Here is a 56,242-nt window from a genome sequence, read left to right as displayed (position 1 = left end):
GGCGCGCGCGAAACCTGGCGCGCGTCCGGGCAACCGCCCATATCGGATTCGCAGGTGGGCCGTAGTCGAATTGTGATGTGCGATTCCGGTATTTCCGCAGGAGCGGGCGAACTGTGTGCGCACGCACATTGTGAGACGGGCCTACGATCCTGGCGTGAAGTGGATGTCCCGGGCGTTCGGCTCGAAAGAGCTGCCGCCACAAGTGCGTTCGGATCTGGAATCGGAAGGGATCGTCGTATTCGGCCCGGTGAGTGGATCGCTGGCCAGACGCAATTATCGGACGCCACTGCACTACGGTTCCTCCAGTTGGGAGAACATCGTCGGCGGAACCATCGGGATGAGCAGAAAACGCCTGGTCATCTGGGGTAATCAGGAGGCGTTGGTCGACGTCTGGCTGGGACATCCCGCCGTCACCATGGAACTGCAGGGACCCGAGCGCATGCTCGTCGAGGCCGACCGCGGCGCGATCGACCCGATCCGCACCGGCTGGACCACGTTGATGCTGCGCACAATTCACGCACCCCGCATCGCGCAGCTGTATGCCGAGGGACTGCCGCGCAGCGTGTAGAGGTCACGAAGGCCTGGCGCACCCGAGGTGGCGGAGGTCCGGCGATTCGGTGGCCGGGTCGAGTACGTGGCACCCGATCAGTGGCGTGGGGGCGCGGGCACGTCGGGGTGGCGTGGGAGACTGTGAACGTGTTGTTGTATCGGGACCAGGCGATTGTGCTGCGCCAGCACAAGCTGGGGGAGGCCGATCGCATCGTCACGCTGCTCACCCGTCAGCACGGGCTGGTGCGGGCGGTGGCGAAGGGGGTGCGCCGCACCCGGTCGAAATTCGGCGCGCGGCTGGAACCGTTCGCCTATATCGACGTGCAGCTGTATCCCGGACGCAACCTCGACACCGTGACCCAGGTGTCCACCGTGGAGGCGTTCGCCGCCGATATCGTCGCCGACTACGGTCGCTACACCACCGCGTGCGCGGTGCTGGAGACCGCCGAACGTCTCGCCGGTGAGGAGCGCGCCCCCGCGCCCCGCCTGCACACCCTGACCGCCGGCGCCCTGCGCGCGATCGCCGCCGGTCGGCGCCCGCACGAACTGATCCTCGACGCATTCCTGTTGCGCGCCATGGGTTTCGCGGGCTGGGCGCCCGCTCTCGACGAATGTGCCCGGTGTGCCACCCCCGGCCCCCACCGCGCCTTCCACGTGGCCGCCGGGGGAGCGGTCTGCGTGCACTGCCGCCCGCCCGGCTCGGCCACGCCCGCGGTCGGGGTCCTGGAATTGATGAGTGCGCTCAATCGCGGAGACTGGACCGGACTCGACGTGGTTGCCGAGTCCGTCCGCCGCCAGGCCAGCGGCCTCACCGCTGCCCATCTGCAATGGCATCTGGAACGGCAGTTGCGGACGTTGCCGTTGATCGAGCGCTCTCGTCCGCACGAGGCGGCGGAGTCGCCGGCGTCTCGGGTGGGATAGACCGGCCGGCTACCCGAGGTCGGCCAGCTGTGGGACCGCCGGCGCCATGTCCTCGATCCACGCGGCGGGGGAGCCCGTGGTCGGGGTGATCAGCACCGCGTCGATGCCCAGTTTCGCGTAATCGGCCATGCTGCGGACGAATTCGTCGCGAACGTCCGGATTCGGGCGCGGATTGTTGGCCATGATCGTGGTGCGGATGGTGTCGAAATCGCGACCGACGTCGTCGCAGTGGCGGCGCAGCACGTCCAGTTTGTGGGCGACGTCCTCCGGCGACGTGCCGAACAGATTGCAGGCGTCGCCGTACTGTGCGACCAGCCGCAGCGTCTTCTTCTCCCCGCCGCCGCCGATCAGCACGTTCGGGCGATGGATCGGCTGCGGTGAGCACAGCGTCTCGGCCAGCTGGTAGTACTTGCCCTCGAACGGCCCGTTGTTCTGCGGATCCCACATCTGCGCGCAGATCCGCAGCGTCTCCTCCAGCCGCTCGAACCGCTCGGCCAGCGGCGGGAACTCGACCCCGAGCCCGCGATGCTCCCGCTCGAACCACGCGGCCCCGATCCCCAGCGTGGCCCGTCCGCCCGACAGCACGTCCAGAGTGGTGACGATCTTGGCGAGCAGACCCGGATGCCGATAGGTCACGCCCGTGACCAGCAGTCCGAGATCGATCGAGGTGGTATGTGCCGCAAGGTATCCCAGCGTGGTGTATCCCTCCAGCATATTCGCCTCGGCCGGTAGGCCGGTCGGCTCGATCTGGAAGTAGTGATCCATGAACGACAACCAGGTGGCGCCCGCCGCCTCCGCGGCCTGGCCTACGCGCGCCAGCTCTCCCGCGATCGCGGGGGTGCCGCCGTCGATATCGAAGATAGGAATGTGAAATCCGAGCTCCATGGAGTTCTCCTCGTCAGTGACTGACTTCCCGTGGAGCACGCTATGCCCTGGAGCGCACTCCAGGTCAAGAGGTTTCCGGGAATGCGGGCCCTGCGTGCGGCTCGGACGGGGTAATTTCACGTCCAGGTCCCACCAACCCTACGGAGAAAGCTTCGATGTCTCACGAGCTTGTCGAGTTCGATACGGAGAAGGCGCATTCGGCGCGGATGTACGACTACTACCTCGGCGGCAAGGACAACTATCCGGCCGATCGCGAGGCCGCGTCGAAGGTGATGGAGGCGTTTCCGGAGACCGCGCAGGCCGCGCGGGCCAATCGTGAATTCGTCCATCGGGCGGCACGTTTCGCGGCGCGCGACGGTGTGCGGCAGTTTCTCGACATCGGCACCGGAATTCCGACCGAACCGAATCTGCACAACGCCGTGCAGGCCGTCGATCCGCACTGCCGCGTGGTGTACGTCGACCACGATCCCCTGGTGCTGGCGCATGCCCGTGCGCTGATGATCGGCTCGGAGGAGGGGCGTACCGAATACATTCCCTCGGATGTGCGCGATCCGGACGTGATCCTCGGCTCGGAGCAGTTCCGCGCGGTGATCGATCTGTCCCGGCCGGTGGCGCTCAACCTGGCCGCGATCATGCACTTCGTCACCGACGAAGAGGGCGCCTACGACATCGTGCGCACCTATATGGACGCGTTCGCGCCCGGGTCGTATCTCAGCATCACCCACGCCTCGAGCGATGTGAATCCGGAACGGCTCGCGAAGGTGGCGGCGGTCTACGCCCAGGCCGGGATGAAGGTCGCCCTGCGCAACAAGGCCGAGGTCACCCGCTTCTTCGACGGGCTGGAGCTCGTCGAGCCCGGCGTGGTTCCGATGCACCGCTGGCACCCGAATCCGGACTTCTACATTCCGGAGGAGCGCCTCGCGTGGGCCGACGAGGCGTTCGGCATCTGGGCCGCGGTCGGCGTCAAGCCCTGAGCGGATGCGTAGGCGCAGGTCGGCGCGGAAATCCCACGGCACCGGTCACGGGCGGCGCGCGGTGATGCAGGATAGGTGGCGTGATCGGTAACCGCTCCCAGACCACCCGCACGATTCGTCCGCCGTCACCGCACCCGTCGGGCGCCACCCCGCCCGCGCTGCCGCCGGAGTTCGTGCCCAGGCATGTGGCGCTGGTGATGGACGGCAACGGCCGGTGGGCCCAGGATCGGGGGCTGCCGCGCACCGCCGGGCACGAGCGCGGCGAGGCGGTGCTCATGGACACCGTCGAGGGGTGCATCGAGATCGGCGTGAAATGGCTTTCCGCCTATGCCTTTTCGACCGAGAACTGGCGGCGCAGCCCCGACGAGGTCAAATTCCTCATGGGCTTCAACCGCGACGTGATCCGGCGCCGCCGCGACGAGATGCACGAGATGGGCGTGCGGGTGCGCTGGGCGGGCCGGCGACCGCGCCTGTGGCGCAGCGTGATCAAGGAATTGGAGATCGCCGAGGAGCTCACCAAGGACAACACCGTGATGACGCTGACGATGTGCGTCAACTACGGAGGCCGCGCCGAAATCGCCGACGCGGCACGGGAAATCGCGCGGAAGGTGGCGGCCGGACAGCTGGATCCGGAGAAGGTCACCGAATCCACCTTCGCGAAGTATCTCGACGAGCCGGATATGCCGGATGTGGATCTGTTCCTGCGCCCCTCCGGTGAGCTGCGCAGTTCGAACTTCCTGATCTGGCAGTCCGCCTATGCGGAGTTCGTCTTCCAGCACACCCTGTTCCCCGATTTCGACCGCCGCGACCTGTGGGAGGCCTGTGTGGAGTACGCCAAGCGCGATCGCCGGTTCGGTGGCGTGAAGTGAGCAACGATCTGACCGTCGCCCGGGAACTGCAGGCCCAAGCCGCCGCCTGCCTGCGTCGATGCGATATCGCCGTGCGGGAGGAGGACGGTGACGCCCTCGGCTTCGAATACGAGGGCGCCCTGTGCTCGCTGCGCGGCGTCACACTGGCGCCGGGCCTGGACGTCCTCACGCTGACCTGCGTGCTCGCCTGGGATCGCCCCTTGAAGCCGCAACTGCACAAGCGAGTCGCCGATCGCAACAACGCCCTGCAGTTCGGCTCGCTGACGATCATCGCCCACGAGAAGCTCGCCGACGTCCTGCTGCGCTACACCTTCCCGGCAGCCGGCCTCGACGACGACGCCCTGGCGACGATGCTGCTGCTCGTCCTGTCCGGCGCGGGCCGCGCCCGCCAGGGCCTGGTGCCCTGACCGGCGCGAAGCCCGTTCAGGCCACGGGCAGTGGATAGGACGCCGGCGTCCCGGTCTTCGCGGAACGGCTGCTCATCCGGGTGAAGATCCCGGACATCGGAGCCGAGGACAGCACGCGGTAGGTGAGGTCGCGACGGCGGATCTGCCACCGGCTCGCGGGCGCGAGGAAGCGGCCCGCGCCGGTGGCGAACCTCTGCGACTTCTCGACCGTGGGACGCATGATCCGTTCGTAGCGCGCGAAGGCGATCCGGTGATCTCCGTCGGCCGCCGCGAGTTCGCCCGCCAGCGTGTACGCGCCGAGCATGGCGTGGCCGGTGCCGTTGCCGCCCGGCCCGGCGCACCACGCGGCGTCGCCGAGTAGTGCGACCCGGCCGTCGGACCACCGGTCGAGCCGGATCTGGCTGAGCGAGTCGAAGTACAGGTCTGCGGCATCCTGGAGCGCGGCGAGCAATTGCGGCGCTCGCCAGCCGACGCCGGCGAAGTGATCGGCGATGAACCGCTTCTGCGCGCCGACATCGCGGCGAGCGAATTCCGTTGGGGGAGCGGAGAATATGAAGCCGGCCACAGCCCGTTCGGGATCTCGGGCGCTGCCGAGTGAGAGGTAGCGGCCCGGCTCGTTGTAGATCAGGCCGCTGTGATCGAGTCCGAACGTGTTGGGCACGCTGAACGCGGCGACGTAATAGCCGAGATCGCTCCGGAACTCGTCCTCGTCACCGAAGACCAGGCGCCGCACCCCGGAGTGCAGACCGTCCGCGCCCACGACGAGGTCGTAGCTGCGCGAGGGTCCGTGTGCGAACTGCACGCGGACCGTGTCGGCGTCCTGGTCGATGGCGGTGATGCGATCACCGAAGATGTAGTCGGCGTCTGTGCTGCTGTGGCGGTACAGGATTCGGGCCAGATCCCCGCGATCGATCTCGACCTCGCCACTGAACAGTGCGGACGGGAATCGCGACACGGTGCGTCCCGCGGCGTCGACGATGAGCTGGTCGCCCATACCGGTCTCGTGGGTGCGGATATCGGCGAGGACCCCCATGCGCTCCAGCAAGGCGACCTGCTCGCCGCGGAAATCGACGGCCGCGCCACCGCCGGCGCGCAGCACCGGCGATTGCTCCACCACCGTGACCCGGTATCCGAGGCGGCCCAGCCAGAAGGCGAGTGACGGCCCGCCGATACCGGCGCCGGAGATCAAAACGGACAGGCTCATGGCTGCTCCCTGCGGATGGGTTACTGCGTGACAGCTCGACCGTACAAGCGTATTATCCATTCGGTCAATCCAATTGGATAAACCGCTTGGAGTGCCCCTTGGCTAGCATCGCCGACATGGGTAACCGGGACGATCTGCTGGCCGGGGCGTTGGTGTGCTTGAAAGAAAAGGGGTGGGCCCGCACCACGGTCCGGGATATCGCCGCCGCGGCCGGTGTCAATCACGCCGCGATCGGCTATCACTTCGGCTCCCGGGACGCGCTGCTGATCGAGGCGTTCACCCAGGCGATGGAGGAATGGGGCCTGCGCATCCAGGAGGCGACGCTCGCCGCGCTCGACTCCGACGCCGGCCCGCGCGAACGCTACGAGGCGTTCTGGCGGCACACGATCGCCTCGTACTCCGAGAACCGGCAGTTGTGGCTCGCCTCGGTCGAGGCCGGTGTGGAAGCGGAGCGGTCACCGCGGGTGCGCGAATTGATGACCCATGCCATGGCCGAGGGGCGCAGCGGTCTCGCCGCCGGGTTGCTGGGCATCCCCGAAGACGCCGTCGACGACCGGGCGGTGCGGACGATCGGCGCGCTGCAACTGGCGCTGATGTCCGGTGTGCTCATGCAGTGGACGCTCGACCCCGAGCATGCGCCGACCGAGCACGATCTCACGGAGGGGTTGCTCGCGTTGGCCGATCGCATCACCGGCGGAACGGACGGCTGAGTGTTACGGCCCTTTCGCCGAAAGTCGTTGCGACGCCGGCGAAAGCGCTGGCACGATGCGCGCCGTCCGCGATCAGCGGGCGATGTGGGCGCAGTCGCGGCAGGTGCCGAACACTTCCATGGTGTGGCTGATGTCGGTGAATCCGTGCTCTCCGGCGATCGCCGCGGCCCATGCCTCGACGGTGGGGCCCTCCACCTCGACGGTGCGCCCGCACTGGCGGCAGACCAGGTGGTGATGGTGGCCCTTGGAGCACTGCCGATACACGGATTCGCCTGTGTCCGTGCGCAGGACGTCGACCTTGCCGGCGTCGGCGAGGGACTGCAGGGTGCGGTAGACGGTGGTCAGGCCGATGCCCTCACCGCGGCGGCGTAGTTCGTCGTGCAGCTCCTGGGCCGAACGGAATTCCTCGATATCGCCCAGCAGTGCGGTGATCGCGCTGCGCTGGCGGGTGCTGCGAATTCCGACAGTCTTCTCGGCGGTGCCCGTCTTCTCCGGCACGGTCATCCTTCCTCGGCGTGTGCGACGGCGTCGACGACGATGCGTGCCAGATGGTCGTCGACCAATTCGTAGATCACCTCACGGCCGGTGCGTTCACCGCGCACCACGCCCGCGGACTTGAGAATGCGCAGGTGCTGGCTGACCAGGGGTTGCGTGACGCCGAGCGTATCGACCAATTCGTGCACGCAGCGCGGCGATTCGCGCAGCTGCAGCACGATCGCGATCCGTACCGGCGCCGCCAGCGCGCGCAGCAGTTCGCCCGCGTTGTCGAGCGTCGTGCGGGCGGGGACCGCGGGGGCGGTCGGGGCGCGATAGGGATACGGGTCGTGCGGGATCGGCGTGGGCGCCTCGACGGCGACGCGGCTTCGACGCGCGGGGACACCGCTGTCGGCGGTCATCGAACCAACTCCTTATTGGAAACCGATGCCATTATTGATATGCATAAGTGCGCATGTCAAGGAGCCGCGCCGTCGATACTGCCTCGCGGTGTTCTATCCGGTGTCGATAGGCTGGGGCGAATCGTTCGGACCCATCATCCAGAGGGAGAGCTTCCACCGTGGCACCCAAGTCGAAGATCGACACCGTCGCGAATCTTGCCAAGCGTCGTGGCTTGGTATACCCCAGCGGCGAGATCTACGGAGGGACCCGGTCGGCGTGGGATTACGGTCCGCTGGGTGTGGAGCTCAAGGAAAACATCAAGAAGCAGTGGTGGCGGGCCATGGTCACCAGCCGCGACGATGTGGTCGGCCTGGACTCCGCGATCATCCTGCCGCGCCCGGTGTGGGTGGCCTCGGGGCACGTCAGCGTCTTCAACGACCCGCTGGTCGAATGCCTGAACTGCCACAAGCGGCACCGGCAGGACCACCTGCAGGAGGCCTACGCCGAGAAGCACAAGATCGACGACCCGGACAGCGTGTCCATGGAGCTGATCGGCTGCCCGGACTGCGGCACCGTCGGTAAGTGGACCGAACCGCGCGATTTCAACATGATGCTCAAGACCTACCTCGGGCCGATCGAGTCCGAGGAGGGCCTGCACTATCTGCGTCCGGAGACCGCGCAGGGCATCTTCGTGAACTTCGCGAACGTGATGACCACCGCGCGCAAGAAGCCGCCGTTCGGCATCGCGCAGATCGGCAAGAGCTTCCGCAACGAGATCACCCCGGGCAACTTCATCTTCCGCACCCGCGAATTCGAGCAGATGGAGATGGAGTTCTTCGTCAAGCCCGGTGAGGACGAGCGGTGGCACCAGTACTGGATCGACACCCGCCTGGCCTGGTACACCGACCTCGGCATCGATCCGGAGAATCTGCGGCTCTACGAGCACCCGAAGGAGAAGCTCTCGCACTATTCGACCCGTACGGTCGATATCGAGTACCGCTTCCACTTCCAGGGCAGCGAATGGGGTGAGCTCGAGGGTGTCGCCAACCGCACCGATTTCGACCTGTCGACCCACTCCAAGCATTCCGGCACCGATCTGAGCTTCTTCGACCAGAACACCAACGAGCGCTACACGCCGTACGTGATCGAACCCGCGGCCGGCCTGACCCGCTCGCTGATGGCCTTCCTGATCGACGCCTACACCGAGGACGAGGCGCCGAACGCCAAGGGCGTCATGGAGAAGCGGACCGTGCTGCGCCTGGATCGCCGCCTCGCGCCGGTGAAGGCCGCCGTCCTTCCGTTGTCGCGCAACGCCGATCTGTCGCCGAAGGCGAAAGACCTTGCCGCGCAACTGCGCAGGAACTGGAACGTCGACTTCGACGACGCCGGCGCGATCGGCCGCCGGTACCGCCGCCAGGACGAGATCGGCACCCCGTTCTGCATCACCGTCGACTTCGACACCCTCGAGGACCAGGCCGTCACCGTGCGCGAGCGGGACTCGATGGCGCAGGAACGGATCGCGCTCGACCAGGTGGAGGGCTACCTGGCGCAGCGCCTGCTGGGCGCCTGAGTTCACCGCGGCGCGGACGGGTATACCGCATTCGGAATCGGGCATAACCGAAGACCCGGGCGTTATCGGGGCGAATCGCGCGCCGAAGTGGGATCGGCGGAAATATCGCCGTGGCCCGGGTCGTTCCGAGCACTGAGCAATCCGAGATCCGGCGCGCCCCCGGGGTGCTGCCGGGCCCCGGCCCACAGGTGCGACGAAAGGTCCTGATCATGGCGCAGGCGGTCAAGTTCGATCGTTACGGCGATATCGATGTGCTCGAGGTTCGCGAGATACCGGATCCGCAGCCCGGGCCCGGACAGGTCGCGGTCGAGGTGGTGGCCGCGGGAATCAATCCGGGTGAGGCCAAGATCCGCAACGGCTCGCTGCACGAGCGGTGGCCCGCCACCTTCCCCGAGGGCGAGGGCACCGACTTCGCCGGGCGCATCGTCGCCCTCGGTGAGGGAGTGAGCGGGATCGCCGTCGGCGACGAGGTGCTCGGATTCAGCGACAAGCGCTCCAGCCACGCCACCCGGGTGGTGGTGCCGGCCGAGCAGGTCACCCCCAAGCCGGTGGGCCTGTCCTGGGAGGTCGCCGGATCGCTGTACGTCGCGGGCACCACCGCCTTCGCCGCTGTGCGGGCCGTGAGCCCGGAAGCCGGTGACACCATCGCGGTGTCCGGCGCGGCCGGTGGCGTGGGATCCATTGTGGTGCAACTGCTTCGGGCCCGTGAGGTGACGGTGATCGGCATCGCGGGGCCGGACAACCAGGACTATCTGCGCGAGCTGGGGGCGGTCGCGGTGGAGTACGGTGACGGTCTCGCCGAGCGCCTCCGGGAGGCGGCGCCCGGCGGTATCGATGCCTTCATCGATACGCATGGCAACGGCTACGTCGAACTCGCCCTCGATCTCGGCGTGAAGCCCGAACGCATCGATACGATCATCGACTTCGCCGCGGTGGAGAAATACGGCGTCAAGGCGGAGGGCAATGCGGCCGCCGACACCATCGACGTACTCGCCCAGCTGGCCGAACTGGCCGCCGCGGGGTCCGTCCGGATTCCGATCGCCGCCACCTATCCGCTCGCCGACGTGCGCGCGGCGTTCACCGAACTCGAGCGCGGCCACACCCGGGGCAAGATCGTCCTGCTGCCATGACATCTGTCATGGCACAGTCGTGACGCTCGGGCCAGGTACGTCACCCGGCTCCACGCGACAGTGGAACCATGACATCAGCAATGACATCCGGTTCGGCGGAACGGGTCGCCGCCGCACCGGTGATCGAGCTTCGCGGACTGACCAAAACCTTCCGCAGCTCCGCCGGGCCCGTCCGCGCGGTCGACGGACTCGATCTGACCGTCACCGCGGGTGAGGTGGTCGCCTTCCTGGGACCCAACGGTGCCGGGAAGTCCACCAGCATCGACATGATGCTCGGCCTGCTGCGCCCCGACGCCGGCACCGCCCGCATTCTCGGCGGAAAACCGGCGGAAGCGGTTGCGGCGGGCCGAGTTTCGGCGGTCCTGCAATCGGGCGGCCTGCTTCCGGATCTCACCGTCGGCGAAACGGTGCGGGTCGTCGCGTCCCTGCATCGCCATCCGCGCCCCGCCGGGGAGGTGCTCGTCCGCGCCGGAATCGACGGCATCGCCGACCGCATGGTGGGCAAATGCTCCGGTGGTCAGCAGCAGCGCCTGCGCTTCGCCCTCGCGCTGCTGCCCGATCCGGACCTGCTGATCCTCGACGAGCCGACCACCGGCATGGACGTGGAGGGCCGCCGCGATTTCTGGAACGCCATCCGCGCCGACGCCGGGCTCGGACGAACCGTCGTCTTCGCCACCCACTATCTCGACGAGGCCGACGCCTACGCCGACCGCATCGTGCTGGTGCGGGGCGGGCGGGTCGTGGCCGACGGCAGTGCCGCGGCGGTGAAGAATCTGGCCTCCGGCCGCACGGTCTCGGCGACGCTGCCCGATGCCGACCCGGCGAGCCTGCTCGCCCTCGCCGGCGTGGACCGGGTCGAGCAGCGCGGTGATCGAGTGCTGGTGCACGGCAACGACTCCGACGTGGTCGCCCGCTATCTGCTGACCAGGACACCGGCCGTCGACATCGAAATCACCGGCCGCAATCTCGAAGACGCCTTCCTCGCACTGACCGGAGACAACTGAGATGACCACATCGACCGCGCCCCGCGCCATCCGTCCGAGCGCCGGCGGATTCAGCCGGGGATTCCTGCTGCTCGAATTGCGCCGCATGCTGCGCAACCGGCGCACCGTCATCTTCGCGCTGGTGATGCCGGTGGTGTTCTTCGTGATCTTCGGCGCCCAGAACGCGTCCCGCACCGAGACCTACGGGTCGGCGAATGTCACCGCCTATGTGATGGTGTCGATGGCCGTCTACGGGGCGATGCTCGCCACCACCAGCGGCGGCGCCATGGTGGCGGTGGAACGCGCCGCCGGTTGGGTACGTCAACTGCGTCTCACGCCGCTGAGCCCGGCCGCCTACGTCGCCACCAAAGTGGCCGGCGCGATGGTGCTCGGATTGAGTTCGGTCGTCGTCGTTTTCGCCGCCGGCGCGGTGACCGGCGCGCATCTGACCACCGCCGCGTGGGTGGGCTGCTTCCTGATCGCGTGGCTGACCTCCGTGGTCTTCGCGGCATTCGGACTGTTCATGGGATATCTGCTGCCCTCGGAGAACGTGATGCAGATCCTCGGCCCGGTGCTGGCGCTGCTGTCGTTCGCCGGTGGATTGTTCATGCCGCTGCACGGCTGGTTCGACACGGTGTCGAAGGTCTTCCCGACCAACGGCGTCGCCACCCTGGCCCGGGTGCCGCTCGGCGACACCACTGCCGGTTCCGCCGCACTGGCGGTGCTGAACATCGTGGTCTGGGCCTCGGTATTCGCCCTCGGCGCCGCGGTGCTGTTCCGGCGTGACACCGCTCGCTGACCGACGCGCCGCACCGTCCGCCCCGGTGGACGGTGCGGTAGCGTCGGAATCCGGCGGCGGCCAGGGCAGGAGACGGAGGGTGACGATGCGGATACCTCCGGTCGATCGGCCGATATCTGGAGCGCTGGATCGGATCGCCCGCACTATGGACCGCGACCCCGCCCCGCAGACCGCCATCCAGCATCGACGACTGTTCTTCGGCGCGGTGCTGGCTTTGATCTGGCTGCTCTATCTGATCGCGCCGATCGTCTCCCAATGGCAGGACGGGCACCGGATGCGGGCCGTCGCGGCGGCCGTCTGCCTGGCGGTCTTCTGGGTGCTGACGGCCTCGTGCTTCGGTCCGTTCCGGCAACCGGACTGGGAGGAGAAGCACGCGCATGCGGCGCTGCCGGTCTCCTACGAATGGCCGCGATGGCTGGTGGTGGGCGCCCTGGCGGCCCTGGCCGCGAGTTTGACGGTGCTGCTGGGGGTCAGCGGTCTGGGCACCGCCATCTACGTCGCGGCCGGCGCCGTGTTCGTACTGCCACCGGCCAAATCCGGCGCGGTGGTGGCCGGGACAGCCGTGCTGCTGATCGGCCTGTCGCTGCATTACGGCAGCGCCCCACTGTATTTCGCCTTCATTCCGGTGGTGATGTGGACCGGTCGCGAAATCGGCCGGCGGCGCGGGCAGCTACGGGAACTGACTCGCCGCCAGCAGGGCGAGCTCGCGATCGTGGAGGAACGCAACCGGGTAGCCCGCGACGTGCACGACATTCTGGGCCACTCGCTGACCGTCATCACCGTCAAAACCGAACTGGCGCAACGGCTGCTCGACACCGATCCCACCCGCGCCCGCCAGGAGCTGGCCGATGTGGAGCGCCTGGCCCGCGAGGCGCTGGCCGGGGTGCGCGATACCGTCGGCGGCCTGCGCGAGGTGTCGCTCGCGACCGAACTCGTCAACGCCCGGACGGCCCTGCGCGCCGCCGGTATCGAGGCGGAGCTCCCGGATCCCGCTGAGCTCGCCACGCGTGATGCGGTGATCTTCGGCTGGGTCCTGCGCGAGGCGGTGACGAACGTGGTGCGCCACAGCGGCGCCCGCCACTGCCGGGTCCGGGCCAGCGAATCGCGGATCGACATCTTCGACGACGGAAAAGGGCTGTCCGGCAGCGTCTTCGGCTCCGGACTGACCGGCTTACGCGACCGGGTGCGCGCCGAGGGCGGTGTGTTGACGGTCGACACACCTCCCGGCGGGGGGACCTTGATCGCCGTGGACTTCACCACGGCGGACGAGCAACGCTGAGAACGCCGGGCAGGCGGCCGCGAACGACACCGGCCCCATCGCCGGGCACAGTCTGTGGCTCTCGGTCGAGGCGCGGGCAGCGGACGGAGAGCCGGAGTCGTGCCGGGTCGCCACGCTGCGAGCGGCGACGCCTTCGGCCGGGTTCGGCGCCGAGGTTCGACCGGTCGGCGGCGGCGAACCCGCCTTCCGGATTAGGGTCGCAGGCGTGCGATGGATGATGTCGATCGGTGAACCGCGACGGGGGCGACGCCGGTGATCCGGTTGTTGCTCGCCGACGATCAGGCGCTCGTGCGGGGCGCGCTGGCGGCGCTGCTCGGGCTGGAGGCGGACCTCGAGGTGGTGGCCGAGGTGGGCCGGGGCGACGAGGTGCTGGACGCGGTGCGGCGCACCACGCCGGATGTGGTGCTGCTCGATGTGGAAATGCCCGGAATGGACGGAATTTCGGTGGCGGCGCAGCTGCATGCGGAATTCCCGCGTATCCGCATTCTGATGGTGACCACATTCGGCCGCCCCGGCTACCTGCGCCGCGCCATCGACGCCGGAGCCGGCGGATTCGTCGTGAAGGACACGCCCGCACGGGAATTGGCGGATGCCGTGCGGCGCGTGCACATGGGCCTGCGAGTGGTGGATCCCGCGTTGGCCACCGAGACCCTCACCGCCGGAACCTCTCCGCTCACCGCACGCGAGCGCGAAGTGCTCGCCGCCGCGGCGGACGGGTCGACGGCGGGGGTCATCGCGAAGCGGCTGCATCTGTCCGAGGGAACCGTCCGCAACCATCTCTCGGCAGCGATCGGCAAGACCGGCACCCGCACTCGTGCCGAGGCCGTCCGCGCGGCCGAACGTCTCGGCTGGTTGTGAGCGGCCCCCACCGCGGCGGGCGTAGATTCGCCGATGTGCATCTGACCCAGATCCGCCTGATCGTGTCCGAATTCGACCGCTGCGTGGCGTTCTATCGCGACGTTCTCGGACTCACACCGCAAACCGACGACCCGCGCCCGCCCTACGCGGCGTTCAAACCCGAACTGGGCAGCACGCTCGCGCTGCACGAGCGCGCGAATCTGGCGGCGGCGCTGGGGGATACCTTGCGGTCCGGAAGCGACTCGCGCTCGTCGTCGGATGGCGACGTGGCGCCGGTCCTGCCCGCCGATGCGGCGATGGTGTCGTTGCGGGTCGACGATCTGGACGACTATCTCGCCGCGATCACCGCCCGCGGCGCCGAAATCTCGGGCGAGCCCGTCGAATACGACGGACGCCTGCGCTGCGCCTATCTGCGCGATCCCGAGGGCAACCTGATCGAACTGCAGCAGTGGCTCGCGACGCGCACTGGTGAGGCCGTGCCACCGGCACGGTGAGACGAGCAGATCAGAATCGCCCGCCGCGGCTGATCCGGCGGGAACTGTCGGAGCCGCCGAAAGAGGCCGGACCCCATCCGGATCCGCCCATCGAACGGCCGCGGTAGCCGCTTCCCGCGCCGCGCAGCAGGCTGTCGATCAGAATTCCGCCCAGTACCGCGCCGGCCTGTGACGTCCCGGAAGCCGGGCGACGAGTCTGCCACTCCCGCACATCGGCCTCGGCGGCGTGCAGTGCGCGGGTGGCCAGATCGGCGGCCTGTTGCGCACTGCTCAGTGCCGCCTGCGGGTCGGTGGGCGAAAGCTCCTGCGCCCGATCGAGATTGCGCTGCGCTTCGGCCAGGCGCGTGCGGGGCGTGGCGTCGATACCGCCGCGGCGGGTGTCGATGAAATCGGCGGCCGCGCGGACCTGGCTCTGCGCGGCGGTCACGGCCTGGTCCAGGCGGCGCCGCAGCTGCTCGGCGGCGAGTTTGCGTTCACCGGCCGCGGCGACCGCGCGATCCAGTGCGGTATCGGCCGCTACCGCGCGGTGGAACGTGCCGAGCGGATCGCGGTCGCCGGTGGTCCGGGCCGCCTCCCATGCGGTGCGGGCGCCCGACATCGCCGCCGCCAGTTCCGAGCCGCCGTGTTCGGTCAGGCCCTGCGCGGTCTCGAGGTCGCGGCCCAATTCGTCGATCGCCGCCGGCAGGCCGGCCCGCGCCTGGGTGATATCGGTTTCGGCGGTGTCCACGGCGTCGAGCAGGGTGCGGGCGGCGGTCACCGCGGCCTCCGCGCCGCGAATCGCCGCGACGACCCCGCCCTGACGACCGACCGGCTCGGCCGCGGCGCGGCGGCCCTGCTCGATCGTGTTCTCGGCGAACCCGATTCGCTCCCGTGCCATCGCCACGTTGTCGCGCACCGGCGCGGTGACCGATTCCGGTTGTGCGGCCAGCAGCTGCCGCAGGGTCTCCTCCGAGCGCGGCAGCCGCACGGTGAGATCGACCACATCGCGAGTCAGCGTGTCCAGCCGTTGTGGCGCGTCGATCAGCAGATTGCGCATCGCGTCGAATTCGGCCACCTTGTCGTCGAGTTCGGCATCGGCCCGCCCGCAGGTGGCGATCAGCTCGACCAGCAGATCACGGCGCTGATCAGGGGTTTCGGGGATGTCGTCGTCGAGCCGCTGACGGATCGAAAAGGCATGTGCCATCGCCCGTTTCGCCGACTCGAGCGCGGCGGCGAACGGGGCGGTCGCGGTGGCGCCGAATTCGTCGGTTGCCAGGCGCAGTTCCTCGGCACTGGCCCGGATCGCGTTGTCGGTGTCGACCAGCACCTGCGCCGAGCGGGACTCGAGCAGATCCGGGCGGAGCCGGGCCAGCGCGGCGGTGTCGGTCGGGTCGACCGCGCGGGCGGCGTCGGTCTCGGCGCGCCCCCGTGCCCGCCGGCGCAACTGCGAATAACCCAGCACCACACCGATCACACCCAGCACGATCAGGGTGATCACGATCAGCGGCCAGATCCCGACACCGCCGGAATCGCCCATGGCCGTGGACAATCCGTCGGCCGCTGCCACCGCGGCCTCGGCCCACTGACCGTTGTGCAGTCTCGGCTCGACCTGATCGGTGAGCAGCGAATTCAGTTCCGCCTCGCTCACCGAGGGCGGGAGCGCGCCGGTGAAGGAATAGGAGCGGTCGCTGGTCGCGATCGACAGCAGCACATCGCGGTCGCCGAATCCGGACGCGGTCGCGGTGCGCTGACCCCAGGTCTGTGGGTCCACGCCGCCGAAATCGCGGACGTAGACCACCCACAGCCGCTCCCGATGCGCGGTGTAGAGCGCGTCCACCGAGGCGCGCACGGTGTCGCGCTGCGGACCGTCGAGAACCTGGGCGGAATCGGTGACGTATTCGTTGAGCCGCATCGGTTCGTCGGCGACGGCCGGGCCGCAGCAGCCGAGCACGAACCCGAACACGATCGACAGCAGCAACGCGAGCAGCGTCGGCGGCTGTGATCGGCGAGGACGCGAGTGCGGCGGCATAGCACGAATGTATCCGCCGACATGGCGCGAGGGGCGTTGATCCGGCCGACCCGTGTCGGAACCGATGATTACGATCGGCAGGGTGATCACGCTGGATATCCCCTATACGGGCCACGTCGCGCCGGGCACGAATCCGCAGCAGCGCGACGTGCCGGGCGCCCGGATCGTCAAGATGTCGGTCGGCGGTATGGACAACAACGTCTATCTGGTGCAGGACGCCGCCACCGGCGACGCGGTGCTGATCGACGCCGCCAACGAATCCGAACGCATCCAGGCCCTGCTGGACCAGGAGGTGCCGGGGCGGCTGCGGCTGATCGTCACCACCCATCAGCATTTCGACCACTGGCAGGCCCTGAGTGCCGTGGTCGCCGACACCGGCGTACCGACCGCCGCGCACGCCCTGGACGCCGAACCGCTTCCGGTACGGCCGGATCGGCTGCTCGCCGACGGTGACACCGTCTCGATCGGCGACCTGCGGTTCGACGTCATCCACCTGCGCGGACATACCCCGGGATCCGTCGCGCTGGCGCTCACCGACGGCTCCGGCCGCACCCATCTGTTCACCGGCGACTGCCTGTTTCCGGGTGGTATCGGCCGCACCACCTCCCCGGAGGATTTCGATTCCCTCTACAGCGACGTCACCAGCAAGGTGTTCGACCGCTTCGGCGACGATACGGTCGTCTACCCGGGCCACGGCGACGACACCACCCTGGGTGCCGAGCGGCCGCAGCTCGAGCAGTGGCGGCAACGCGGTTGGTGAGCGGTTCCGGTGCCCGGCGACCGTGACGTTCCGGCGCTCCGCAATCGTGGCGTGACCGAGCACTGGCACACTCGGGGAATGCCCTCGGCCCTCACCCATCCCGCACCGACCCGCCCGTCCGTCGCGCCGCGCCGTCCGCGCGGATCGGCGGTCGCGCGGTGGGTGCGCCGGGTGATCGCCGGCACCGTCCTCATCGGGGTCGTCCTCGTCGGCGGCACCGCCTTCCGGGTCTGGCAGGTGGCGCGGATCGACGACTACAGCCATGCCGACGCGATCGTGGTGCTGGGCGCCGCGCAATACGACGGCACGCCGTCCTCGGTATTCGAGGCCCGGCTCGGGCAGGCCTATCACCTGTACACCAAAGGCGTTGCGCCGCTGGTGATCACGGTCGGCGGCAAACAGGTCGGCGACAACTACACCGAGGCCGCCTCCGGGAAGAACTATCTGAAGAATCGAGGCGTGCCCGCCGACCGGGTGCTGGCCGTGGAGACCGGATCGGACACGCTGCAGAGTATCGAGGCGGTCGCCTCCGCGATGCGGGCCCGCGATCTGTCGTCGGCGGTGCTGGTCAGCGACCCGTGGCATTCGCTGCGCACCCGCACCATGGCCCGCGACGCCGGTCTGGACGCGTGGACCGCGCCGACCCGCACCGGCCCGGCGGTCTACACCCGGGAGTCCCAACTCCACGGCATCGCCCGCGAAACCGGCGCCCTGCTGTGGTATCAGCTCACCCACTTCTCCGCGGATTTCAAATACACCGCGGAGCAGTGAGAAAGTGCCAGGCGGTATCCCTCATGAGTTTCGACGCGATGCCCGAATGCCCGTATGTCGACAGCGATCACGAGCGCATGGTGTCCGAGACCTCGCCCACGGCGGGGTTGCGGTGGTCGCCGGCACCCGCCCGCCGCAGTGACTTCGCGCGGGACCGGGCCCGGGTGCTGCATTCGGCGGCACTGCGGCGACTTGCCGACAAGACCCAGGTGATGGGGCCGCGCGACGGTGACACGCCGCGCACCCGGCTCACCCATTCGCTGGAGGTCGCCCAGATCGGGCGCAGCATCGCCGAGGGGCTGGGCTGTGACGCGGATCTGGTCGATCTGGCCGGGCTGGCCCACGACATCGGCCATCCGCCGTACGGTCACAACGGCGAACGCGCCCTCGACGAATTCGCCGACGCCTACGGCGGGTTCGAGGGCAACGCCCAGAACCTGCGGATTCTGACCCGATTGGAGCCCAAGGTCTTCGATCCGGTAGGGGAGAGCTACGGTCTCAACCTGACCCGCGCCGCTCTCGACGCCACGGTCAAATACCCCTGGGGCAGAACGGCTTCCGGTACGAAGTTCGGCGCCTACGACGCCGACCTGGACCGGCTGGACTGGGTCCGCAAGGGAGCGCCCGAGCGTCGGCAGTCGCTGGAGTCGCAGGTCATGGATTGGTCCGATGACGTGGCGTACTCGGTGCACGACGTGGAGGACGGAGTGATCGCGGGCCGGATCGATCTGCGGGCGCTCGCCGATCCGGCCGAACAGGCCGCCCTCGCCGAACTGGGCCAGCGCCAGCACCGCGACCTGTCCGCCGACGATCTGATCGCCGCCGGTCAGCGGCTGTCGCAATTGCAGGTGATCGCCGAGGCCGCCGCCTATGACGGCACCCTGCGCGCCTCGGTCGCCCTCAAGCGGCTGACCAGCGATCTGGTCGGCCGGTTCGCGACCGCGGCGGTCGAGGCGACCCGCGCCGCGTGGACCGGGCAGTCGCTGTGCCGCTACGCGGCCGATCTGGAGGTGCCGGCCGTGGTGGCCGCGGAGGTCGCGCTGTTGAAAACGGTCGCGCTGCGATACGTGATGTCCGACCCGCAACATCACGAACGCCAGGCCGAACAGCGCGAGCGCATCCGATACGTAGCCGACCGCCTGCTGGCCGGCGCCCCCCAGGGCCTCGACCCGATCCTGCTGCCGTGGTGGGAGGCGGCCACCGACGACACCGCCCGGGTACGCGTGATCGTCGATCAGATCGCTTCCTACACCGAGAGCAGGCTGGAGCGCATCGCGGCCCGATGACCCCGGTCGTCGGCGTGGGCCGACCGGCACGCGGCTAGACTCGGATTTCGTGGCAGGTCGACTTCCGGATCGCGATATCGCGGCAATACGTGAACGCGTACGCATCGAGGATGTCGTCGGTGAATATGTGTCGCTCAAGCGTGCCGGTGCCGATTCGCTGAAGGGGCTGTGCCCGTTCCACGACGAGAAGTCGCCGTCGTTCCATGTGCGGCCGAATCACAGCCATTTCCACTGCTTCGGCTGCGGTGAGAGCGGCGACGTGTTCGCGTTTCTGCAGAAGATCGACCACGTCGGATTCGTCGAGGCGGTCGAGCAGCTGGCCGACCGGATCGGCTACACGATCAACTACGAGGGCGGCGGGACCTCGGTGCAGCGCGACCGCGGCACCCGTTCCCGGCTGGTCGCCGCCAATGCGGCCGCGCACGAGTTCTATCAGGCGCAACTGAGCGAACCGGGTGCGGAGGTGGCGCGCACCTACCTCACCGACCGCAACTTCGACGCCAACGCGGCGCGGCAGTTCGGCTGCGGGTATGCCCCGGCAGGTTGGGACACGCTGACGAAATACCTGCTGCGCAAGGGTTTCGACATCAAGGAGTTGGAGGCCGCGGGGCTGTCCAAGCCCGGCCGGCACGGTCCCATCGACCGGTTCCACCGGCGGCTGCTGTGGCCGATCCGGAATCTGAGCGGCGATGTCATCGGTTTCGGCGCGCGTCGCCTGTTCGACGACGACCAGATGACCGCCAAGTACATCAATACGCCGGAAACGGTGCTGTACAAGAAGTCTCAGGTGCTGTTCGGGCTCGACCACGCCAAGCGGGAGATCGCCAAGAGCCATCAGGCGGTGGTGGTCGAGGGTTACACCGATGTGATGGCCATGCACCTGGCGGGTGTGACGACCGCGGTCGCCTCGTGTGGCACCGCCTTCGGTGACGAGCATCTGTCGATGTTGCGCCGGTTGCTGATGGACGACAATTTCTGGCGCGGCGAGATCATCTACACCTTCGACGGTGATGCCGCCGGTCAGGCCGCGGCGCTGAAGGCCTTCTCCGGTGACCAGAAACTGGCCGGGCAGACGTATATCGCGGTCGCGCCCGATGGGCAGGATCCGTGTGAATTGCGGCAGCGTTCCGGCGACGGAGCGGTTCGCGATCTGGTGGCCCGGCGAGTCCCGTTGTACGAGTTCGTGATTCGCGGTCTGCTCGCCGACCACAACCTCGACACACCCGAGGGGCAGGTGGAGGCGCTGCGGCGTGCGGTGCCCGTGGTGGCGCAGATCAAGGACAACGCGCTGCGCAAGGCGTATGCCACGAAGCTCGCCGGATGGGTGGGCTGGGACGACATCCAGCTGGTGGTGCGCCGGGTCGGCGATCACGCCCGTCGCGGCAAGCCGGTGAAGGGTGTGCCCGGCCGGGAAGCGGCCACCGAGTCAGCGGTCGCGGAGTCGGCCGCCGCCCGGCCGAATCCGGGTGACCCGGTACTACTGCCGCAGCGGCAGGTGCTGGCCGCCGCCCTGCAGTATCCGGCGACCGCGGGCCCGATCTTCGACAGCCTCGAGCCCGAGGCGTTCACCCACGCCGCGTATGCCGCCGTGCGCGCCGCCCTCGCAGCCGCCGGTGGCACCGCAGCGGGACTCGGTGGCGCCGAGTGGGTTTCGCGCGTCGCCGATCACACCGAGGATCTGATGCTGCGGGCGCTGGTCTCCGAACTGGCCGCCGAGCCGCTCCCGGTGAAATCGATGGACGACCTCCCCCGATTCATCTCCGGCGTGCTGGCGCGGGTGCAGGAGGCATGGGTCGGGCGTCAGGTCGCCGCGCTCAAGTCGAAACTGCAGCGGGTTTCGTCGACCGAACAGCCGGACGACTACATGGCCCTGTTCGGCGATCTGGTCGCCCTCGAGCAGTACCGCAAGAGCCTGCTCACCCAGGCCATGGGCAACTCGGATGATTTCAACGTCGCCTGATCGTTCCAATCGGAATGAGATCGACGTCTTTCCATCGTTCCGGGACCGAACTGACCGCCGAAATCGTCGACGGTGACGGCCCGCCGCTGGTGATCGTTCCGGGGGTCATGTCCGATGCCGTCGCCTGGCGGCCCGTGGTGGAGCGGCTCGGACTGCCCAATCCGGTGGTGACGATCAATCGCCGCGGGCGGGTGCCGAGCGGTCCGCTGGGACCGGACTACTCGGTGCGCACCGAAGTCGATGATCTGCACCACATCCTCGACACTCTCGGCGGTGCGGTGGAGCTGTGCGGGTGGAGCTACGGCGGGCTGATCGCGCTGGAGGCGGCGTGTGAGCGGTCGGATCTGCGCTCGCTGATCGCGTACGAACCGGTATCGGCGCCCTTCGCCCCCGCCGCGATCCCCGCGCTGCGCGCCGCCGTCGACCGCGGCGATCTGGATGCCGCCGTCCGGTTGGTCAATACCGATGTGTCGGGCTTCTCCGCGGAATATGTTGCCGCGCTGCGGGAATCGCCGGCATGGGCGGTGCTGCGGCCGCTGGCCGCGCCGCTGCCGACGGAACTGGAGGCCATCAACGCATATCCGGCGGATCTACAGCGGTATCGCGCCCTGACCGTTCCGGTCACCCTGCTGCTGGGCGAACTCAACGCGAACGCCGAGCCCTACGGCACCGCCTTCGACCGCATCGCCGATGCACTGCCGCAGGCCCACATCGACCTTCTGCCGGGGCAGGGACATCTGGCCCACGCACAGGCACCGCACCTGCTCGCCCGGCACATCGCCGCCGCGGTGGCGCGGACCGAGGAAGAGCCTGAGGAGATCGGCTCGACCGGTAGGTAGGGCGCGTTCGGTGGCACGCGGACCGGCGGCGGCCGCGAGCCACCGGGTGCGCGCGTCAGCGCCGGAGTTGGTCCTGGGGGACGAGGACGGTGGTGCGCTCGTCGATCGGCTCCATGGGTTCGAGCCGCGGCTGGGTATTGAGTCGATCCGACAGCTTCTGGCGGCCGGTCTGGACCAGCTTGCGGGTGACCGGGCTGGCGGCGACAGCACGGGTGGTCTTGCTGATCTGCTCGTAGCGAGCCCGCCCCGCCTTGGCCCCCAGCACATAACCGGCTGCGACGCCGATGATCAACCGCAGCATTCTTTCGGGCTCCTCCCAGTAGCTGTCCGCGCCGTACATCCTGCCCGACACCGAGCCGGACTGTCGATCCGGCACCACCTTGCCAGACCCCACCGACAATTTCCGATCCCCCGGCGCCGGCCCCTCGAATTCCTCACCCGCACAGCCCGGTTGGTGGCCGCGCCGCGCGCCTCCGACACACCACTACGTTCCGTATTTTCCCAGCTCCCGGGCCGATTTGGGGAGCGGACCGGACATAAGCTAAAGTTTGTGCTCGGCCGGCCCGCACGGGACGGCCGGAGCAATCCCCTATAGCTCAATTGGCAGAGCAGCCGACTGTTAATCGGCAGGTTTCTGGTTCGAGTCCAGATGGGGGAGCAGTAAAACAGCCCCTGGCCTGTGAGAACGTATCACAGGCCAGGGGCTGAGCTGTCTGAGCGGCGCATCGGGTCAGCCGAGACGGAAGCCGTAGCCGACGATCCCGGGCCGGGAGTTGATCTCGGCGAGCACGCCCTCGATGCCGGAGAACCAGAACGGGCCGGCCGGTGTCGTGGGGTTGATCTGGGAGTCGATGCCCACCAGGCCAGTGCCCTGGTATGCGGGGGAGCCACTGTCGCCGTTCAGTCCGGGGACGGAGGTGTGGATCACATTGTCGACGACCGAATCGACCTGGCCGCTGGTCGACCGCGTGGTGCTGCCGTATTTGTCGATGCGGCTGCCGGGGGCGGGGGCCGCGCCGAAGTGGTCGAGCACGGCGCCGTTCGGGGCCACCGTCGAGATGCCGAGGCCGGGGCGGAGCGCGATGACGGCCCAGTCGCTGGTCGAATCGGACTGCAGCAGTGCCCATTTGGAGGTCCAGCTGGCGTAGTGGCCGATTCTGCCGATGCCGGGTGCGACCACGCTCTGTCCGGGGCTGAACATGCAGTGGCCGGCGGTGAGGGCGACCGCGTTGCCCGCCGCGTCGTGTCCGGCCGCGGTGATCGTGCAGAGGCCGAGCGAGGTGCCGGGCCGCACCACCCGGGCGGGGGAATCGGCGGGAGCCACCGCCGGCGCCACCAGGACGGCGGCCCCGGTCAGCAGCGCGGTGGCGATGATCGATCTCTTCGTCTGCTCGGTCATGGGGCTCGGCCTCACTCCTCCGTGCAGCCTGCGATGTCGCTGCAGCCTTGTCTACCGGCCGGTGTCCGCCGTCGGTAGGGACTTCGGTCACCTGCCGAGGAATAGTCGCGATCGGCTCGGGTAGTGCGCGTGATGGGGAGGGAAATGCGTCCGACGAGGAGGATCGCGATGGGTAAGGAACAGGAAACCGGGCAGTTCACGGGCACCTTGGACAAAGATTACAACCTGGTCTGGTTCACCGAACAGTGTATGAGCAACGCGCTGCGGATGGAGGTCTACAGCCGCGATGCCGAACGAGCCGGCGACGCCGAACTCGCCGACTTCTTCCGGCGGGCGCAGGCCGACAGCCGTAAGGGCGCGGATATGGGGAAGGAACTCCTGGCGCAGCGGCTTGCCGGAGCGGGCGCGCACTGAGGTGCCGACGGCGTCGTGCCGGTAGTGGGGCCGGGGGACCGGCCGACGACGATATCCCAGAATAGGAAGAGCCGCAACAGGTTTCGCTCGATCTCGCGAGTCGGACCGTTCGATCGCCGATGTCCGGCTCGCGACCCCTTCTGTAGCGGTACGAACGTTTGCCGCCGTGGCGGGCGGGTATCGGCTCGGTGACCGAACGGTTCGGCGTACAGCGGCAGGAGGTCGGGAGATGACGGACAACGTGGCAGGTCGGCCGGGCAACGGCGGCGAAACCCACCAAGAGGCATCCGGAGACGACGTGCGGCTGACCACCCAGCAGGGTGTGGTGGTCGGAGACGATCAGAACACCTTGCGGGCGGGGGAGCGCGGGCCCGCGCTGCTGGAGGACTTCCACTTTCGCGAGAAGATCTTCCACTTCGACCACGAGCGGATTCCGGAGCGCGTGGTCCATGCCCGCGGTTTCGGCGTGCACGGCTACTTCGAGAACTACGATTCGCTGTCCGATCTGACCCGGGCCGACCCCTTCCAGGAGGCCGGTCGCCGGACCGAGGCATTCGTCCGGTTCTCCACGGTGGCCGGGAACAAGGGATCGTTCGATCTCGCCCGCGACGTTCGCGGTTTCGCGGTGAAATTGTATACGCGAGAAGGTAACTGGGATCTGGTCGGAAACAATATTCCGGTCTTCTTCATCCAGGACCCCATCAAGTTCCCGGATATGGTCCACGCCGCCAAACAGGAGCCCGACCGCGGTTTTCCGCAGGCGCAGACGGCGCACGACAATTTCTGGGATTTCGTCTCCCTCACCCCCGAATCGACCCACATGCTGCTGTGGATCATGTCCGACCGGGCCATCCCGCGCTCGTTCCGGTTCATGGAGGGATTCGGTGTCCACACCTTCCGGCTGGTGAATGCCGAGGGCCGCTCGACGTTCGTGAAATTCCATTGGAAGCCGAAGCAGGGCATGCAGTCGGTGGTGTGGAACGAGGCACTGAAGATCAACGGCGCCGACCCCGATTTCCACCGCCGCGATCTGTGGGATGCCATCCAGTCCGGGGACTATCCGGAATGGGAACTGGGCATGCAGCTGTTCGACGACGACTTCGCCGATCGCTTCGCCTTCGACATCCTGGATCCGACGAAGATCATTCCGGAAGAGGAAGTGCCGGTGCGCCCGGTCGGCAAGCTGGTGCTGAACCGGGTCGTCGACAATTTCTTCGCCGAAACCGAGCAGGTGGCCTTCTGCACCCAGAACATCGTCCCGGGCATCGATTTCACGAACGATCCACTGCTGCAGGGCCGGAACTTCTCGTATCTCGACACACAATTGAAGCGGCTCGGCGGCCCCAACTTCACGCACCTGCCCGTGAACGCGCCCAAATGCCCGTTCGCGACGTTCCAGCAGGACGGCCATATGGCCATGGTCAATCCGAAGGGCCGCGTCAATTACGAACCCAATTCCTGGCCCGACGACATCAAGGGCCCGCGCGAGGATCCCGAACGCGGCTTCACGACCTATCCGGAGACGATTTCGGGTCCCAAACGCCGGCTGCGGCCGGAGAGTTTCGCCGACCATTACAGCCAGGCCCGCCAGTTCTTCGTGAGCCAGACGAGTATCGAGCAGCAGCACATCATCGAGGCGTTCGTCTTCGAGCTGAGTAAATGCGATCGAGTCGAGATTCGTGCCCGGGTCGTCGGCGCGCTGCGCAACGTCCACGAGGATCTGGCCACGGCGGTCGCCGACGGCCTCGGCCTCGCGGAGCTGCCCGAACCGGCGCGCTGTGCGCGCGAGCCGATCACCGATCTGCCGCCCTCGCCGGCCCTGAGCATCGTGCGCAACGGCCCGGACAGCGTCGCGGGACGCAAGATCGGCGTGCTCGTCACCGACGGCGTCGACGCGAAGGCATTCGCCGAGGTGCGCGACGCGGTACAGGCGGAGCAGGCGATTCTCGAGGTCGTCGCGCCGAAGGTCGGCGGTGTCACCACCGGCGACGGCGGACGTATCGAAGCGGACCAGAAGATCGACGGTGGACCGTCGGTGCTCTACGACGCGGTCGTGATCCTCGCGACCGAGGCCGGCGCCGCCGAACTCGCCACGGTGCCGCCGGCGCGCGACTTCGTCAGCGACGCCTACGCGCACGGTAAGTTCATCGCCCACCGCAACGCCGGCGCGCTGTTCGCGGCCGCGGGACTGACCGGTGAACTCGATGCCGGTGTCATGGATCTCGCGGCGGGCGCATCGGTGGCCGACTTCCTCGGCCGGTGCCGGGAAGTCCGGTACTGGGCGCGGTTCGAGAGCTGACGATGACGAGCGCGTCGCGGTTTCGCCGGGCGGCCGTGACCGGGTGTGCCGGATTCATCGGCACCCACTTGTGCACGGCCCTGCTCGAGCGAGGTGCGGCGGTCGTGGGCGTGGACAACTTCGCCACCGGAGATCCGGACAACATCGCGGAACTGGAGAAGTATCCGGATTTCCGGTTTCTCGCCTGCGACGTGACCCAGGGGCTGCCGGATATCGGGCCGGTGGACCTGGTGGCGCATCTCGCGTCACCGGCGTCGCCGATCCACTACGCCCGGCTCGGAGTGCAGACACTGCGGGCCGGGGCCGACGGCACCGCGGCGGCGCTCGACCTGGCGGATCGCCACGGCGCGCGGCTGCTGCTGGCCTCGACGAGTGAGGTCTACGGTGATCCGGCCGAACATCCGCAGCGCGAAACCTATTGGGGCAACGTCAATCCCGTCGGCCCGCGCAGTGTGTACGACGAGGCGAAGCGGTACGCCGAGGCCCTGGTGACCGCTTATCACCGCGACCGCGGCACCGATGTGGCGATCGCCCGCATCTTCAACACCTACGGGCCCGGCATGCGTGCCGACGACGGCCGGATGGTGCCCGCCTTCATCGAGCAGGTGCTGGCCGGGGAACCGCTCACCATCACCGGCGACGGCGAACAGACGCGCTCGATCTGCTATGTCGACGACACCGTGCGCGGGCTGCTCGCGCTGGCGGAGTCCGGCCATCGCGGCCCGATGAACATCGGGAACCCGCAGGAGATGACCGTCAACGAGATCGCCGCGCTGATTCAGCGACTCGGTGGCGGTCACTCGCCGATCCGGTCGCTCGACATGCCGGTCGACGATCCGCGGCGGCGGTGTCCCGATATCGGTTCGGCGCGTGCGTTACTCGGCTGGGAACCCACCGTCTCGCCGGAGGAGGGTTTGCGCCGGACACTGGCGTGGTTCGCGCAGCGGCGGGCGCGGGCGCGGTTTATGCGATTACCCGCCGGGTAGTTCGCCGGCACATGCCTTGCGACACCTGTGGGAGGTGTTCGATGCGCGTTCTCGGAATCAATGCGATATTTCACGATTCGGCGGCGGCACTGGTGGTGGACGGCAAAATAGTTGCGGCCGCCGAAGAGGAACGGTTCAGCAGACGTAAGCACGGCAAGCGCCCGGTGCCGTTCTCGGCCTGGGAACAACCCGCACAGGCCGCGGCCTGGTGTCTCGCGCGGGCGGGCCTCACCGCGGCGGATCTCGATGCCGTGGGCTACTCCTACGATCCCTCCCAGGTGGACGAGAGCCTCGGCGGCCTCGACCCGAGCTGGGAACCGTTGCGCACCCGATACGCGGAGCGAGCTCCGTACCTGCTGGCGTCCGAGCTGCCCGGGCTCGACCCGGACAAGGTTCGTTTCGTGCGGCACCACGTCGCACACGCGGCGTCCTGCGGACTCGCCGCGCCGTTCGGAGACGCCGCGGTGCTGACGCTGGACGGGCGTGGCGAGTCGACGTCGATGCTCGCCGGCGAATACCGGAACGGAAAACTGGATATCCTTGCCACGCAACAGCTTCCGCATTCACTGGGCTTGATGTACGAGGAACTGACCGCCCACCTCGGTTTCACGCGTTCCAGCGACGAGTACAAGGTGATGGCGTTGGCCTCGTACGGACAGCCGCGCTTCGTGGACTGGTTGCGCGACAAGGTGTTCAGTACCGGCGACGGAGGTTTTCGAACCCACCCGATCAACTGGGACGCCTACGCCCCGAAACGCGCCCCCCGCGAGCCGATGTGGCCCGAACACGCCGACCTCGCCGCCTCGGTACAGCAGGTTCTGCAGGAGGTGATGCTGGACCTGTGCCGATGGTTGCATGCGGCCACCTCGGCGGACAAGCTCACGATGGCCGGAGGTATCGCGCTGAACTGTGTGGCGAATACCGCGCTGTTCGACCAGGGTCCGTTCGACGACATCTGGGTTCAGCCGGCGGCGGGCGATTCGGGCACCGCGCTCGGCGCGGCCCTGGCGATCGCTGCCGAAGCCGGACCGCCTCCCGATCCGATGACCACCGCCGCTCTGGGCCGCGGATTCTCCGATGCCGATATCGAACAGACGTTGCGCGCGGCCCACATTCGCTACGAGCGCCCGGCCGACCTGGCCGGCACCGTCGCACAGGCGCTGGCCGGCAACGAGATCGTCGCCTGGTTCCAGGGCCGGGCGGAATTCGGCCCCCGCGCCCTCGGATATCGGTCCCTACTGGCGCATCCCGGGTACGACGGAAATCTGGAGCGGCTCAACGCCGTCAAGGGCCGCGAGCAGTTCCGCCCGGTGGCGCCGATGGTGCTCGCCGAGCGGGCGGCGGACATCTTCACGCGCGGGCCGCTGCCGAGTCCCTACATGCTTTTCGTCCACGATGTCGCCGCACCGTGGCGGGAGCGCCTGCCGGCGGTGACCCATGTGGACGGCACCGCCCGCATCCAGACCGTCGACAGGGCCGACCAGCCGTTGCTGGCCGGGATGATCAGCCGGTTCGAGGAGTTGACCGGGCTGCCGGTGGTGGTGAATACGAGCCTCAACACCGCCGGCCGGCCGATGGTCGATTCCCCCCGCGACGCGCTCGAGTGTTTCGGTTCCGCGCCGGTGGACCTGCTGGCGATCGGCCCGTTCGTCGTGCGGCGGTGAGCGGCGTGCGCGGCGCTGTGACTCCGGGCGGCACCGCCGCGGAGAGTATCGACTACACCGTCGTGATTCCCACCATCGGGCGTGCCGGATTGACGAACGTGCTGGCGGCGGTGAATCGGCCCGGCGGTGTCGCCCCGGCCGAAATCGTCGTCGTCGACGATCGGCCGCAGGCCGGTCGATCGGATGCCGCCGAGCCGCTGTCGTTGCCGCCCAGCGACATTCCGGTGCGCGTGGTGCGCTCGGGTGGTCGCGGACCGGCGGCGGCACGCAACGCCGGATGGCGCGCGGCCGAGTCGGAATGGATCGCGTTTCTCGACGACGATGTGGTGCCCTCACCGGAATGGCGGACGCGCCTGGCCGAGGATCTGCGCGATCTGCCGGGGCACGTCGCCGGATCGCAGGCACGGTTGTGGGTGCCGCTGCCGTCCGGACGCCGGCCCACCGACGCCGAACGCGGGACCGCCGCCTTGGCCGGTGCGCGCTGGATCACCGCGGATATGGCCTATCGCCGTGCCGTCCTCGCCGAATTGGGCGGCTTCGACGAACGTTTCCGGCGCGCCTACCGGGAAGACTCCGACTTCGCCCTGCGCGTGGTGCGGACGGGCCGCGACATCACCTCGGGCAGCCGGGTGACCACCCACCCGCCCGCGACCGGTTCGCTGCTGTCGTCGCTGCGTGCCCAGGCTGGTAACGCGGACAACGCGTTGATGCGCAGCAAATTCGGCCGCGGCTGGCGCGAGGACATCGGCGAGAGCGGCGGCCGGCTCGGCACGCATGCGGCGGTCTCCGCGGCGGGGGCCGCGGCCGTGTTCTTCGCGGTGCGCCGTCGCCGCGTACCCGCCTTGGCGTGTGCGGGTTTGTGGCTCGCGGGTACGGCCGAATTCGCCGCGCGGCGGATCGGTCAGGGGCCCGCCACCGTTCGCGAGGTCGGTGCCATGACGCTGACCAGTGTGCTGATTCCACCGGCGGCGTGCTGGCATCGATTGCGGGGGGAATGGCAGGTGGCGCGCGGAACTCGGCTGCCCCGGCCGGCGACCGGCGGATCGGGGGCCGGCGATGAGTGAACGCATCGGTGTGGTGGGAGCCGGGTACGTCGGCACCACCACGGCGGCGGGACTCGCGCATCTCGGGTTGCCGGTGACCGCGGTCGACGTCGACGCCGGCTGTATCGAACGATTGCGGCAGGGACGCACCGAGCTCCAAGAGCCGGACTTGGAACCGCTTCTGCGCCAAGGTATTCGCGCCGGCCTGCTGGAGTTCGACACCGATATCGAACGTCTGGCGCAGGCGGAGGTGGTCTTCGTCTGCGTGCCGACGCCGGCCACCCCCTCGGGCGCGGCGGACGCCAGTGCCGTCCAGGAGGTGCTCGCCGCCCTGTTCGAACTGCTCTCGCCCGGCGCGATCATCGTGCTGAAGTCCACCGTCCCGATCGGCACCGCGCGCGTGGCCGCCGAGGCGGCGGGCCGGCATGGGCTGCATGTGGTGAGCAATCCCGAATTCCTGCGCGAAAGTCATGCGGTCTACGACTTCCTGCACGCCGATCGCATCGTCATCGGTGCCGCCGATGCCGGGGCCGGTGAACGGATCGCGCGGCTGTATCACGGCGTGGAGTCACCGGTGGTGCAGATCGTCGACTTCGAAAGTGCGGAAGTGGCCAAGTACGCGAGCAATGCCTTCCTCGCGACCAAGGTGTCGTTCGTGAACGAGCTCGCCGAGCTGTGCGAAAAGGTCTGTGCCGATATCGAACTCGTCGGTGAATGTCTGGGTTCGGATCCGCGTATCGGCGCCGCGTTCCTGCGGCCGGGACCGGGCTGGGGCGGGTCGTGTCTGCCGAAGGACACCGAGGCGCTGCTGCACATCGCCCACGACAAGCAGGTGAACCTGGGTGTGCTGGAGGCCGCGGTGGTGGCCAATCGCGCGCAGACCGATCGCACCGTCGCCACCGTCGCACGGGTGCTGGGCCGGACCGGCGCAGACCTGGCCGGGGTGCGGGCCGCGCTGTTCGGACTGACGTTCAAGGCCGGAACCGGCGACCTGCGCGACTCACCGGCCCGTCGATTGGCCGCCGCCCTGGCCGGACACGGCGCGCAACTGTGCGTCTACGACCCGACCGTGGCGCCGGTGCGCGGACGGGATCTGGGCCTGCCCGCCCGAGTACACATCGTCGACGATCCCTACGATGCCGCGCGGGATGCGGACGCGGTGGTCGTGGCGACCGAATGGCCCGAATTCGCGAAACTCGACTGGCCGCGGCTGGGCGCCCTGACGCGGCGCCGAGTGATCGTCGACACCCGGAATCTGCTGGATGCCGATGCCTTGCGGCGCGACGGTTTCACCGTGATCGGCAACGGCCGGTGAGCGGGGAGCGCGGCAGAGTTCGTCGCGTTCTGTGACGCACGCCCTGCGTGAACGCCGTCGCCTGCCCGAGCACGTCGAAGCACAGATCGCGCTGTTGCGGTGAATATGCGGGAGCAGTGCGGGTAGTGCGTCGACAGGGGCCGCCGGTTCGGCGTCCCGAGCAGTTGTCCGTCGACGAAGGGAACAGACGATGCCCAAGACCACTCGGCGCGGTGACCCGAAACTCTCCGAATTGCCCAGCACCATACGGAAATCCGATGAGCACGCGCAGCGAATATTCGCCGAGGTACACGATTCCGCGATGGAGGAGTACCAGAGCGAACAACGCGCGCACCGCGTCGCCTACGCCGCGCTCAAACACAGTTACGAGAAGGTCGGCGACCACTGGGAGCCCAAGAAGCAGAAGGGTCCCTCCGACGAGCGCGCCCGGCACGGCGGCCCCGAGCCGGCGGGCAAGACCGCCGGTGGTGTGGATGCCAACGCGTCGAAACAGCATCTGCTGGATATCGCCAAGCGCCTCGACATCAGCGGCCGCTCCCGGATGACGAAGAAGGAACTGATCGAATCCATCCAGCGGTCCAACGAGCGCGCCCGCCGGAAGAACTGATTCGTCGGCTCACACCCGAAGGCCCGCCGCCTCGAGGAGGACACATGAATCGTGAAGCGGGATCACCGGTTTCGCGGAGTCTGGTTCCGGAGATCGCCGACCGCCTCGCTCAGCAGCATGCCACGGTGGTCGTCCTCGGGGACGCGGTGCTCGACGTCTGGATGTGGGGCCGCTCGGAGCGGTTGTGCCGGGAGGCGCCGGTACCCGTCGTCGATGTGCACACCACGAGCTACCTGCCGGGCGGTGCGGCCAATACCGCGGCCAATATCGCGGCGCTGGGCGCCGAGGTGCGGTTGGTGGCGCTGGCGGGAACCGACGAGCACGGCACCCACCTGCGCGACTCGCTGCGGCGCTGCGGTGTGGACACGACCTACGTGAGTGCGGCCGATGCCGAGACCGTGGCGAAATGCCGGGTGGTCGCAGGGGATCAGATCGTGGTCCGCTTCGACCGGAGCACCACCGTACCGGCGACCGGCGCCGACATCGACCGGGTGATCGACACGCTGCCCGCGGCGCTCGACGGGGCCGATGCTCTCGTGGTCTGCGATTACGACGGCGTGCTCGGGGAGCGGGTCCGGGAGGTTCTGGCCGCCCGCCGGGCCGAGCTGCCGCTGTTGATCGTCGACACCCACCATCCCGCCCGGTGGGCGGAGCTGCGTCCCGATCTGGTCACCCCGAATGCCGAGGAGGCCGCACGGGAGCTGGGGATGCCGTCGGCGATGCCGGGGCGGTCCCGGGTGGAATGGTTCGACCGGCACCGCGACCGGCTCTTCGAACTCACCGGTGCGGGCGCGGTGGTGGTGACCCTCGACCGCGACGGCGCGGTGCTGCTGCAGGGTGACCGGCCGCTGCACCGGACCTGGGCCGAGCCGGTGCCGGAGAGCCAATCTCCCGGTGCCGGAGACACTTTCGTCGCCGCGTTGACGCTGGCGCTGCTCGGCCGGTTGCCCTCGACCGCCGCGGTGGAGGTGGCGCAGGCGGCCGCGGATGTGGTGGTGCACCGCACCGGGACCTCGATGTGTTCGACCTCCGAACTGCGTGATCGGCTCGCGCGCAACGCGGGGGCGGTGTTGTCGGCACGCGATCTCGCCACGGTGCTGGCGCATCAGCGGTCGGCGGGCAAACGGATCGTGTTCACCAACGGATGCTTCGACGTGCTGCACGCCGGGCACATCGCCTATCTCAACGAGGCGAAACGGCTCGGCGACGTGCTGGTGGTCGCGGTGAATTCCGACCGCAGCGTGCGCGCGCTGAAGGGGCCGGACCGGCCGGTGAACCCCGACCACGAGCGCGCGGCCGTACTGGCCGCGCTGAGCTGCGTGGATCACGTGACCGTCTTCGACGAGGACACCCCCGCCGCCCTGCTGCGCGCGACCACACCCGACCTCTACGTCAAGGGTGGCGACTACCGCCCGGAGATGTTGCCGGAGGCGCCGATCGTGAACGGCTACGGCGGTGAGGTGCGGGTGCTGAGTTATCTGGCCGATCACTCGACATCGCAGGTGATCGCACGCATCCGCTCCGGCACCGCGCCCTAGCGGGCGGGGCGGCCGAGCTCACTGCCAGCCGAGCAGCTCGTCCACGTCCGCGCGCACCGCCGCGACGGGCACCGTGGACACCAGCGAATCACCGTGCGGGCAGCGGGGCAGGCGCTCGTCGGTGGCGTCGCGGCCACACGCGGGGCAGTGGGTCTGCCAGGAGATGAGCACGCGGTCGCGGCCGCGGCTCAGCGGTCCGGCGCTGATGACGTTGCCGATCCAGAACACCCCCACGGTCGGGGTGCCGACGGCTCGTGCGAGATGTCGCGGCCCGCTGTCGTTACCGACCAGGACCGCGGCGCGGGCGAGCGCTCCACACAGTGTCGGCATATCGGAGCCCACCAGGGTGCGCAGCCTGTCCGTGCGGGCATCGCCGTCGGCCGTGACCGGGATGCGAGAACACAGATCCGCGATTAGCGCGAGATCCGACGGGGCGCCGATGATCATCACTGTCGCGCCGCGCTCCAGGCAGTGGGTGACGATCTCGGCGAAGGCGTCCGCCGGCCAGCGCCGCCGGGAATCGTTCGCGCCGGGATGCACGATCACCAGCGGTCCGGTCACGGTGCCCAGGACCGCGTCCGCCGCGGCCCGATCCCGCGGTGTGAGCTCGACGCGCGGCTCGATCACCACCGGCGGCGCGCCGGCCAGCCCGACCACCTCCAGTGCCCGCAACACCTCGTTCTGATAGAAGCGATAGGCGAGGTTGCGGTCCAGCGCCGCTGCGCCCTCGGCGCGGGAACCGACGCTCAGCCGCGGATTCAATTGGCGCAGAAAAGGATTCGACCATGCGCCGCCGCCGTGCAGTTGCACGGCCAGATCCACCGGGCGTTCGCGCAGGCGGTCGACGAATTCGGTCTCGGCCGGTTGCGCGGGTTCGTTCCAGTCGGTGCGGGTGACCGGGAGTACCGCGACCTCGTCGACCGGCCCGGGACGATCCCGCAGCAGCTCGGCATGCAGCGCCGAGCCGAGCAGCGTGATCTCGGCGCCGGGATATGCCGCGGCCAACGCGTACAGCGCCGGGACCGCGTACAGCAGGTCGCCGAGTGCGCCGCCGCGCAGGACCACGATGCGCCGCACGTCCGGCACCGTGTCGCCGATCGGGCCGATGCTCGGACGCTCGAGGACGGGAGCGGGCTCGGGCCGGTGTGGTGCGGCCGTCGGGGTCGGGACCGTCGTCGTCTCGGACATACCGCAGCCCTACCCGGGCGCGCGCGACTCAGTCCTGGCGGATCCGCGGCTCGCCCGGTCGCCGGACAGTTCTGCTCCGGACAGTTTGCATCGCGGCGGCGCGGGCATGTCGACCACGAACCGGTTCAGAAGTCGAACGATCGGGGCCGGTCGCGAGTCGCACAACATCCATGGCACGGTTTCCGCCAGCTATGGCGCAGTTCGAGAGCGCGAGGTCCACCAGCGGCGACGCGGATCGGAGGAAGCGTGAAGATTGCGATGGTGTCCGAGCACGCGAGCCCCTTGGCCCCCTTGGGCGGCGTCGACGCGGGCGGGCAGAACGTGCATGTGGCCGAACTCGCCGCGGGACTGGCCCGACTGGGGCACGACGTGCGGGTCTACACCCGCCGCGACGACCCCGATATCCCTACCGAGGTACTGGTGGGGGCGGGATATCGCGTGGTCCACGTGCCGGCCGGCCCGCCGCGCCACATTCCGAAGGACGACATCGTCGCGTTCCTCACCGAGTTCGCCACCTTCCTGCGCCGGCAGTGGAGTGCCGATACCCCCGATGTCGTGCACGCCCATTTCTGGATGTCGGGTATCGCCGCCGAACGCGCCGCGCGCGATCTCGCCATCCCGGTCGTGCTGACCTTCCATGCCCTCGGCACGGTGAAGCGGCGCTATCAGGGGCTGGCCGACACGAGCCCACGCTCGCGCATCCAGTCCGAGCGCAGGGTGGCGGCCGGCGCGACGCATATCGTGGCGACCTGTTCCGACGAGGTCCGGGAGCTCGGCCGGATGGGTGTGCCGCGCGAGCGCACGTCGGTGGTGCCGTGCGGTGTCGACCTGTCGCTGTTCACTCCCGACGGCCCCGCAGAGGAACCGGAGCTGCCGCGGCGGCTCGTCTCGGTGGGCCGCATGGTGCGGCGCAAGGGGTTCGACTCCGCGATCGCGGCACTGTCGGAGGTGCCCGATACCGAACTGGTGATCGCGGGCGGTTCGCAGAGCGCCGAGGACGAGGCCGAGCAGGCGCGATTGCGTGCGGTGGCCGCGGAATACGGTGTGTCGCAACGGGTCAGATTGCGGGGGCCGGTGCCGCGAGCGGAGATGCCGATGCTGTTGCGCTCGGCCGACGCCGTGGTGTGCACGCCGTGGTACGAGCCGTTCGGCATCGTTCCGCTCGAGGCGATGTCGTGTGCGAAACCCGTGGTCGCCACCGCGGTCGGCGGAATGCTCGACACCGTCCTCGACGGGGTGACCGGGCGCCTGGTGCCCTCGGGTGACCCCGCGGTGCTGGCCGAGGTCCTGTGCGGCCTGCTCGACACCCGGCAGGCGCGGCAGGCGATGGGGGAGGCCGGTCTGCAACGTGCCCGCGGACGCTATTCGTGGGATCGGATCTCCAGAGATACCTCGGCGGCCTATCGACGGACCGCCGCCACGGCCGCCGCGGGCGACATCGCGTCGTCCGCTCGCTGACATCAGGAGGAACTCGCGGATGAATCAACCGACTCGACCCCTGGGCAATGTCGTCATCACCGGTGGTGCGTCCGGCCTGGGCGCGGCGACCGTACACGCGGTGCGCGCCGCCGGTGGCGTTCCGCTCGTCATCGATCGGAACCGGCCCGATACCGACGTCGACTGGGAGCAGGCCGATCTCGCGGATTCGGCGGCGGCCGAGGAGGCGACGCGAGCCCTGGCCGACCGGGCCGGTGGCCGCATCGACGGCGTGTTCACCGCCGCCGGCATCGACGCCTGCGGCCCGCTGGAGAAGGTCGACGCGGGCGCCTGGGAACGGGTGGTGCGGGTGAATCTGCTAGGCACGGCCGCCGTGATCCGCGCCGCGCTGCCCGCCCTGCGGGCGTCTCGCGGACACGTCGTCACCTGTGCGTCGACCCTGGGGATGCGGGCGCTGCCCGACGCCACGGCATACTGTGCGTCGAAATTCGGGGTGGTCGGATTCACCCGGGCGCTGGCTGCCGAGACGGCCGGTGAGATCGGCGTGACGCTGCTGATTCCGGGCGGCATGGACACGCATTTCTTCGACGACCGCTCGGAGCAGTACGTCCCCGGACCCGACGTGCGCCTCGAACGACCCGAAAACGTCGCCGACGCAGTCGTTTTCGCCCTCACCCGGCCCGCCGGATCCGAGGTGCGGGAAATGCTGGTCTGCTCCTCCACCGAATCGTCGTGGCCATGACCGTTGCCGCCGTACCGGTTTCGGATCCCCTGCGCGTGCTCGTATGGCATGTGCACGGGTCCTGGATGACCTCTTTCGTCCAGGGGCGTCATCGCTATCTGGTGCCGTCCGACCCCCGGCGGCGGCAGTGGGCACTGGGCCGGTGCGGGCGACCGTGGCCCGAATCCGCGGTCGAGGTCGCGCCGGCGGATCTGGCCGACGAGCCGGTCGACGTGGTGGTCCTGCAGCGTCCGGAGGAATTCGACCTGGTGCGCGACTGGCTCGGCCGGGTGCCCGGCCGGGAGGTGCCGGTGATCTACGTCGAGCACAACACCCCCCGCGAACACGCGGCCACCAGCCGTCATCCGATGGCCGACCGCGGCGATGTGACGTTGGTGCACGTCACCGGATTCAACCGGCTGATGTGGGACAACGGGCGCTGCCGGGCCGAGACGGTCCCGCACGGTGTGGTCGATCCGGGCTACCGGTACACCGGGGAGCTCGAGCGCGCGGCCTCGATCATCAACGAGCCGGTGCGGCGGTGGCGGATCACCGGAACCGATCTGCTCGGTGACCTGTCGCGGACCGCGCCGATCGATGTCTTCGGCATCGACACCGGCGAATTGCACAAGTGGGAGCACTGCCCCGCGACGCAAGTTCACGGCGCGGGTGACGTCGGCCAGGAACGGCTGCACACCGAGATCGCCCGGCGCCGGGTGTTCGTGCACACCGCCCGCTGGACCTCGCTCGGGCTCTCGCTGCTCGAGGCGATGTTCGTGGGCATGCCCGTGGTCGCGGTCGGCGCCACCGAGGCGCCCTGGGCGGTGCCGCCGGAGGCGGGCGTCGTCTCCACCGAGCTCGACGAGCTGGCCCGCGCGATCGGCCGCTACATCGCCGATCCGGAACTCGCCCGGCGCACCGGACAGGCCGCCCGGGCCTGGGCCGCGAAGAGCTTCGGCATCACGGAGTTCGCGCAGCGCTGGGACCGGCTGCTCACCGACACCGTTGCCGAATTTCACAGCGGGAGGCGCAGATGAACGGCCACGTCCTGGTAGCCCGCCTGGACAGCGCGGGCGACGTGCTGCTGACGGGCCCGGCCGTGCGGGCGATCGCCGCCCGTGCGCAGCGGGTGAGTTTTCTGGCGGGCCCGCGCGGCCGGGCCGCGGCGCAGCTGCTGCCCGGTGTGAGCCAGGTGCTCGAATTCCACGCCGGCTGGGTCGATTTCGATGCTCCGCCGGTGGATGCCGAATCCATCGCCGAACTGGTGAAACTCGTCGACACCCAGCAGCCGGACGAGGCGATCATCTTCACCTCCTTCCATCAGTCGCCGCTGCCGCTGGCGCTCGTGCTGCGCATGGCGGGAGTCGGGCGGATCTCGGCGATCAGTCCCGACTATCCGGGATCGCTGCTCGATGTCCGCCATCAGCTGGACGACGATGTGCCCGAAGCGATTCGGGCGCTGTCGCTGGCCGAGGCGGCCGGCTATCCGTCGGTGGGGCACCGCCTGCGGGTGCGCACCGATCTGCCGGATGTGTCCGCGCTGACCGGTGGGCCGGGCTATATCGTGCTGCATCCAGGCGCGGCCGTGCCCGCCCGGCGGATGTCGGCGCAGCGGTCGCGGGCGGTGGCCCACGCCCTGGCCGAGGAGGGATACCGCGTGGTGGTGACCGGCGGCCCCGAGGAGCGTGAGCTGACCGCCACCGTCGCCGGGGCGCACGCCCGTGATCTCGGCGGGGCGACCGACCTGCCGCAGTTGGCGGCCGTCCTGCGCGGGGCCGATGTGGTCGTCGCGCCCAATACCGGCGCCGCGCATCTGGCGGCGGCCGTCGCGACCCCCGTGGTCTCGCTGTTCGCCCCGGTCGTTCCCCAGATCCGCTGGGCGCCGCACGGTGTTCCGTGCGTGGTGCTCGGCGACCGGGCGGCGGCCTGCGCCGGAACCCGGGCGCGGGAATGCCCGATACCGGGCCATCCGTGTCTGAACCGGATCTCCGACGAACAGATCGTCGACGCGGTGGCACATCTGCGCGGCGAGAAGCCGCGGCGCTCGACCACCGCGGAACGGCACGGCGGCCCGCCCGCGGTGCTGTTCGACCGCGACGACACCCTGATCATCGATGTGCCGTATCTGTCCGATCCGCAGCTGGTGGAGCCCGTACCCGGTGCGGCCGCGGAGCTGGATCGGCTGCGCCGGGCCGGCGTGCGGATCGGAGTGGTGAGTAATCAGTCGGGGGTGGGTGCGGGCACCATCACCCCGGAGCAGTTGGCGGCGGTGACCGCGAAGGTGGAGGATCTGCTCGGACCCGTCGACACCTGGCAGATCTGCCCGCATCGCCGCGACGAAGGCTGCGAATGCCGCAAACCCCAACCGGGACTTGTCGTTTCGGCCGCCGAGGCACTCGGCACGACACCCGACCGATGTGTCGTGATCGGCGATATCGGCAGCGATGTCGAGGCCGCCGCCGCGGCCGGAGCGCGGGCGGTGCTCGTGCCCACGGCCAAGACGCGGCCCTCGGAGATCGCCTTCGCCGCGGTGGTCGCCCATGTCGCACCCGACCTGCGGACCGCGGTGTCGCTGGCACTGGCCGAACTCGACGGGAAGGACACCCTGCCATGACCAGCCCACGAGACGAGTACCGGCGCCACGACGTCGCCGGAATCGGCACCGACCTCGAGGAGCACTTCGAACTCCTCGGTGCGGCGCTGCGCCGCAATGTGCGTCCCTCGGTCGACCACATCTGCGACTGGGGGGAGCGATTGGCGCGCGTCTACCGCGACGGCGGCAGATTGTTCGCCTGCGGCAACGGCGGCAGCGCGGCGGAGGCACAACATCTGACCGCCGAACTGACCGGGCGATTCCGGGAGGAACGCCGGCCGCTCTCGGCGGTCGCCCTGCACGCCGACACCTCGAGCGTGACGGCGATCGCCAACGACTACGGATTCGACGAGATGTTCGCCCGCCAGCTGCGGGCGCACGGCCGGCCCGGGGATGTGCTGGTCGCGTTGTCCACCAGCGGTTCCAGCGGCAATGTCGTCGCCGCGGCGAAGGCTGCCGCCGACATCGGCCTGACCAGCTGGGCGTTGACCGGGCCGGCGCCGAATTCGCTGGCGTCGCTGTGCGACGACGCGGTGGCGGTGGAGGCGGAGTCGACGGCGACGGTGCAGGAAGTGCATCTGGTGCTGGTCCACGCGCTGTGCACGGCACTGGATTCCGCGCTGCGGGACCTGTCGTGACCGCACCGCTGGTCGTCGTCGGAGATGTGCTGCTGGACAGCGATATCGAGGGCCGCGCCGACCGCCGCAGTCCCGACGCGGGCGTTCCGGTGGTCGACGTCCGCACCGGAATCTGGCGTCCGGGCGGGGCGGGACTGGCGGCGCTGCTGGCCACCGCGGACGCCGGCGACGTGGTGCTGGTCGGCGGATTCGGCGACGACGAGGCCGGTCACCGGCTGCGCCGGCTGCTTGCCGGGCGCGTGCGAATGGCACCGCTGCCGATGCCGGGAACGACGGTGTGCAAACAGCGGATCCGCGCCGTCGGCCCGTGCGCTCCGGCCGCCGCGGACGGCGCGGCCGATCGCCCGGTGTCCGTGGTCCGGGTCGACTCCGGCGACGGCCGGATCGCGCCGGGCCCGCTACCGGCCGATATCGAGGCCGTATTCGATTGCGCGCGTGGAATTCTCGTCGCCGACTACGGTCACGGCGTCGCCGCCCACCCCGGAATTCGCGCCCTGCTGGCCCGGCGCCTGCGCGATATTCCCGTGGTGTGGGATCCGCATCCGCGCGGCCCGGCGCCGGTGGCCGGCGCGACCCTGGTGACACCGAATCGCGACGAGGCCGCGAGTCTGGTGGCCGGAGACGGTGACTTCGGGGACCGGGCCCGCGAGCTTAGCCGGCGGTGGTCGGCGCGGGCGGTGGCGGTCACCCTCGGCGCCGAGGGGGCGGTGCTCTACCGGCACGGTACGAAAGGGACTGTGGCCGTGGGGATATCGCCGGACCTTCGATGCGGTCCCGGATACGACGTGTGCGGTGCCGGGGACCGATTCGCCGCGGCGGCGACCGCGGCGCTGGCATCCGGTGATTCGGTGACCAATGCGGTCCGCCGGGCCGTCGATGTCGCGGCGCGGTTCGTTCGCGACGGTGCGGTGTCGTCGCCGGCGATGGGCGAGATGCGATCGGATCGTGCGGTGGTGACCGCGGCGCCGAGCTGCTCAGTGGTTCCCCCGTCATGGGCGTGACGCTGGTCCTGCGGGCGCTGGGGCTGGGTGATCTGCTGACCGCGGTGCCGGCCCTGCGGGCGTTGCGGGCCGCCCGCGGCGACGACCATCTGGTGCTGGCGGCTCCTCGATGGCTGGCGCCGATGGCCGAGCTCGCCGACTGTGTCGACGAGGTCCTTCCGACCGCCGGACTGGGCGAGCTGCGCTGGGACCGCCCGTCACCCGAGCTCGCGGTGAATCTGCACGGCAGCGGTCCGCAGAGCATCGCCGATCTGATGAAAGTCCGCACCGGACGCCTGATCACCCACCGCCATCCGGACTTTCCCGAGGTGACCGGCCCCGCCTGGCCCGACGGCGTGCACGAGGTCCAGCGCTGGTGCCGGTTGCTCGGCTCGGCCGGCATTGCGGCCGACCCCACGCGGCTCGAGATCCGGCGGCCGAGCGTCGAAGCGCCGGTGGGCCGGGTCGTGGTGCACCCCGGCGGCAGTTCGCGGGCGCGGCGGTGGCCGGCGGACCGTTTCGCCGCCGTCGCCGCGCATCTGCGGCGTCTGGGCTACCGCATCGTCGTCACGGGAAATGCCGACGAGGCCGCGCTGGCCGCGCAGGTCGCCGACACGGCGGGCCTGCCGCGGAAATCCGTGCTGGCCGGTGCGCTGACGCTGACCGAGCTGGCCGCCGTCGTCGCGAACGCCGCCCTGGTGATCAGCGGGGACACCGGCGTCGGACATCTCGCCAGTGCCTTCGGCACACCGTCGGTGGTGATCTTCGGACCTACCCCGCCGGCGTGGTGGGGACCGCCGCCCGATCCGGCCCATATCGCCCTGTGGGCGGGGCATATCGGCGATCCGCACGGTGCCGAACCGGACCCCGGATTGTTGCGGATCCAGCCCGTCGACGTGATCGCGGCAGCGCTTCGGCAACTGCGATGTTTCGGCTCCGATTCCGGTGGTATCGCCCCGTCGTTCCAATCCCGTACGGACAGTACCGAGAGAGGAGAAACGATGAGCCAGAAGGTGAATCCCATTCAGGTGCAGAAGTATCTCTCCGGCGTGGACTATCCGTGTGACCGCCGCGATATCGTGCGCGCGGCGCGGAGCAACGGCGCCGGCGCGGAGATCGTCGACGCGCTCGAGAGCATGCCCGATCGGATGTTCGACGGGCCGAACGCGGTGAGCGAGGCGATGTCCTGACCCGGATGTCGTGACCTGAATGCACCTGGGCCGCCCGCGATGCGGGCGGCCCAGGCTGCGTGATGGGGGAGTGTGCGTCAGAAGGTGAACTGATCGCCGTACGCGGTGGTCTGCACCAGGCCCGTGGGCGTCGACACCGTGGCCGAGACGAACGGGACCGCCGCGACCGGGGACGCGCATTGGGAGACGTTCAACGCGGCGTTGTTGAATGCGATGTGGTACGGGAAAGCGGTCGTGTTGTCCAGGTTGGCTGTCGCGGTGGTGGCGGTGGTGACCTGACCGGGACCGATGTTCGCGTCCAGGTTCTCGGCCAGGCCGAGGGAGCCGCCGACGCTGGGCCCGAGGTCGAATCCGGGCGGCGACACTCCGGGCAGCCCCGCACTGCCGGACGTGGTCGGCAGGCTCGGGGTGGTGAATGTGGGTGTCTCCGTGGTGGGGACGACAGTCGTCGGGGGCGTGACAGTAGTCGTGGGGGTGGTGCTCGTGGTGGACGGAACGCTCGTACGGACAGCCCTGGTGGGCGTGGACGTGGACGTGGTGCGAGTGGTCGTGGGGGAGGGCTTGGCGCCGGTGGTTGTCGTCGGAGTGGCGCTGCCGCTGGTGGCTATGGGAGCGGCGGCGGTCGTCAGCGACGGTGGCGTGAAGGTCGGGGAGATGCTCAATTCGAGCCCTTGTTCGGGCGAGATGCCCACGTCGAAACCGCCGGCCACGCTGATCCCGCACCCGAGCAGGAATCCCGCGATCGCCTGCCCAGAGGTGATCGGGTCGCCTTCGATGTTGACCGAGAAATTCCCGGTCATCTGCGCGGCATGCGAGAACGTCATGAGGTAGTTCGGTGTCCGGTCACCGGGTTGGTTCACGCCGATGTTGTCCACCGACGCGGTGAGATGGACTCCCGAACCGGTCACGTCCGTGCCGGGTGGCTGGGCGTGACTCGTTTCGCTCCCGCCGGTCCATAAGATCGACGCGACGGCGGTCACCGCGGCGATGCCTGTCGCGGCGGCGATGAAGGGACGTCGCATAGCTGGATCCTGTTCCTCGATGTCACGGCAGCAGATCGCGAACAGCTATCGACCGGCAAGCATAATGCTCGAACCCGCGCGGACCGGGAAATCGGTGCGCGCCACGCCGTCGCCCTCGGGATATCAAGCGGGGTAGACGTGGATCTCGGTGGCCTTGACTGCGGCCCATACCCGCATATCCGGTTGAATGCGCAGGTCGGCCACCGCTGCAGAGGTGATGTCCGCGAGCACCGGCGGAGCTCCGTCGAGTCGGACGCGGGTGAGGTTGGCGTGGTGTTCCAGGCCGCCGACGGTCACCGGCCAGGAGTTGCGCGGGCTGCCAGTGGGTTGCTGTGGATGCAGGCTCACCGCGGTGGGCGGGAAGGCGAGGAAGACCCGGCCGGTGGCCGGCGTGGCGACGGTGAGGTGCCCGCCGTTGTCGATCTCGACACCGGTGCCGTCGGCCGTGCCGCGAAACAGGTTGAGCCCCATCAGATCCGCGACATAGTCCGAGCGTGGCCGCCGCGCGATCTCGGCGGGTGCGCCCTGCTGGACGACCGTGCCCTGTTCGAGGATGACGAGCCGGTCCGCCAGCACCATCGCATCGAGCGGATCGTGGGTGACCACCACGGTATGTCCGCGATAGTCCCGCAGATGCCGGGCGAGGTCGGCGCGCACCTGCATCCGGGTCCCGGCGTCGAGGGCGGCCAGTGGTTCGTCGAGCAGCAGCAGCTGCGGGTCCGTGGCCAGGGCGCGCGCGAGTGCCACCCGCTGCGCCTGCCCGCCGGAAAGGGTGCGGGGCGCGGCGTGCGCGTGTTCGGCGAGCCCGACCCGCGCGAGCCGGTCGGCGGCGCGGGCCCGTGCTCGGGCGCGCCGCATACCGCGCGCCCGCAAGCCGAACGCGACGTTCTCCAGCGCCGAAAGATGCTGGAACAGAAGGTAATCCTGGAACACGACGCCGACCTGTCGCCGTTCCGGCGGGACGAAGACGCCCGGCGGCTCGTCCCAGATCGCGTCGGCGACGGTGAGGCGCCCGCCGGTGAGCGGGACGAGTCCGGCCAGCGCGCGCAGTGCCGTGGTCTTCCCGGCGCCGTTGGGGCCCAGCAGCGCCACCACCTCACCGGGTGCGACGGACAGCGAGAGGTCGAGGCGGAAGCGCTCGCGCCGCACCTCGAGTTCGGCCCGCAGTGTCATACCGCTCCTCGAATCCAGCGCTCGCGCAACGACACCAGCACCGCTACGGAGACCAGCAGCAGCACCAGGCTGAGTACGATCGCGGCATCGGGATCGGTTTCCAGCGCGAGATACACCGCGAGCGGCATGGTGGTGGTGCGGCCGGGGAAATTCCCGGCGAAGGTGATGGTCGCGCCGAATTCGCCCAGCGCCCGCGCCCAGCACAGCACCCCGCCGGCGAGCACACCCGGCGCGATCGCGGGCAGGGTGACGCGGCGGAAGGTGTACCAGGGGCTCGCGCCGAGGGTGGCGGCGGCTTCCTCGTAGCGGGTGTCGGTACTGCGCAGCGCGCCCTCCACCGAGATGACCAGAAACGGCATGGCGACGAACGCCTCGGCCACCACCACCCCCGGCGTCGTGAACGGCAGCGAGACGCCGAACCAGTCGTACAGATACTGCCCGAGCAGACCGCGCCGGCCGAACACCAGCAGCAGCGCCACCCCTCCGACCACCGGCGGCAGGACCAGCGGCACCGTCACCAGCGCGCGGATCAGTCCCCGGCCGGGCAGTTGCGCCCGCGCCAGCAGCCAGGCCAGCGGGATGCCCAGCACCAGGCAGATCGCGGTCGCGCAGGTGGCGCAGATCAGCGAAAGTCGCAGGGCGGTGCCGACTTCCGCGCTGAACAGCCGATCGGACAGACTCGCCCACGGGGTGCGCACCAGCAGGCCGATCAGCGGGATCACCAGGAACGCCAGCGCGCAGAGCGCGGGCAGCACCAGCACGACCGGCCGCCGTCCCGATGCCGCCCGCCGCCGCGTTCCCGGACTGCTCACGGGGTGCCGAATCCCGCGGCGGCGAATACCTGCTTCGCCGGATCGGAGTGGATGTAGTCGACGAAGGCGGCGGCCGCGGCGGCGTTGGGCGCCTTCGCGAGCGGCGCGATCGGATAGGTGTTGATCACCTTCCCCGATTCCGGGAAGTCGATGCCCCGCACCTTGTCGCCGGCCGCCTGCACATCGGTGCGGTAGACCAGGGCGGCGTCGACCTCGTCCAGGGTCACCTTGGTGAGCACGGCCTTGACATCCTGCTCCCGGGTATCCGGCTGCGGGGTGATGCCGGAGATCTGGAAGACCTTCTCCGCGGCCGCACCGCACGGCACCTGCACCGCGCACAACGCGATCCGCGGTTCGGTCCTGCCGAAATCGGCCAATCCGGTGATCGTGCCCGGATTACCCTTGGGCACAGCGATTTCCAGCCGATTGCTCACGAAGGTGTCCGGTTTCGCGGTGACCTCACCGGCGTCGACCACCCGCTGCATATCGGCCGGGGCGGCGGAGGCGAAGACGTCGGCCGGTGCCCCCTGCTCGATCTGCTCGGCCAGTGCCGAACTGCCGCCGAAGCTGTAGACGACCTTCACGCCGGGGTGGGCGGCCTCGAAGTCGTGGCCGAGTTTCGTGAACGTCTCGGTGAGCGAGGCCGCCGCGAATACCGTGACCGTGCCCGCGAGTCGGCCCGTCGCGGACGTGGTTGTCGCGTCGTCGGACCCGCATCCGGCCAGGGCCGCGGTGACGGCGACGACGGCCGCTGCGGCGCCGGCGGTCCGGAGGATCTGCATGTTCGTCAACTTTCTGGGATTTCGACCACGACATGGGTCGATTTGACCGAGGCGACGGCGATACTGCCGACCTCGAGACCGAGTTCGTCCACCGATTCCCGGCTGATCAGCGAGACCAGCCGGAACGGTCCGGCCTGCATCTCGACCTGCGCCATCACCGTGTCCTTGACGATGCGGGTGACGATGCCGCGCATCCGGTTACGGGCCGAGGCGGCGACGGTGACACCGGGTTCGTGCGCCTCGGCGTGCTGACCACGCAACACCTCGGCCAGGTCCGCGCCGCGCACCCCCTTGCGGCCGCTGTCGAGCCGGATCTCCGGCAACCGCCCCTGATCGATCCAGCGCCGCACGGTGTCGTCGCTGACCCCCAGCAGCGCCGCCGCCTCACTGATTCGCAGATTCGTCACAATCACAAGCATATTGCCGTGAATGCGGTTCGCAAGCCCGCCGTGGTTGCGGGCCGGTTACCCGATTCTCACCGGGACGGGAGGGCGTTCGTGCGGATCGGTTCCTGGCGGGAACATGCGCGATGAGGGATGCTCGGCGGTATGCCCTGGCTCGCCGGAATCGTCTCCGCCACGACGCGATTCGCCAACCGTCGCGGTGTCTATGCCGGTAGGCGGTCGACGAAAGTCCATGTGGCGCTCTACCGTTGGTCGGGTGGGCGGATCGGCGGGCACATGCCGGGCCGTCGGCATGCGCGCATCCTGCTGCTCGACCACGTGGGTGCGAAATCCGGCATCCCGCGGACCTCACCGCTGCTGTATGTCGACGCGGGGGCCGCGGTGGCGATCGCGGCGTCGAAGGCGGGGCAGCCGCACCATCCCGCCTGGTATCACAACCTCCTCGCCCACCCCGACACCACGATCCGGATCGGAACCGAGGTGCGCCCGGTGCGAGCGCGGGTCGCGACCGCAGCCGAATATCCGGACCTCTGGCGCGAATTCGTCACGATGACACCGGATTACGAGTTCTATCGGCGTCAGGCAGGCGGGCGCACGATACCGCTGGTCGTCCTCGAGCCGCGATGACGGGCGTGCTCAGCAGTACAGGTCGACGAACCGGTCGAGTGAGCGTTCGATATCGCCCCGCAGCGCTCGTGCCACCGTCGCCCCGATCGGGCCGAACAGCGGCCGCCCGCCCAGATCGATGTCGACCGTGACCGCCGAACCCGAGGCGTTCGGCGCGACCAGCAGTTCCAATCCCAATTTGGTACCGCCTTTGCCGGCGCCGCTCAACACGAGCCGGCGCGGCGGTTCCGCGGCGCGCACGGTCCAGCGCACGCGATTGCGCAGCCCCTTCACCGAGGCGATCCCCACCAGTTCGGTACCGGGGGTGAGCTCATCGGGCACCCGGCCGCGCCACGCCTCGTGCATGATCAGCCACTGATCGAGTTCGCTCAGATTCGCCGCATGCGACCAGGCCCGATCGGGAGTGATCGGAACATCCACCGATACTGTCAGTTTCGCCACGCGTGGATGTTAACCGCCGATGATTCGCACACCGGCCGCCGACTACGAGGCGACTCCGGGATCGGCGTGGATCGGCCGGTCGGTCGCCGAGAGCGGTTGTGCGGAACCGCCGCGGCGCACCGCCACGATCTCGGCGCCGATCGACACCGCGGTCTCCTCCGGCGTGCGGCCGCCGAGTTCCAGGCCGATCGGTGAATGCAGCCGACGCAGCTGTCGATCGGTGATTCCGTTGTCGCGCAGGTGTTCGCGGCGCTCTCGATCCGAGCGCCGCGAACCCATCGCCCCCACATACGCCACCGGTAGCCGCAACGCCGCCGCGAGTACCGGCACATCGAATTTCGGATCGTGGGTCAGCACGCAGATGACCGTGCGCGAATCCACCTGCGTCCCCGCCAGATAGCGGTCGGGCCGATCGCGCACCACCTCGTCGGCCTCGGGCAGCCGCGCCCGGTCGGCGAAGACCGGACGTGGTTCGCAGACGGTGACCCGATAGCCGAGCAGCCGCCCGACCCGGCACAGCGCGGTGGTGAAATCGGTGGCGCCGAAGACGATCATGCGCGGCGGTGGCGCGAAGGACGCCACGAACACCGTGCGTTCCCGATCCGCGCAACCGAGGGTGCGGACCGCGCTGGTAGCGGTCTCGAGCATGGCACGAGCATGCGCGATCACCGCCGGATCCGCGGGCCCGCCGACCGTGCGATCCGCTCGCACCGCGACCATCGCACCGGATTCCAGATCCCGCACCAGCGCGACCGGCCGATCCGGATCCAGCGCCGCATCGATCGTGTCGTACTCGGCCGCGGTGACCCGGTGGATGAACACGTCGAGTTCACCACCGCAGGTGAGCCCGACGGCGAAGGCGTTGTCGGCGCTGTAGCCGAAGGTGTGGCGGACCGGCTCCCCGGATTCGAGGACTCGCAGGCATTCCTCGTAGACCGTGCCCTCCACACAGCCGCCGGAGAGGCTGCCTCGCACCTGCCCCGCCGCCGAGACGGCCATGGTGGTGCCCACTGCCCGTGGCGCACTGCCGCGCACGCCGATCACGGTGGCCAGGGCGTAGGTCGTGGCGGCGGCATGCCAGCGCCGCAGGTGCTCGCCGAGTTCGCGCACGCTGACCTCCGATGAGAATTGCATTCTCCATATACTGTAGCGACGTACTCACTTTGGGCATATATTGTTAACCGACCGCGAGGTGCCGGTCCTTGTCCGACGGCGAACAAGAGGGGATCAGTCCGATGACCGCGATGCGAGCCGCCCGATGACCTCGACGACAACCACCGCGAGCGCCTCCGTCGTCGGCGCTCGCGTCCCGCGCATCGAGGACGCGCGCCTGGTCACCGGCGCCGGAACCTTCGTCGACGACGTGACCCGCCCGGGCGCGGTGCACGCCTGCTTCGTGCGCAGCCCACTGCCCCGCGCGACCATCGGCACGATCGACGTCTCGGCGGCACTGGAACTCGACGGGGTGCTCGCCGTCTACACCGCCGCGGACCTCAATCCCGGTGCGCACGAGATCTCCTACGACCTGGACATGGTCGGCATGCCGCCGGTGCCGCGTCCGCCGCTGGCCGAGGAGGAGGTCCGATTCGTCGGCGATCCGGTCGCGCTGGTGATCGCCGCGGACCGCTATATCGCCGAAGACGCCGCCGAACTGGTCGTCATCGACTACGAACCGCTGGATCCGGTGGTCGACTACACCACCGCCGAACAGTCGCCGAATCTGGTGCACGCCGGATTCGCCGGCAATTCGGCCGGGGCGATGGGCGGGCGCCCGGCGTCCGACCTGGCACCGCTGTTCGACTCGGCCGCCCATGTGGTGCGGCAGCAGATCTTTCAGCAGGCCTATCTGCCGGTGCCGATGGAAACCCGCGGCATCCTCGCCGAATGGACGGCCGCGACGGCGGAGATGACGATCTGGATCGCCACCCAGTCGCCGCACGAGGTCCGGGCCTTCTGCGCCCGCCTGCTCGGCATCGACGAACACCAGGTCCGGGTGATCGCGCGCGACACCGGCGGCGGTTTCGGGCTCAAACAGCTGCCACTGCGCGAGGAGACCTGTGTCATGCTCGCCTCCCGCGCGCTCGGCACCCCGGTGAAATGGATCGAGGACCGCCAGGAGAATCTGATGGCCTCGGGCCTGGCCCGGCACGAGAACGCCGATGTGGCAATGGCATTCGATGCCGAAGGCAGGATCGTCGCGGCCTCCATCGATCACGTGCAGAACGTCGGCGCCTATCCCACGCCCTCGCCGATCACCGGTGGTGTGGTCGTCGGCATCCTGTTCCCCGGCCCCTACCGCATCACCGACGCCTCGTTCAGTGCGAAGTTCCTCTACTCCAACACCGTCGGGCGCGTCGCCTATCGGGGGCCGTGGCAGTTCGAATCGGTGGCACGCGAGGTGCTGCTCGACCACGCGGCCCGGCGGATCGGTATCGACCCGATCGAGCTGCGCCGCCGGAACATGTTGCGCCGCGACGAATTGCCGTGGGCCAATCCCAACGGCATGTCCTACGACAACATCTCGCCGCTGGAGACGCTCGAGCAGGCGGTCGCGACACTGGACTACGACGCCTTCCGCGCCGAACAGCGCGCCGCCCGCGCGCAGGGCCGCTACCTCGGCGTCGGCACCTGCACCTATGTGGAACCGACCACCGGCGCGAGCCCGTTCCTCAGCACCGAGGGCGCCACCATCCGCATCGAACCCAGCGGCAAGGTCAACGTCTACGTGGCGGGCGGTTCGGCCGGAAACAGCTTGGAGACCACGGTCGTTCAGCTCGCGGCCGACGCGCTGGGGGTCACGCTGCCGGATGTGGCGACCATTCAGGGCGATACCGCGGTGACGCCGTTCGGCGGCGGCACCGGAGGCAGCCGTTCCGGATCGATGACCGCGGGGGCGATCGGGCAGACCGCGGCCGTCCTGCGCGAGCGGATCGCCGCGATCGCGGCCCACCGATTGGGCGTCGCGCCGGAGGAGATCGATATCGCCGACAGCCGCGCGAGCGTGCGCAGCGCTCCCGACAAGGGGCTCACGCTGGCCGAGATCGCCGATATCGCCTACTTCCAGGCCGACAGTCTGCCGCCCGGAGTCCCACCCGGACTCGAAGCCAGCGGCCGGCACAAGACCTCGCAGATGGCGATCTGGGCCAACGCCACCCACGTCTGCACCTGTGAGGTCGACATCGAGACCGGGGCGGTGACGCTGCTGCGCTATATCGTCAGCGAGGACGTCGGCCCGATGATCAACCCCGATGTGGTGGAGGGCCAGATCTACGGCGGCACCGTGCAGGGCATCGGCGGCGCGCTCTACGAACATCTCGCCTACGACGACAGCGGCAATCCGGTCGCGACGACCTTCCTGGACTATCTGCTGCCGACCGCCATGGAGGTGCCGGTCATCGAGGTCGGTCACGTCGAGACGCCCAGTCCGGGGCCGGGCGGTTTCAAGGGCGTCGGCGAGGGCGGGGCGATCGGCGCGGCGCCGGCGGTGCTCAACGCCGTCGCGGATGCGTTGTCGCCGTTCGGGATCGAGCTCCGGGAGTTGCCGCTCTCACCCGCACGGATCGTGGACATGGTGGAGCGGGCACGCGCCGCCGGGAAGGAGTCGGTGTGAAACCGGCCGCCTTCGACTATCACGCCCCCGCCTCGGCCGAGGAGGCGGTGACGCTGCTCGCCGAACTCGGCGACGAGGCCAAGATCATCGCCGGCGGCCAGAGCCTGGTGCCGATGCTGGCCTTGCGGCTGGCGGTCTTCGACCACCTCGTCGATCTGCGGCGAGTCGACGACCTGCGCGGAATCGAGGCCGGTGCGTCGAGTGTGCGGATCGGCGCGGGGACCACCCACGCGGCGGTCGGCGCCTCCGAAAAGATCCGCCGGGCGGTTCCGCTGCTGCACCGGGCGACACCGCTGATCGGGCATTTCCAGATCCGCAACCGCGGCACCATCGGCGGTTCGATCGCCCATGCCGACGCCGCGGCCGAATATCCGGTGGTGGCGTTGACTCTGGACGCCGAGATCGAGGCGTTGTCGCCGCGTGGGCGGCGCACCGTCGCGGCCGCGGACTTCTTCACCGGTATGTGGACGACCGCGCTGGAGCCCGACGAACTGGTCACCGCGATCACCGTCCCGGTCCGGTCCGGGCGCAGCGGCTTCGCGATCGAGGAATTCACCAGGCGCAGCGGCGATTTCGCGATGGCCGGGGCGGCGATCGCGGTCCGGCTGGACGGGGACTCCCGTATCGACCGCTGCGCGATCGGACTGTTCGGGCTCGCGCCGACCCCGGTGCGGGCACGCGAGGCCGAGGCCGAGTTGCTGGGCCGGTCCGCCGATGCGGTGGCGGCCGAGGAGGTCGGCGCCGCGGCGACCGCGAAGCTGACGGCGATCTCGTCGGATGTGCACGGTTCGGCCGAATACCGCCGCCGGCTCGGTGCGGCGATGGTGGCGCGGGCGTGGCGCCGCGCGATAGAGGAGGCGAGCAATGACTGAGGTCGATATCACGGTGCGGGTCAACGGCTTTCGCCGTCGCGACACCATCCCGGCCCGGCTGACGCTGGCCGATTATCTGCGCGACCGCTGCGGGCTCACCGGCACCCACCTCGGATGTGAACACGGCGTGTGCGGCGCCTGCACGGTTCTGCTCGACGGTGCCGCGGTCCGCTCCTGCCTGATCTTCGCGGTCCAGGCCGACGGCGCCGAGATCACGACCGTCGAGGGCATCGCGGAATCCGACGGGACACTGTCGGCGGTGCAGGAGGCCTTCCGCGCCGAACACGGATTGCAGTGCGGCTTCTGCACGCCCGGCTTCATCGTCTCCGCGACGGCGTTCCTGCGTGAGAATCCCGATCCCACCGATACCGAGATCCGCGAGGCGATCTCGGGAAATCTGTGCCGCTGCACCGGATATCAGGGCATCGTGCGCGCGGTCCGTGCCGCCGCCGAGGCGCGCGAGTCCGGTGCCGAATCGTCCACCGGCGACGAGGCCGATATCGCCGCACCCGCCGCGCGGCGGGCCTGATCCGACCGAGGACCGTCATGAAACTCGACAACACGTTCACCATTCCCGTTCCGGCGGCGCAGGCCTGGCCGGTGCTGCTCGACCTCGAGCGCATCGCGCCGTGTGTGCCCGGCGCGACCATCACCTCGCGCGAGGGCGACGATTTCCACGGCAAGATCAAGGTCAAACTCGGTCCGGTGGGGTTGAGCTACAACGGGATCATCAAGGTCGTCTCGCAGGACGAACAGGCCGGGGTCGCGGTGCTCGAGGGACGTGGCCGGGAGGCGCGCGGCAACGGCACCGCGACCGCGACCATCACCTGCCGGTTGGTCGAGAACAACGGCAGCACAGAAGTTTTCGTCGACACCGATCTGGCGATCACCGGCAAGCCCGCACAGTTCGGCCGGGGCGCGCTGGCCGATGTCGCGGGAACCCTCATCGGGCAGTTCGCCACCAACCTCGCCGACGAGATCACCGCCTCCGCGCAGCCGGCCGAACCGCTGCGCGCCGTGACGGAAATGCCCGACACGGGCGCGACCACCGTCACCGCCCAACGGCAGCGCACGACCGCCTCGCGCCCCCCGGCCGAGCCACTGGATCTGCTCGCCGCAGCCGGATCCGCCCGGGTGATGCGCTACGGCGGGTTCGCGGCGGCACTGATGCTCGTGGTGCTGGTGGCCGTCGTCCGGCGGCGAGCGCGGCGAGGCTGAGCGGGCCGCGTCAGCGTTCGAGGTCGCCGGGATCGTCGATATCGCGGCCGGTGGCCAAGTCACCGCATTCCACGGTGGACGCGGAAACACGACGCAGATAAGCGGCGGCGCCACGATCACCGGACAGGGTCGGCAGCAGATCGGCCCAGTGCCGGCGTGCGATCACCACGGGATGGCCGGGACGTCCGGCGAAACTCGCCCGCGCGATACCGGACGGGTCGGACATCGCGCCCTCGATCACGCGGGCGACCACATCGGCGCCGACATCGGGCGTATCCACCACGTGCAACGCGACGTACGCGGCGTCGAGCCGCTGCGCCGCACCGACGCCCGTGCGCACCGACGCACTCATTCCCTGGGCCCAGTCCTGTGCCACCACGGTGGTGGTCGCGGGAATCGGCGGAACCCGGGCGGCGCCGAGCACGACCACGACCTCCGCGCATCCGCCGTCGCGCAGGGCGTCCACCGCGATGGTCAGCCAGTTTCCGACCGTGGCCTTGGGGCGGCCGAATCGCCGTCCCGCCCCGGCGGCGAGTACGACTCCGACTACTCGGTCCGGCATGGTCGGCCTCTCGAATCGGGAAATGCGCTGTCGCGCCAATGTAATAGCGGAAATGCCGGTCCTTTGTGGACTCGGCCAATTCGTCGTGGCGAGCCGCCGAACAGGGTGGATATCGTTCGCGGCCATCCTAGGATGAGCAACCGACCAACAGGCGCGAGATCAGGTAGGAGTGCGTGATGCCGTCCAAGGCGGTCGGTCAGCGTCGACGCCCGACGCAGGAGCGTGCGAAGGAAACCCGCCAGCACATCCTGGACACCGCGGCGCGGTTGTTCGGTGAGCGCGGGATCGAGAACACCTCGACCAACCGGATCGCCGCCGAGGCCGGCCTCAGCATCGGCACCGTCTACCGCTACTTCGCCGATCGCACGGTCATCGTCGAGGAATTGCTGGAACGACTGCTGGAGAGCATCGAACGCCGCTTCACCGAACGCCTCGATCGCGCCGACCGATCGGTGGAGGAGATGACCGCCGACATCCTCGCCGCCATCTGCGAAGAACTGGTCGACAACGCGAAACTCGTCCGCGCCCTGGCCGCCGGGGTGCAGTTCTACAACAGCGGCATCCCCGAATTCGAACCGCGCCTGCGGCTGCTGGTGAAGGTGCTGCTGATCCAGATCCTCGGCCCCAGCGACGACCACGAACTCGACGTCATGGCCTTCGTTCTGGTGAACACCGGATTCTCCGCGGTCCTGCGGGCCTCCGCGCTCGAGGTCGACCCCGAGGAACGCCGCGAAGCCATCGTCATGACCGCCCGTATGATCGGCGCCTGGAGCACCGCGGAAATCGAACGCCGCGAAGCGAATTCGGCCTGAGAGCTACCGCGCGGCAGGGGCCGCTCGCGCAATGTTGCGCAGGGATACGGTGCCCGGATGACGACGCTTCGAACCGGCCGCGATCTCGCGGCGGACATCCGGGTGCGTTCGCTGTTGTCGGCGGCCGTCGGTGGCGGTGAGGCCCGCCTCGACGCGGTGATGCGCCGCTACCGCGATGATCCGGCGACAGCTCTGCTGGTGGCATTTCGCGAGTCCGAACCCATCGGCGTGGCCGGGTACGAACGATGTGCGGATCGGATCGTGCTGCTGCACATCGCGACATCGTCTCGCGGGCGAGGGGTCGGGCGCCGGTTGGTGGCGCGAATCCGCGCCGACGATCCCACCGTGCCGATCGTCGCCGAAACGGACCGCTCGGCGCTCGGCTTCTATGTGGCGCTGGGATTCGGCGTGACGTCGCTGGGTGAGAAGTACCCGGACGTCGAACGATTTCGGGTACGCCTGAATTCAGGTGATGACAGCGACTGACGTACAGGTGTAGCGTGATGGCAGTCGCTGACATCGGCGGCCGCCGCGCACAACGCGGCGTATTCCTCGCGGGAAGGTCTTTCCATGCGCGTATTCATCACCGGGGCGTCGGGACATGTGGGGTCCGCGGTCGTTCCGGAACTGCTGTCGGCGGGGCACGAGGTGGTCGGACTGGCCCGATCGGATGCCTCGGCCGCGGCGTTGGAGGCCGCGGGAGCGCAGGTGCGTCGCGGAAATCTCGACGATCCGGAGGCGCTGGCTGAGGCGGCGGCCGCGGCCGACGGCGTCATCCATCTGGCGTTCAAACACGAGAACATGATCGCCGGAGACTTCCTCGGTGCGGCCGATACCGATCTGCGGGTGGTCCTGGCGTTCGGCGATGCCCTGGCCGGATCGGGTAAGCCGCTGGTCAGCACATCCGGAACGGGTCTGCTCGCGGCCCTGGGGCGAACCGGCACGGAAGCCGACTCGCTACCGGGCGGTCCGCGCATCGACTCCGAGAACGAGGTGATCGGCTTCGCCGAGCGTGGAATCCGATCCAGTGTGGTCCGGCTGCCACCGACCGTGCACAGCACCCTCGACCGCCACGGTTTCGTGCCCACCCTGATCGCCATCGCGCGTGAGAAGGGCGTCTCCGCCTACGTCGGCGAGGGCGGCAACCGCTGGCCGGCGGGCCACACCCTCGACGCGGCGACTCTGTACCGGTTGGCTCTGGAATCCGCCCCCGCCGGCACCCGCCTGCACGCCGTCGGCGACGAAGGCATACCGCTGCGCCGCATCGCCGAGGTGATCGGCCGTCACCTGGACGTGCCGGTCGTGAGCATCGCCGCCGAGGACGCCCCCGGCCACTTCGGCTTCCTCGCCCCGATGGTCCAGCTCGACAACCCCACCACGGCCGAGGCGACAACCGCTCTGCTCGGATGGAAACCCTTGCACCCCAACCTCATCGAGGATTTGGAGGAGGGCCACTACTTCACCGGGCGGTGACCCGGAACAGCGGCGGACCGGCGGCTCACGTGGCGTCGGCGTGCACCGGATCCGCCGCTCGTACTCCTCGGGGTTGCCCTGCGAACACAGCCGATCCCCGGACTACCCAACCGGGTCCACGCGCAGGGTGGTGTTCTCGGCGGCGGGGGCCAGCATCGGTTCGAGGGCGCTGGGCTGGTCGCGGTACTTCGACTCGTAGGCCTTGCGGACGCGGTCGTTGATGTAGGACTCCGTCACCGGGTGCAGGGTCACGTCGGTTTCCACGGCGTGAGCGCGCACGCGCGCGCCGC

At 69.3% G+C, this 56,242-nt stretch carries 58 protein-coding genes and 1 tRNA gene (1 of these 59 running past the window's edge); 42 read left to right on the top strand and 17 right to left on the bottom strand.

Features of this window, described 5'->3' with window-relative positions; genetic code table 11:
• The first annotated feature begins 154 nt into the window (after positions 1–154).
• Positions 155–568 (top strand): hypothetical protein, encoded by a 414-nt coding sequence (locus NK1_RS08920; protein ID WP_143859879.1) that lies wholly within the window; start codon positions 155–157, stop codon positions 566–568.
• 128 nt (positions 569–696) lie between these two features.
• The gene (gene recO / locus NK1_RS08915; protein ID WP_063001025.1) at positions 697–1,470 is read left to right on the top strand and encodes a DNA repair protein RecO; all 774 of its coding nucleotides are present in this window, start codon (positions 697–699) and stop codon (positions 1,468–1,470) included.
• A gap of 9 nt (positions 1,471–1,479) precedes the next feature.
• Here recO and NK1_RS08910 read toward each other — a convergent pair whose 3' ends face one another.
• Complete coding sequence (locus NK1_RS08910; RefSeq protein ID WP_039777820.1) at positions 1,480–2,355, bottom strand: LLM class F420-dependent oxidoreductase; 876 nt, start codon at positions 2,353–2,355, stop codon at positions 1,480–1,482.
• A gap of 155 nt (positions 2,356–2,510) precedes the next feature.
• Here NK1_RS08910 and NK1_RS08905 point away from each other — a divergent pair, with 155 nt between their 5' ends.
• The 3 genes from NK1_RS08905 to NK1_RS08895 all read left to right on the top strand — a co-directional run bounded on the left by NK1_RS08905 (position 2,511) and on the right by NK1_RS08895 (position 4,605).
• The gene (locus tag NK1_RS08905; RefSeq protein ID WP_063008051.1) at positions 2,511–3,329 is read left to right on the top strand and encodes an SAM-dependent methyltransferase; all 819 of its coding nucleotides are present in this window, start codon (positions 2,511–2,513) and stop codon (positions 3,327–3,329) included.
• Positions 3,330–3,409: 80 nt separating this feature from the next.
• A complete protein-coding gene (locus NK1_RS08900; protein ID WP_036499713.1) occupies positions 3,410–4,198 on the top strand; it encodes an isoprenyl transferase in 789 nt (262 codons plus the stop codon).
• Between the two features lie 8 nt (positions 4,199–4,206).
• Positions 4,207–4,605 carry a hypothetical protein gene (locus NK1_RS08895; RefSeq protein ID WP_036499762.1) on the top strand — a complete coding sequence of 133 codons (399 nt, stop codon included), beginning with the start codon at positions 4,207–4,209 and terminating at the stop codon, positions 4,603–4,605.
• A gap of 16 nt (positions 4,606–4,621) precedes the next feature.
• Here the strand turns inward: NK1_RS08895 and NK1_RS08890 are convergent, their stop codons facing one another.
• Positions 4,622–5,809, bottom strand: coding sequence for an FAD-dependent monooxygenase (locus NK1_RS08890; protein ID WP_063008050.1), 1,188 nt, complete (start codon positions 5,807–5,809; stop codon positions 4,622–4,624).
• 116 nt (positions 5,810–5,925) lie between these two features.
• Between NK1_RS08890 and NK1_RS08885 the strand changes: the two genes are divergently transcribed.
• A complete protein-coding gene (locus NK1_RS08885; RefSeq protein ID WP_063008049.1) occupies positions 5,926–6,519 on the top strand; it encodes a TetR/AcrR family transcriptional regulator in 594 nt (197 codons plus the stop codon).
• 72 nt (positions 6,520–6,591) lie between these two features.
• On the opposite strand, the gene NK1_RS08880 is transcribed toward NK1_RS08885, so the two are convergent.
• Positions 6,592–7,023 carry a Fur family transcriptional regulator gene (locus NK1_RS08880; protein WP_157104149.1) on the bottom strand — a complete coding sequence of 144 codons (432 nt, stop codon included), beginning with the start codon at positions 7,021–7,023 and terminating at the stop codon, positions 6,592–6,594.
• Positions 7,020–7,415, bottom strand: coding sequence for an ArsR/SmtB family transcription factor (locus NK1_RS08875; RefSeq protein WP_025351935.1), 396 nt, complete (start codon positions 7,413–7,415; stop codon positions 7,020–7,022). The genes NK1_RS08880 and NK1_RS08875 overlap by 4 nt, the downstream gene beginning before the upstream one ends.
• Positions 7,416–7,573: 158 nt before the next feature.
• Between NK1_RS08875 and NK1_RS08870 the strand changes: the two genes are divergently transcribed.
• From NK1_RS08870 to NK1_RS08840, 7 genes are all read left to right on the top strand, one after another.
• Complete coding sequence (locus NK1_RS08870; RefSeq protein ID WP_063008048.1) at positions 7,574–8,965, top strand: glycine--tRNA ligase; 1,392 nt, start codon at positions 7,574–7,576, stop codon at positions 8,963–8,965.
• 209 nt (positions 8,966–9,174) lie between these two features.
• Positions 9,175–10,095, top strand: a complete 921-nt coding sequence (locus NK1_RS08865; protein ID WP_063008089.1) for an NADP-dependent oxidoreductase — start codon at positions 9,175–9,177, stop codon at positions 10,093–10,095.
• A gap of 68 nt (positions 10,096–10,163) precedes the next feature.
• A complete protein-coding gene (locus NK1_RS08860) occupies positions 10,164–11,099 on the top strand; it encodes an ABC transporter ATP-binding protein (RefSeq protein ID WP_063008047.1) in 936 nt (311 codons plus the stop codon).
• A gap of 1 nt (position 11,100) precedes the next feature.
• Complete coding sequence (locus NK1_RS08855) at positions 11,101–11,877, top strand: ABC transporter permease (protein ID WP_063008046.1); 777 nt, start codon at positions 11,101–11,103, stop codon at positions 11,875–11,877.
• Between the two features lie 85 nt (positions 11,878–11,962).
• Positions 11,963–13,156: a sensor histidine kinase gene (locus NK1_RS08850; RefSeq protein WP_157104148.1), complete on the top strand. Its 1,194-nt coding sequence runs from the start codon at positions 11,963–11,965 to the stop codon at positions 13,154–13,156.
• A 252-nt stretch (positions 13,157–13,408) separates the two neighbouring features.
• Positions 13,409–14,014: a response regulator transcription factor gene (locus NK1_RS08845; RefSeq protein ID WP_036499723.1), complete on the top strand. Its 606-nt coding sequence runs from the start codon at positions 13,409–13,411 to the stop codon at positions 14,012–14,014.
• Positions 14,015–14,049: 35 nt separating this feature from the next.
• Positions 14,050–14,508 (top strand): VOC family protein, encoded by a 459-nt coding sequence (locus tag NK1_RS08840; RefSeq protein WP_063008044.1) that lies wholly within the window; start codon positions 14,050–14,052, stop codon positions 14,506–14,508.
• A 10-nt stretch (positions 14,509–14,518) separates the two neighbouring features.
• On the opposite strand, the gene NK1_RS08835 is transcribed toward NK1_RS08840, so the two are convergent.
• Positions 14,519–16,516, bottom strand: a complete 1,998-nt coding sequence (locus NK1_RS08835) for a TPM domain-containing protein (protein ID WP_063008043.1) — start codon at positions 16,514–16,516, stop codon at positions 14,519–14,521.
• Between the two features lie 64 nt (positions 16,517–16,580).
• Here NK1_RS08835 and NK1_RS08830 point away from each other — a divergent pair, with 64 nt between their 5' ends.
• From NK1_RS08830 to NK1_RS08810, 5 genes are all read left to right on the top strand, one after another.
• Positions 16,581–17,276: an MBL fold metallo-hydrolase gene (locus NK1_RS08830; protein ID WP_063008088.1), complete on the top strand. Its 696-nt coding sequence runs from the start codon at positions 16,581–16,583 to the stop codon at positions 17,274–17,276.
• 78 nt (positions 17,277–17,354) lie between these two features.
• Positions 17,355–18,047 (top strand): YdcF family protein, encoded by a 693-nt coding sequence (locus tag NK1_RS08825; RefSeq protein ID WP_063008042.1) that lies wholly within the window; start codon positions 17,355–17,357, stop codon positions 18,045–18,047.
• A 23-nt stretch (positions 18,048–18,070) separates the two neighbouring features.
• Entirely contained in the window at positions 18,071–19,333 is a 1,263-nt protein-coding gene (locus tag NK1_RS08820) for a deoxyguanosinetriphosphate triphosphohydrolase (RefSeq protein ID WP_374726653.1), read from the top strand.
• Positions 19,334–19,382: 49 nt separating this feature from the next.
• Positions 19,383–21,293 (top strand): DNA primase, encoded by a 1,911-nt coding sequence (dnaG, locus tag NK1_RS08815; protein ID WP_063008040.1) that lies wholly within the window; start codon positions 19,383–19,385, stop codon positions 21,291–21,293.
• Between the two features lie 14 nt (positions 21,294–21,307).
• On the top strand, positions 21,308–22,132 hold the full coding sequence (locus tag NK1_RS08810; RefSeq protein ID WP_063008039.1) for an alpha/beta fold hydrolase: 825 nt from the start codon (positions 21,308–21,310) through the stop codon (positions 22,130–22,132).
• A 55-nt stretch (positions 22,133–22,187) separates the two neighbouring features.
• Here the strand turns inward: NK1_RS08810 and NK1_RS08805 are convergent, their stop codons facing one another.
• A complete protein-coding gene (locus NK1_RS08805) occupies positions 22,188–22,433 on the bottom strand; it encodes a hypothetical protein (RefSeq protein ID WP_063008087.1) in 246 nt (81 codons plus the stop codon).
• 284 nt (positions 22,434–22,717) lie between these two features.
• Between NK1_RS08805 and NK1_RS08800 the strand changes: the two genes are divergently transcribed.
• A tRNA-Asn gene (locus NK1_RS08800) sits at positions 22,718–22,790 on the top strand.
• A gap of 72 nt (positions 22,791–22,862) precedes the next feature.
• Here the strand turns inward: NK1_RS08800 and NK1_RS08795 are convergent.
• Positions 22,863–23,531: a chymotrypsin family serine protease gene (locus tag NK1_RS08795; protein WP_063008038.1), complete on the bottom strand. Its 669-nt coding sequence runs from the start codon at positions 23,529–23,531 to the stop codon at positions 22,863–22,865.
• Between the two features lie 168 nt (positions 23,532–23,699).
• Here NK1_RS08795 and NK1_RS08790 point away from each other — a divergent pair, with 168 nt between their 5' ends.
• The 8 genes from NK1_RS08790 (at position 23,700) to rfaE2 (ending at position 33,397) form a co-directional block, all read left to right on the top strand.
• Entirely contained in the window at positions 23,700–23,945 is a 246-nt protein-coding gene (locus tag NK1_RS08790) for a hypothetical protein (protein ID WP_036508828.1), read from the top strand.
• Between the two features lie 229 nt (positions 23,946–24,174).
• On the top strand, positions 24,175–26,244 hold the full coding sequence (locus NK1_RS08785; protein WP_063008037.1) for a catalase: 2,070 nt from the start codon (positions 24,175–24,177) through the stop codon (positions 26,242–26,244).
• Positions 26,245–26,246: 2 nt separating this feature from the next.
• Positions 26,247–27,230 (top strand): NAD-dependent epimerase/dehydratase family protein, encoded by a 984-nt coding sequence (locus tag NK1_RS08780; protein ID WP_063008036.1) that lies wholly within the window; start codon positions 26,247–26,249, stop codon positions 27,228–27,230.
• A gap of 41 nt (positions 27,231–27,271) precedes the next feature.
• Positions 27,272–28,894: a carbamoyltransferase family protein gene (locus NK1_RS35355; protein WP_063008035.1), complete on the top strand. Its 1,623-nt coding sequence runs from the start codon at positions 27,272–27,274 to the stop codon at positions 28,892–28,894.
• 5 nt (positions 28,895–28,899) lie between these two features.
• A complete protein-coding gene (locus NK1_RS35350) occupies positions 28,900–29,958 on the top strand; it encodes a glycosyltransferase family 2 protein (protein WP_218023084.1) in 1,059 nt (352 codons plus the stop codon).
• Positions 29,951–31,252: a UDP-glucose dehydrogenase family protein gene (locus tag NK1_RS08765; protein ID WP_063008034.1), complete on the top strand. Its 1,302-nt coding sequence runs from the start codon at positions 29,951–29,953 to the stop codon at positions 31,250–31,252. The genes NK1_RS35350 and NK1_RS08765 overlap by 8 nt, the downstream gene beginning before the upstream one ends.
• 190 nt (positions 31,253–31,442) lie before the next feature.
• A complete protein-coding gene (locus NK1_RS08760; RefSeq protein WP_063008033.1) occupies positions 31,443–31,859 on the top strand; it encodes a ChaB family protein in 417 nt (138 codons plus the stop codon).
• A 44-nt stretch (positions 31,860–31,903) separates the two neighbouring features.
• Positions 31,904–33,397, top strand: coding sequence for a D-glycero-beta-D-manno-heptose 1-phosphate adenylyltransferase (rfaE2, locus tag NK1_RS08755; protein ID WP_063008032.1), 1,494 nt, complete (start codon positions 31,904–31,906; stop codon positions 33,395–33,397).
• A gap of 18 nt (positions 33,398–33,415) precedes the next feature.
• Here rfaE2 and NK1_RS08750 read toward each other — a convergent pair whose 3' ends face one another.
• Positions 33,416–34,585: a glycosyltransferase family 9 protein gene (locus NK1_RS08750; protein WP_084460704.1), complete on the bottom strand. Its 1,170-nt coding sequence runs from the start codon at positions 34,583–34,585 to the stop codon at positions 33,416–33,418.
• A gap of 246 nt (positions 34,586–34,831) precedes the next feature.
• Between NK1_RS08750 and NK1_RS08745 the strand changes: the two genes are divergently transcribed.
• The 7 genes from NK1_RS08745 to NK1_RS08715 are packed head-to-tail and all read left to right on the top strand — an operon-like array spanning position 34,832 to position 42,144.
• Positions 34,832–36,043: a glycosyltransferase gene (locus NK1_RS08745; RefSeq protein WP_063008031.1), complete on the top strand. Its 1,212-nt coding sequence runs from the start codon at positions 34,832–34,834 to the stop codon at positions 36,041–36,043.
• A gap of 19 nt (positions 36,044–36,062) precedes the next feature.
• The gene (locus NK1_RS08740) at positions 36,063–36,764 is read left to right on the top strand and encodes an SDR family oxidoreductase (protein ID WP_063008030.1); all 702 of its coding nucleotides are present in this window, start codon (positions 36,063–36,065) and stop codon (positions 36,762–36,764) included.
• Positions 36,761–37,780, top strand: coding sequence for a glycosyltransferase family 4 protein (locus NK1_RS08735; protein WP_218023083.1), 1,020 nt, complete (start codon positions 36,761–36,763; stop codon positions 37,778–37,780). Before NK1_RS08740 ends, NK1_RS08735 begins: the two co-directional genes overlap by 4 nt.
• A complete protein-coding gene (locus NK1_RS36175) occupies positions 37,777–39,357 on the top strand; it encodes an HAD-IIIA family hydrolase (protein WP_084460703.1) in 1,581 nt (526 codons plus the stop codon). Before NK1_RS08735 ends, NK1_RS36175 begins: the two co-directional genes overlap by 4 nt.
• Positions 39,354–39,974, top strand: coding sequence for a D-sedoheptulose-7-phosphate isomerase (locus NK1_RS08725; RefSeq protein WP_063008029.1), 621 nt, complete (start codon positions 39,354–39,356; stop codon positions 39,972–39,974). Before NK1_RS36175 ends, NK1_RS08725 begins: the two co-directional genes overlap by 4 nt.
• A complete protein-coding gene (locus tag NK1_RS08720) occupies positions 39,971–40,975 on the top strand; it encodes a PfkB family carbohydrate kinase (RefSeq protein ID WP_063008028.1) in 1,005 nt (334 codons plus the stop codon). Before NK1_RS08725 ends, NK1_RS08720 begins: the two co-directional genes overlap by 4 nt.
• Complete coding sequence (locus NK1_RS08715) at positions 40,966–42,144, top strand: glycosyltransferase family 9 protein (RefSeq protein ID WP_063905938.1); 1,179 nt, start codon at positions 40,966–40,968, stop codon at positions 42,142–42,144. The genes NK1_RS08720 and NK1_RS08715 overlap by 10 nt, the downstream gene beginning before the upstream one ends.
• Positions 42,145–42,221: 77 nt before the next feature.
• On the opposite strand, the gene NK1_RS08710 is transcribed toward NK1_RS08715, so the two are convergent.
• The 5 genes from NK1_RS08710 to NK1_RS08690 form a co-directional block, all read right to left on the bottom strand.
• Entirely contained in the window at positions 42,222–43,166 is a 945-nt protein-coding gene (locus NK1_RS08710; protein WP_063008027.1) for an MspA family porin, read from the bottom strand.
• Between the two features lie 123 nt (positions 43,167–43,289).
• Positions 43,290–44,339 carry an ABC transporter ATP-binding protein gene (locus NK1_RS08705; protein WP_063008026.1) on the bottom strand — a complete coding sequence of 350 codons (1,050 nt, stop codon included), beginning with the start codon at positions 44,337–44,339 and terminating at the stop codon, positions 43,290–43,292.
• On the bottom strand, positions 44,336–45,151 hold the full coding sequence (gene modB / locus NK1_RS08700; protein WP_063008025.1) for a molybdate ABC transporter permease subunit: 816 nt from the start codon (positions 45,149–45,151) through the stop codon (positions 44,336–44,338). Before modB ends, NK1_RS08705 begins: the two co-directional genes overlap by 4 nt.
• Positions 45,148–45,933: a molybdate ABC transporter substrate-binding protein gene (modA, locus tag NK1_RS08695; RefSeq protein ID WP_063008024.1), complete on the bottom strand. Its 786-nt coding sequence runs from the start codon at positions 45,931–45,933 to the stop codon at positions 45,148–45,150. The genes modB and modA overlap by 4 nt, the downstream gene beginning before the upstream one ends.
• 5 nt (positions 45,934–45,938) lie before the next feature.
• A complete protein-coding gene (locus NK1_RS08690) occupies positions 45,939–46,340 on the bottom strand; it encodes a TOBE domain-containing protein (RefSeq protein ID WP_036508843.1) in 402 nt (133 codons plus the stop codon).
• A gap of 141 nt (positions 46,341–46,481) precedes the next feature.
• Here NK1_RS08690 and NK1_RS08685 point away from each other — a divergent pair, with 141 nt between their 5' ends.
• Positions 46,482–46,964, top strand: coding sequence for a nitroreductase/quinone reductase family protein (locus tag NK1_RS08685; RefSeq protein ID WP_084460715.1), 483 nt, complete (start codon positions 46,482–46,484; stop codon positions 46,962–46,964).
• A 9-nt stretch (positions 46,965–46,973) separates the two neighbouring features.
• Here the strand turns inward: NK1_RS08685 and NK1_RS08680 are convergent, their stop codons facing one another.
• Both NK1_RS08680 and NK1_RS08675 read right to left on the bottom strand, forming a co-directional pair.
• Positions 46,974–47,405, bottom strand: a complete 432-nt coding sequence (locus tag NK1_RS08680; protein WP_063008023.1) for a type II toxin-antitoxin system Rv0910 family toxin — start codon at positions 47,403–47,405, stop codon at positions 46,974–46,976.
• Positions 47,406–47,447: 42 nt separating this feature from the next.
• Positions 47,448–48,515 carry an XdhC family protein gene (locus tag NK1_RS08675; protein ID WP_063008082.1) on the bottom strand — a complete coding sequence of 356 codons (1,068 nt, stop codon included), beginning with the start codon at positions 48,513–48,515 and terminating at the stop codon, positions 47,448–47,450.
• Positions 48,516–48,663: 148 nt separating this feature from the next.
• Between NK1_RS08675 and NK1_RS08670 the strand changes: the two genes are divergently transcribed.
• From NK1_RS08670 to NK1_RS08655, 4 genes are read left to right on the top strand one after another with little or no spacing between them, the layout of a single operon-like run.
• Entirely contained in the window at positions 48,664–51,015 is a 2,352-nt protein-coding gene (locus NK1_RS08670; RefSeq protein WP_063008022.1) for a xanthine dehydrogenase family protein molybdopterin-binding subunit, read from the top strand.
• Positions 51,012–51,887, top strand: a complete 876-nt coding sequence (locus NK1_RS08665) for an FAD binding domain-containing protein (RefSeq protein ID WP_063008021.1) — start codon at positions 51,012–51,014, stop codon at positions 51,885–51,887. The genes NK1_RS08670 and NK1_RS08665 overlap by 4 nt, the downstream gene beginning before the upstream one ends.
• Positions 51,880–52,416 carry a (2Fe-2S)-binding protein gene (locus NK1_RS08660; protein ID WP_063008020.1) on the top strand — a complete coding sequence of 179 codons (537 nt, stop codon included), beginning with the start codon at positions 51,880–51,882 and terminating at the stop codon, positions 52,414–52,416. Before NK1_RS08665 ends, NK1_RS08660 begins: the two co-directional genes overlap by 8 nt.
• 17 nt (positions 52,417–52,433) lie before the next feature.
• Positions 52,434–53,105, top strand: a complete 672-nt coding sequence (locus NK1_RS08655) for an SRPBCC family protein (protein ID WP_063008019.1) — start codon at positions 52,434–52,436, stop codon at positions 53,103–53,105.
• A gap of 10 nt (positions 53,106–53,115) precedes the next feature.
• Here the strand turns inward: NK1_RS08655 and NK1_RS08650 are convergent, their stop codons facing one another.
• Positions 53,116–53,667 carry a nucleotidyltransferase family protein gene (locus NK1_RS08650; RefSeq protein WP_063008018.1) on the bottom strand — a complete coding sequence of 184 codons (552 nt, stop codon included), beginning with the start codon at positions 53,665–53,667 and terminating at the stop codon, positions 53,116–53,118.
• A gap of 176 nt (positions 53,668–53,843) precedes the next feature.
• On the opposite strand from NK1_RS08650, the gene NK1_RS08645 reads away from it, so the two are divergent.
• From NK1_RS08645 to NK1_RS08635, 3 genes are all read left to right on the top strand, one after another.
• A complete protein-coding gene (locus tag NK1_RS08645; protein ID WP_063008017.1) occupies positions 53,844–54,479 on the top strand; it encodes a TetR/AcrR family transcriptional regulator in 636 nt (211 codons plus the stop codon).
• Between the two features lie 57 nt (positions 54,480–54,536).
• A complete protein-coding gene (locus tag NK1_RS08640; protein ID WP_063008016.1) occupies positions 54,537–54,965 on the top strand; it encodes a GNAT family N-acetyltransferase in 429 nt (142 codons plus the stop codon).
• A gap of 84 nt (positions 54,966–55,049) precedes the next feature.
• On the top strand, positions 55,050–55,952 hold the full coding sequence (locus tag NK1_RS08635) for an SDR family oxidoreductase (protein ID WP_063008015.1): 903 nt from the start codon (positions 55,050–55,052) through the stop codon (positions 55,950–55,952).
• A gap of 102 nt (positions 55,953–56,054) precedes the next feature.
• Here the strand turns inward: NK1_RS08635 and NK1_RS08630 are convergent, their stop codons facing one another.
• Positions 56,055–56,242, bottom strand: the 3' portion of a protein-coding gene (locus NK1_RS08630) for a DUF2255 family protein (RefSeq protein WP_063008014.1). The gene runs 187 nt beyond the window's last position; only the last 188 of its 375 coding nucleotides appear in the window; its start codon lies beyond the right edge, outside the window; the stop codon is at positions 56,055–56,057.

Source organism: Nocardia kruczakiae NBRC 101016, from assembly GCF_001612965.1.
GTDB lineage: Bacteria > Actinomycetota > Actinomycetes > Mycobacteriales > Mycobacteriaceae > Nocardia > Nocardia kruczakiae.
Note: the sequence above shows the minus strand (reverse complement) of the source record. Positions and strands in the feature narration are given on the sequence as shown.

What these genes read in the sequence shown, in the direction of transcription:
- NK1_RS08860 (WP_063008047.1), top strand. Translation starts at nt 10,164, where the DNA reads ATGACATCAGCAATGACATCCGGTTCGGCGGAACGGGTCGCCGCCGCA.
- NK1_RS08765 (WP_063008034.1), top strand. Translation starts at nt 29,951, where the DNA reads ATGAGTGAACGCATCGGTGTGGTGGGAGCCGGGTACGTCGGCACCACC.
- NK1_RS08785 (WP_063008037.1), top strand. Translation starts at nt 24,175, where the DNA reads ATGACGGACAACGTGGCAGGTCGGCCGGGCAACGGCGGCGAAACCCAC.
- NK1_RS08805 (WP_063008087.1), bottom strand. Translation starts at nt 22,433, where the DNA reads ATGCTGCGGTTGATCATCGGCGTCGCAGCCGGTTATGTGCTGGGGGCC.
- NK1_RS08750 (WP_084460704.1), bottom strand. Translation starts at nt 34,585, where the DNA reads ATGTCCGAGACGACGACGGTCCCGACCCCGACGGCCGCACCACACCGG.
- NK1_RS08825 (WP_063008042.1), top strand. Translation starts at nt 17,355, where the DNA reads ATGCCCTCGGCCCTCACCCATCCCGCACCGACCCGCCCGTCCGTCGCG.
- NK1_RS08735 (WP_218023083.1), top strand. Translation starts at nt 36,761, where the DNA reads ATGACCGTTGCCGCCGTACCGGTTTCGGATCCCCTGCGCGTGCTCGTA.
- NK1_RS08790 (WP_036508828.1), top strand. Translation starts at nt 23,700, where the DNA reads ATGGGTAAGGAACAGGAAACCGGGCAGTTCACGGGCACCTTGGACAAA.
- NK1_RS36175 (WP_084460703.1), top strand. Translation starts at nt 37,777, where the DNA reads ATGAACGGCCACGTCCTGGTAGCCCGCCTGGACAGCGCGGGCGACGTG.
- NK1_RS08795 (WP_063008038.1), bottom strand. Translation starts at nt 23,531, where the DNA reads ATGACCGAGCAGACGAAGAGATCGATCATCGCCACCGCGCTGCTGACC.
- NK1_RS08670 (WP_063008022.1), top strand. Translation starts at nt 48,664, where the DNA reads ATGACCTCGACGACAACCACCGCGAGCGCCTCCGTCGTCGGCGCTCGC.
- NK1_RS08635 (WP_063008015.1), top strand. Translation starts at nt 55,050, where the DNA reads ATGCGCGTATTCATCACCGGGGCGTCGGGACATGTGGGGTCCGCGGTC.
- NK1_RS08710 (WP_063008027.1), bottom strand. Translation starts at nt 43,166, where the DNA reads ATGCGACGTCCCTTCATCGCCGCCGCGACAGGCATCGCCGCGGTGACC.
- NK1_RS08835 (WP_063008043.1), bottom strand. Translation starts at nt 16,516, where the DNA reads ATGCCGCCGCACTCGCGTCCTCGCCGATCACAGCCGCCGACGCTGCTC.
- NK1_RS08655 (WP_063008019.1), top strand. Translation starts at nt 52,434, where the DNA reads ATGAAACTCGACAACACGTTCACCATTCCCGTTCCGGCGGCGCAGGCC.
- NK1_RS08890 (WP_063008050.1), bottom strand. Translation starts at nt 5,809, where the DNA reads ATGAGCCTGTCCGTTTTGATCTCCGGCGCCGGTATCGGCGGGCCGTCA.
- NK1_RS08685 (WP_084460715.1), top strand. Translation starts at nt 46,482, where the DNA reads ATGCCCTGGCTCGCCGGAATCGTCTCCGCCACGACGCGATTCGCCAAC.
- NK1_RS08640 (WP_063008016.1), top strand. Translation starts at nt 54,537, where the DNA reads ATGACGACGCTTCGAACCGGCCGCGATCTCGCGGCGGACATCCGGGTG.
- NK1_RS08830 (WP_063008088.1), top strand. Translation starts at nt 16,581, where the DNA reads ATGATTACGATCGGCAGGGTGATCACGCTGGATATCCCCTATACGGGC.
- NK1_RS08715 (WP_063905938.1), top strand. Translation starts at nt 40,966, where the DNA reads ATGGGCGTGACGCTGGTCCTGCGGGCGCTGGGGCTGGGTGATCTGCTG.
- NK1_RS08660 (WP_063008020.1), top strand. Translation starts at nt 51,880, where the DNA reads ATGACTGAGGTCGATATCACGGTGCGGGTCAACGGCTTTCGCCGTCGC.
- NK1_RS08905 (WP_063008051.1), top strand. Translation starts at nt 2,511, where the DNA reads ATGTCTCACGAGCTTGTCGAGTTCGATACGGAGAAGGCGCATTCGGCG.
- NK1_RS08865 (WP_063008089.1), top strand. Translation starts at nt 9,175, where the DNA reads ATGGCGCAGGCGGTCAAGTTCGATCGTTACGGCGATATCGATGTGCTC.
- NK1_RS08880 (WP_157104149.1), bottom strand. Translation starts at nt 7,023, where the DNA reads ATGACCGTGCCGGAGAAGACGGGCACCGCCGAGAAGACTGTCGGAATT.
- rfaE2 (WP_063008032.1), top strand. Translation starts at nt 31,904, where the DNA reads ATGAATCGTGAAGCGGGATCACCGGTTTCGCGGAGTCTGGTTCCGGAG.
- NK1_RS08705 (WP_063008026.1), bottom strand. Translation starts at nt 44,339, where the DNA reads ATGACACTGCGGGCCGAACTCGAGGTGCGGCGCGAGCGCTTCCGCCTC.
- NK1_RS08810 (WP_063008039.1), top strand. Translation starts at nt 21,308, where the DNA reads ATGAGATCGACGTCTTTCCATCGTTCCGGGACCGAACTGACCGCCGAA.
- NK1_RS08780 (WP_063008036.1), top strand. Translation starts at nt 26,247, where the DNA reads ATGACGAGCGCGTCGCGGTTTCGCCGGGCGGCCGTGACCGGGTGTGCC.
- NK1_RS08910 (WP_039777820.1), bottom strand. Translation starts at nt 2,355, where the DNA reads ATGGAGCTCGGATTTCACATTCCTATCTTCGATATCGACGGCGGCACC.
- NK1_RS08850 (WP_157104148.1), top strand. Translation starts at nt 11,963, where the DNA reads ATGCGGATACCTCCGGTCGATCGGCCGATATCTGGAGCGCTGGATCGG.
- modA (WP_063008024.1), bottom strand. Translation starts at nt 45,933, where the DNA reads ATGCAGATCCTCCGGACCGCCGGCGCCGCAGCGGCCGTCGTCGCCGTC.
- NK1_RS08645 (WP_063008017.1), top strand. Translation starts at nt 53,844, where the DNA reads ATGCCGTCCAAGGCGGTCGGTCAGCGTCGACGCCCGACGCAGGAGCGT.
- NK1_RS35355 (WP_063008035.1), top strand. Translation starts at nt 27,272, where the DNA reads ATGCGCGTTCTCGGAATCAATGCGATATTTCACGATTCGGCGGCGGCA.
- NK1_RS08875 (WP_025351935.1), bottom strand. Translation starts at nt 7,415, where the DNA reads ATGACCGCCGACAGCGGTGTCCCCGCGCGTCGAAGCCGCGTCGCCGTC.
- NK1_RS08885 (WP_063008049.1), top strand. Translation starts at nt 5,926, where the DNA reads ATGGGTAACCGGGACGATCTGCTGGCCGGGGCGTTGGTGTGCTTGAAA.
- NK1_RS08740 (WP_063008030.1), top strand. Translation starts at nt 36,063, where the DNA reads ATGAATCAACCGACTCGACCCCTGGGCAATGTCGTCATCACCGGTGGT.
- NK1_RS08650 (WP_063008018.1), bottom strand. Translation starts at nt 53,667, where the DNA reads ATGCCGGACCGAGTAGTCGGAGTCGTACTCGCCGCCGGGGCGGGACGG.
- NK1_RS08760 (WP_063008033.1), top strand. Translation starts at nt 31,443, where the DNA reads ATGCCCAAGACCACTCGGCGCGGTGACCCGAAACTCTCCGAATTGCCC.
- NK1_RS08855 (WP_063008046.1), top strand. Translation starts at nt 11,101, where the DNA reads ATGACCACATCGACCGCGCCCCGCGCCATCCGTCCGAGCGCCGGCGGA.
- NK1_RS08820 (WP_374726653.1), top strand. Translation starts at nt 18,071, where the DNA reads ATGAGTTTCGACGCGATGCCCGAATGCCCGTATGTCGACAGCGATCAC.
- NK1_RS08725 (WP_063008029.1), top strand. Translation starts at nt 39,354, where the DNA reads ATGACCAGCCCACGAGACGAGTACCGGCGCCACGACGTCGCCGGAATC.